The following is a 55716-nucleotide window of genomic DNA, read 5'->3' on the forward strand; positions in this document are numbered from 1 at the left end:
TAACGCGGAACATCGTGGGGTTCCGTCTGCCCGACCCCCGTTGTCCCGTTTCCGCTGGTCAGCTAGTATGCACTAAATACATGCTGATCGGGGTGGGGGTGTCCTGGTACACCTGGCTCGAACAAGGCCGCGACATCACCGTGTCGGTGGAGGTGCTGGACGCGGTGGCGCGAGCGCTGGCGCTCGGCGACGCCGAGCGCGCGCATCTGTATCTGCTGGCGGGTGTGAACCCGCCACCGGTCGTCCCGGAGTTCACGGCCGAGATCGACGTCGAGGTCCGGGAGATCCTCGACGGGGAGCGGCGTCCCGCGGTACTGCGGGACCTGTACTGGAATGTGCTGGGTTACAACGACTTCGCGCGCGAGGTGTTCGGTTTCGGGGCCGGGCCGGACAACTGCTTGATCACCTTCTTCACCAATCCCCGCTACCTGACCGTCCCCGAACAGTGGCGGGCGGCGGCGCCCGGGGTCGTGGCGGCCTATCGCGCCGACGCGGCCCACGCACCCGACGATCCCGGTTTCACCCAGGTGATCGATGAACTCCGTTCCGCGAGCGTTGATTTCGCCACACTCTGGGACCGTCACGAGGTAGGCGTCCCGGCGCGGGCGACCAACACCCTCCACCATCCGGTGGCCGGTCTCCTGAGCTTCACGGCCACCACCCTGACCCCTGCCGACGACCCCACCCGGCGGCTCGTCCTCTACACCCCGCGATCAGGCACCGAGACCGCCGCCCGTCTGGAAACCCTCGAGCTTCGGCAATCCGCGTGACCGACCCCGCCTCGCGCGCGGGCCGGGCGACCCGAGCCTGGTGGTGCCACACCCACGATCACCGCGCACTGTTCCCTCCCGCCGCCCGCGCGCACGCTGAACCCATGACAGCCAATGCTTTTCGTTTCCACGACAAGACTGCCCTGATCACCGGGGGGACCAGCGGAATGGGGCTCGCCACCGCGCGCCGCCTGCGCGACGAAGGGGCGCGGGTCGTGATCACGGGCCGGGACGAGTCGAGGCTCGCGGCGGCGGCGCGGGAACTGGGCGACGACGTTCTCGCCGTCCGGGGGGACGCGGCCGACCTCACCGACCTCGACGCCCTCGCGGCGACGATTCGCGACCGGTACGGCCGTCTCGACATCCTCTTCGCCAACGCGGGCATCGGCGCGTTCCAGCCGTTCCACGCCGTAACCGAGCGCGACTTCGACCGCGTCGTCGCGGGTAACGTCAAGTCCGTCTTCTTCACCGTCCAACGGATGCTCCCCCTCTTGCCCGACCACGCCGCGATCATCCTCAACGCCTCCTTCGCCGCCCACCGCGGCACGACCTCGGCCGCCCTCTACTCCGCCACCAAGGCCGCCGTTCACAGTCTGGCCCGCACCCTCGCGACAGAACTGGCTCCTCGCCGCATTCGCGTGAACTCGATCAGCCCGGGCTACACCGACACCCCGGCGTTCCGCGCGGAAACCTCCCCCGAGGCCCAAACCCGCGCCGCCGCAACGGTTCCCGCCGGACGCCTCGGCGCCCCGAACGACATCGCCGCCGCCGTCGCCTTCCTCGCCTCCGCCGAGGCCGCCTATGTCAACGGCCGAGACCTCACGATCGACGGCGGCCTGACCTCCGCCCTCACGGCTCCGCTGTAACCGCCTCGCGCTCGAGGAATTCCGAGAGCAACGCCACCAAGGTCTCGGGCGCATCGATCGGAATGATATGACCGCAATCCGGAATCACCTCGGTGGTCAAATCATCGGCGAGCGAACGCAATTGGTCTCCCAGCGCCCGCCCGACCGGATGGGAGCCGATCGCCAGTGTGGGCACGGTGAGGCGCGCCGAACTCGCCGCCGCGATCTGCCGGGCGCTCTCCGGCATGGCTCGGTAGTACTCGAAAGCGCTTCGGAGGGCGGCACTTCCGCGATAGGCGCGCAGGAACGCCGAACGCACCGGCTCCGGCACCCCACGCCCCAGCGTCCCGGTCCGCAGGAACCACTCGATGTACTCGTCCTCGTGCCCGACCAGCACCGTCTCGGCCAGTCCGGGAACGGCGTGAAACCCGAACCACCAGGGCGCACCACCCGAAAACCCCTCCGCCGCAGGCAATCCCCCCAACAGCGACTCCATCAGCACCACACCCCGCACCTGCCCCGTGTACGCCGTCAGGAACGCCGGAGGCGCCCCCGCATCGATGCCCACGACAACCGCGTCCCGCTCGCCCAACGCGTCCAGCAGCCCGACCACATCCGCCGCCACGGTCCCCGCGTCGTACCCACCCTCCGGCCGCGAACTCGCCCCCAGCCCCCGCAGATCCGGCGCGATCACCCGATACCGCGGAGCCAACGCCCCCATCACCCCTCGCCACAACTCCCACGTATGCGGGAACCCGTGCAACAGCACCACCGCGGGCCCCCGTCCCGCGACCGCCACAGTCAGCTCCACCCCATTGGTCGCGACGCGTCGCACAACCGGTTCGAAAGACATTGCCGCACCTCACTGCTGGTAACCATCGGTTACCATGAGAACTTAGGTAACGGCATTCGCCGTGCCAAGAAGGCACTTTCCGAACAGGTGGTGAGCTCGAGGTGACCGCACGCGGCGATGTCTTCGATCCGGCCTGCCCGACCCGTCGCCTGCTGGACCGGGTCGGCACGAAATGGGTGTCGATGGTCGTGAAGCTGCTCGCCGAGGCCGAACCCGACGAACTACGGTTCGCCGAACTGCGGCGGCGCATCCCGGGCATCTCGCAGAAGATGCTGTCGGCGACCTTGCAGAATCTGACGGCCGACGGCCTGGTCGCGCGGCGCGTCGAACCCACGGTTCCGCCGCGGGTGCACTACCGGCTCACCGATCTCGGCCGCTCCCTGGAGATTCCGCTCGCGAGCCTGCGGGCGTGGGCCGAGGAGCACATGGCCGAGATCGATGCGGCCCGGTCGGGGTCAGGCGCGTAGCCGCCCGGCCAGCTCCGAGGCGAAGAAGTCGATGAAGCCCTCGGGGTCGGGTCCGGCGTTCTGGAGGACGATGTGGTCGAAACCCGCCTTGGTGTACTCGCTGACCGCCTCCACGAACGCGGACGGGTCGTTGCCGCAGGTGAACTGTTCGCGAATGTCGTCCGGGCGCACCGTCTTCGACGCGGCAGCGAAGTTCACCGGATTGGGCAACTCGCTCATGACCTTCCAGCCGGTCAACGCCCAGCGGGAGGTCTCCAACGCGGCCTGCACGGCGGCGTTCTCGTCGGTCGCCCACGCCACCGGGACCTCGGCGTAGCGCGGGCCCTTGCCGCCGCTCTGCTGGTACTGCTCGACGATGTCGCCGCGCGGCTCGGTGGCGAACAGGCCGTCGCCCAGTTCGGCCGCGAGTTCGGCGGCCTGCTTACCGCCCGCGGCGACCGCGATCACCGGCGGCTCGGCGGGCAGATCGAACACCTGGGCGTCGGCGAGCTTCAGGTACTTGCCGTCGTAGGACTGATAACCGCCCTGCCACAACAACCGGATGATCTCCAGTGCCTCGCGCAGCAGCTCGTGGCGGCCGTGCACCGACTCCGGGAAGCCGGGGCCGACCACATGCTCGTTCAGGCGTTCGCCCGCGCCGACGCCGAGGGTGAACCGGCCGTCCGAGACCAGGGCCAGCGTGGCCGCGGCCTGCGCGATGATCGCCGGGTGGTAGCGGACGGTCGGGCAGGTGACGCCTGTGGCCAGGCCGATGCGTTCGGTGCGGGCGGCGATCGCGCCCAACACCGTCCACGCGAACGGCGAATGTCCCTGATTGTCCAGCCACGGGTGGTAATGGTCGCTGATCTCCACGAAGTCGAATCCGGCCCGTTCGGCCAGCTCGGCTTGCCGGATCAAATCGGCGGGCCCGAACGCCTCCGCGGCGAGCTTGTATCCGATCTGCACGCGTGCCTCCCTCCGAGAGATGGTCCCCGGCACCGGCTACCCGGGTGCCCGGGCGGCAAACGATCGCCTCCGCACTCGTGGGTTTCACTCGCCGAATTCGGTCAAGATCATCTCCATGACCACGATCGCCGATCAGTTGGTGCGGATGTTGGTGCGGGCCGGGGTGCGGCGGGTGTACGGGGTGGTGGGCGACAGCCTCAACCCGATCGTCGACGCCATCCGCCGGACCGAGGGAATCGACTGGGTGCACGTGCGGCACGAGGAGACCGCCGCCTTCGCCGCCGCGGCCGAGGCGCAGATCGCCGGGCGGCTCGCCGTCTGCGCGGGCAGCTGCGGGCCCGGCAATCTTCATCTGATCAACGGCCTCTACGACGCGCATCGCTCCGGCGCGCCCGTGCTGGCCATCGCCTCGCACATCCCGTCGAAGGAGATCGGGACCGGCTACTTCCAGGAGACCCATCCCGAGCGGCTGTTCGTCGAGTGCAGCCACTACTGCGAACTCGTGTCCCAGCCCGAACAGCTGCCCCGGCTGCTGAACATCGCCATGCAGACGGCCGTGGGCCGCGGCGGGGTCTCGGTGCTCGCCCTGCCCGGCGACGTGGCCGCCCGCGACGCCGCGCACCCCACTCCCCGCGCGGTGTCGATCGCCACCCCCGCGCCCGTCGTGCCGCCGCCGGACCGGATCGACGAATTGGCCCGGCTGCTGGACGAATCCGAGAAGGTGATGCTGTTCTGCGGCGCGGGGTGTCGCGACGCGCACGACGAGGTCATGCGCCTGGCCGAGACGCTGGCCGCCCCCGTCGGCCACTCGCTCGGCGGCAAGGAGTGGATCCAGTACGACAACCCCTACGACGTCGGCATGAGCGGTCTGCTCGGCTACGGCGCCTGCTACGACGCCATGCACGCCGCCGACCGAATCCTGTTGCTGGGCACCGACTTTCCCTACGACGACTTCCTGCCCCAGGCCCGCACCATCCAGGTCGACATCGATCCCGGTCGGCTCGGCAGGCACACCGCCCTGGATCTGGCCGTGCACGGCGACGTGGGGGAGACCATCCGCGCCCTGCTGCCGCGGCTGCGGCCGCGCTCGGATCGCTCGTTCCTGGATCGGATGCTGCGCGAACACGAGCGCGGGTTGCAGAAGGTGGTCGACGCCTACACCCGCGACATCGAACACCACACCCCCATCCACCCGGAGTACGCGGCCGCGATCCTCGACGACGTCGCCGCCGACGATACCGTCTTCACCGTCGACACCGGCATGGGAAACGTCTGGGCCGCACGGTATCTCACCCCCAACGGCCGCCGCCGCGTCATCGGCTCGTTCCGGCACGGCAGTATGGCCAACGCGCTGCCGCACGCCATCGGCGCGCACTTCGCCGACCCCGGGCGGCAGGTGGTGTCCATCTCCGGCGACGGCGGGCTGTCCATGCTCATGGGCGATCTGCTCACCGTGGCCACCTACGATCTGCCGGTCAAGGTGGTGGTGTTCAACAACTCGTCGCTGGGCATGGTCAAACTGGAGATGCTGGTGGATGGCTTCCCCGACTTCGGAACCGACAGTCCGCCAATAGATTTCAGCGCCATCGCCGCCGGATGCGGCATCCCCTCGGTCCGGGTCGAGGACCCCGCGAAGATCCGCCCAGCCCTCACCGACTATTTGAACCGCCCCGGTCCCGCCATGATCGAACTGATCACCGACCCCAACGCCCTGTCCATCCCCCCGAAGATCACCGCCGCCCAGGTCCGCGGCTTCGCGCTCGCGGCGGGCCGGACCGTTCTAGACGGCGGTGTCGGCAAGATGATCGAACTGGCCCGGACCAACCTGCGCAATGTTCCGCGGCCGTGACGGCGCCCCCGCGGCCACCCCGAGCGCGGGGACGCCCGTCGAATCGAATTCAGCCCACGCTGCGCGAGACCCGCGGGGTGGAGCTGTCCCCCCGCATCACGGCGTCCCACCACGAACTCAGCGGGCTGGGGTCCGGCCAGACCACCGACGTCTCCGCCGTGCCGGAATCCTGCTGGGTGTTCCTCTGGTCGATCACACTGTCCTCCTGAGCGCTTGACCTGCCCAGACTCGGGCCGCGAAGGCGCGGACGCCTTCGTCCCCGTCATACCCCCGGTGGGTGCGCCCAATCAGGGTGCGCGACAGTTGTGACCTTCGGCATGACCGAACGGCCGTGGGGTATCTCCCCGGCGTACGCGTCCAGCGTTGCCACAGGAGGTCGAGATGCCGGGTCGTCGCTTCGTCGCTCATGCCGCGTGTGTCGCCTTGCTGGCGCTCGCGCCCGTTTGGTCCCCCTACGACATCGTCCCCAATCCGTTCAACTGCCTGTTGAGCACGGGTTCCGCGCGGTTCTGTCTGAATGTGTAGAACTTCGTGATGTTTGACTGGTTCCCGGTTGGTAATAGCCGTGAGGCCACTCGAACGGACGGAGGAGACCCTTGGCATCGTGGGTGCCGCTGATCGCTGCCGTATTGGGCGTACTCGCCACGGCGGTATTGCTCGCCTACGGCGGATACATCGCGGACTACCGCCGCCGCGTCCGTGCGGCGTTCCGCACCGCCCCCCTCGCCGCCGACGAACCGGCAATGTCCGCCCCACCCCTATCCGGAGCCTCGTAGGTCCCATCCCACCCGAACGGTCCCACCGCTTCAACAGCGCCGCAAGCACTTCCGCCGGACCGGCACACCGCGGGGATATCGGCCCCCTCATCGCACCCCGCTCAGCCCCACCGCTTCGGTAGCGTGGTGGGTAAGGGTCGCAGGGGTGCGGCCGTGAAGGGGAGTGGGACATGGTCCAGGCCGAGGCGGTGGATCGGACCGAATTCGTCGGCGAGGATTTCCACCAGGATCCGCACAAGTACTACGAGCGCTGGCGGCAGCGCGGGCCGGTGCACCGGGTGCGCTTTCCCGCCGGGCTGCCCGCCTGGGTCGTCACCGGGTACGCCGAAGCCCGTGCGGCGCTGGCCGATCCGCGATTGCGCAAGGACGCGCGCGGAATGCGGGCCCTGTTCGATCGCAAAGGCGTTCCGCCGCGCTGGAATTCGGGATCGGTGAGCCTGTCGATCCACATGCTCAACAGCGATCCGCCCGACCACACCCGGCTGCGCAAACTGGTGAACAAGACCTTCACCCCGCGCCGGATGACCGAACTGCGCCCGCGCATCGAGGAGATCACCACCGGCCTGCTGGACGCGATGGACCGCCACGACACCGTCGACCTGCTCCAGTCCTACGCGATTCCCTTGCCCGTCACGGTGATCTGCGAACTGCTCGGCGTCCCCTTCATCGACCGCGAAGGCTTCCAGAGCTGGACCAAGGTCCTGCTCGGCGCGGCGCCGTCGAGCCCGGAGGAGATCTCCGCCGCGGCCACGAGCATGCAGGGCTATCTCGAATCCCTGGTGGCGGACAAGCGCGCCCACCCCGGCGAGGATCTGCTGTCCGCGCTGGTCCAGGTCAGCGACGACGGCGATCAGCTCAGCGCGGGCGAACTGGTCGCCATGGCGTTCCTGCTGCTGGTCGCGGGCCACGAGACCACCGTGAACCTGATCGGCAACGGCACCTACGCGCTGCTGCGCGACCGCCGCCAATTCGACGCGCTCCGAACCGATCCCGAGGGCATCCCCGCCGCGATCGAGGAATTCCTGCGCTACGACGGCCCGGTCGGCTGGGCCAGCCTGCGCTACACCGTCGAACCGGTGCGCATCGCCGGCCGCGAGATCCCCGCCGACGAGATCGTGTACGTGGCGCTGGCCGCGGCCAATCACGATCCGAGCCGCTACACCGGCGCCGACCGCCTCGACATCACCGCCGACGCGGGCGGGCACCTCGCCTTCGGGCACGGCATCCACTTCTGCGTGGGCGCGCCGCTGGCCCGGCTCGAGGCGAACATCGCGTTCTCGGCTCTGCTGCACCGCTTTCCGGACCTCACGCTCGCCGATCCGGAGTTCGCCCCGCACTGGCAGTCCAGCTTCCTCATCCGGGGCATGAACGAACTGCCCGTGAAGTTGCGCGGCTGACTCACCCCGTCGCGGGCAGCCCGAGCAGGGTCTCGCGCTGCTCGCGCACGGTCTCCCGGATCGCCTCGACCACGGCCGCGACCTCCGGACGGCGCAGCGTCTCCGCCCGCGCCACCAGCCAGTAGGTCAATCGCACCGCCACCCGCTCGGGCAGCACCCGGACCAGATCGGCGTGCCGGTCGGCCATGAAACACGGCAACAGACCCAGCCCGGCCGCGGCCCGCGTCGCCTCGACGTGCACGAAGACATTGGTCGAGGACACCGACTGCCGCATCATCGGCGCGAAGTTCGACGCCAGATCCAGATCGTCGACCTGCAACAGGGATTCGATGAAGTACACCAGCGGATAACGACCCAGCTCCTCGATCGTCCCCGGCATCCCGTGCTCGCCCAGATAGTCGCGCGACCCGTACAGCCCCAGACAGTAGTCCCCCAGCCGAATCGCCCGCGCGCGCAACACTTTAGGCTCCCCGACCACCACCTCGAGATCCACGCCCGAGCGCTGCACCGACGCGCGCCGGGTCGCCGCGACGATCTCCACCGCCAGGCGCGGATGCCGACGCTGCACGCGCGCGGCCGAGGGCGCCGCGATATAGGCGCTGAAACCATCGGTGGCCGAGACCCGCACCATGCCCTCGAGCGTGCGGGCGCCGTCGGCGTCGGCGGCCAGCGAACGCACCGCCGACTCCACCGACTCCGCGGCCGCCAGCGCCTCGCGGCCCAGTTCGGTCAGCTCCCAGCCGCCGGTCACCCGGGTCAGCACCCGCCCCCCGAGCGCGTGCTCGAGCGCGGCGATGCGCCGGGAGACGGTGGTGTGGTTGAGGCCGAGTTCGTCGGCGGCGGAGACGAATCGGCCGGAGCGGCCGACGGCGAGCAGAACGAGCAGATCGTCCGCGCTGGGACGGCGGCCGAGGTCGGGCATATCTGCATTCTCGCAGACGCGTCCTGCGGATCTGGGCATTGCGGGCGCTGTTATCTGCACCAATACTCGGGCACATCGAGTTTTTGTGTCGGCCATCACAATTCGTTCGCGATATGGCCGAGGTCATGAAGGAGCAGTGCCATGACGTCCAGCGCAGTACCGCCGAACCCGCCCGACGCACCGGCCCCGCGCGGTCTGCGCCGGGTCGTGGCCGCGTCCATGGCCGGGACCGTCGTGGAGTGGTACGAGTTCTTCCTCTACGGCACCGCGGCCACGCTGGTGTTCGGCAAGGTCTTCTTCCCCGCGAGCTCGAGCGATCTGGACGCGATTCTCGCCGCGTTCGTCACCTACGCGGTCGGATTCGCGGCCCGGCCGCTGGGCGGGGTGGTGTTCGGGCACTTCGGGGATCGGTACGGGCGCAAGAAGCTGTTGCAGTTCAGCCTCGTATTGGTCGGCGCGGCAACGTTTCTCATGGGCTGCCTGCCCACCTTTCACCAGGTCGGATACTGGGCGCCCGCGCTGCTGGTGATCCTGCGCTTCGTGCAGGGCTTCGCGGTCGGCGGCGAATGGGGCGGGGCGGTGCTGCTGGTCGCCGAGCACAGTCCGGCGAGCAGGCGCGGATTCTGGGCGAGCTGGCCGCAGGCCGGGGTGCCGATGGGCAATCTGCTCGCCACCGTCGTGCTGCTGGTGCTGACCTCCACGCTCTCGGACGCGGCATTCCTGAGCTGGGGCTGGCGGGTGGCGTTCTGGCTGTCCGCGGTCGTGGTGCTGGTCGGCTACTACGTGCGCACCAAGGTGACCGACGCGCCGATCTTCGTGGAGGTGCAGCGCGAAATGGAACAGCACGCGGCGACGTCGTTCAGTGTGGTGGAGGTGCTGATGCGTTATCCCCGTGGGGTTTTCACCGCCATGGGCCTGCGCTTCGCCGAGAACATCATGTACTACCTGGTGGTCACCTTCTCGATCACGTACCTGAAGGTGCACGCCGGGGTGAACACGCGAAACATCCTGTGGTGGCTGCTGATCGCGCACGCCGTGCACTTCCTGGTCATCCCGCTGGCCGGGCGGCTCAGCGACCGGATCGGGCGGCGGCCGGTGTATCTGCTCGGCACGGTCGCGGCGGCGACCTGGGGCTTCTTTGCCTTCCCCATGATGGACAGCAAGCACAACGCGGTCATCCTGCTGGCGATCATCATCGGGCTGGTGTTCCACGCCTTCATGTACGCGCCGCAACCGGCGATCATGGCGGAGATGTTCCCGACCCGCATGCGGTATTCGGGTGTGTCGCTGGGCTATCAGGTGACCTCGATCGTGGCCGGATCGCTGGCCCCGATCATCGCGGTGCGGCTGCTGGACTCGTTCGGCTCGTCGGTGCCCATCGCGTGGTACCTCGCCGCGGCCGCGGTCGTCACGGCGGTGGCCGTCGGGTTCGCCCGCGAAACCCGGGGCCTGGCACTGGAATCGGTGGATCGCGCCGACGCGGGGGCGCGGACGGGAAAGGTGGAGGTGAACGCGCGATGACGGATCTGACCGGACGGGCGGCCCTGGTGACGGGCGGGGCGAGCGGGATCGGGGCGGCCTGTGCCCGCGAACTCGCCGCCCGCGGGGCGACGGTCACCGTGGCCGACGTGGACGCGACGGGCGCGGAGAAGCTGGCCGCCGAACTCGGCGGGCGGGCGTGGGCGGTGGATCTGCTGGACGTGGCCGGGCTCGAGGAGCTGCGGCTCGAGATCGACATCCTGGTGAACAACGCGGGCGTGCAGACGGTTTCGCCCCTGGAGTCCTTCCCGCCGGAGCGGTTCCGGCACATCCTCACCCTCATGGTCGAGGCGCCGTTCCTGCTGGTGCGTGCCGCGCTGCCGCATATGTACGCGCGCGGCTACGGCCGGATCGTGAACATCTCCTCGGTGCACGGCCTGCGCGCCTCGCCGTACAAAGCCGCCTACGTCACCGCCAAACACGCGCTCGAGGGACTGTCCAAGGTGACCGCGCTCGAGGGCGGCCCGCACGGCGTCACCAGCAACTGCGTCAACCCGGGCTATGTGCGAACCCCCTTGGTGGACAAGCAGATCGCCGACCAGGCCGCCGCCCACGGCATCCCCGAACGCGAGGTCGTCGAGCAGGTGCTGCTCACCGAGAGCGTGCTGAAACGGCTCATCGAACCGGACGAGGTCGCGTCCCTGGTGGGCTGGCTCGTCTCCGCGCCCGCGGGCATGGTGACCGGCGCGTCCTATGTGATGGACGGCGGGTGGACGGCCCGATGACCGACAGCCAGTGGGAGCCGACCCCCGACGAGATCGCCGCCGCGCCAGTGACCGCCTTCGCGCGCTTCGTCACCGCGCGGACCGGCCACGAATTCGCCGACTACCACTCCCTGTGGCGCTGGTCGGTCGCGGACGTGGCCGAATTCTGGGGCGCGCTGTGGGAGTTCCTCGGCTTCGGGCCCGCACCCGAACGAGTGCTGACCTCGAGGGAAATGCCGGGCGCGCAATGGTTTCCGGACACCCGGCTGAACTACGTCGACCGGGTCATCGCCCAGGCCCGCACCGACCGTCCCGCGATCGTCGGCCTCGGCGAGGACGCCCCCACCCTCGAACTGTCCTGGGCCGAAACACTCGGTCGCGCCGCCGCTTTCGCCCGCACCCTGCGCTCGCTCGGCGTCGGTCCCGGCGACCGGGTGGCCGCATATCTGCCCGACATCCCCGAGGCCGTGATCGCCTTCCTCGCCACCGCCAGCCTCGGCGCGATCTGGAGCGCCTGCGGCCAGGACTACTCCGCGCGCGCCGCCCTCGACCGCCTCGGCCAGTTGGAACCGGTCGTGCTCGTCGCCGCCGACGGCTACCGCTACGGCGGCCGTGCGCACGACCGGACCGGCGAGATCGCGGCCCTGCGCGCCGGACTGTCCGGCCTGCGCGCCACCGTCGTCGTGCGGCGGCTCGGCGCGACCCCGGTCGAGGACGCGCTCGACTGGGCGGAGGCCAGCGCGGGCGGCGGCGAATTGCGCCCGGAGCCCGTGCCTTTCGACCATCCGCTGTGGGTGCTGTTCTCCTCCGGCACCACCGGCCTGCCCAAGGGCATCGTGCACGGCCACGGCGGCGTACTGCTCGAACACCTCAAGGCGGTCGCGCTGCACTTCGGCATCGGGCGCGACGACACCTTCTTCTGGTACACCAGCCCCAGCTGGATGATGTGGAACTTCCGCAACGCGGGCCTGCTCACCGGTGCGACCGTCGTCTGCTACGACGGCAACCCGGCCCGCCCGCGTCCCGACGCGCTGTGGGAGCTGGCCGCGCGCACGGGCACCACCGTGCTCGGCACCAGCCCGGGTTACGTGCTCGGATGCGTCAAGGCGAACGCGGTGCCGCGCACGGACTTCGACCTGTCCCGGCTGCGCGCGGTGGGCGTCACCGGCTCCGCGCTGCCGCCGTCGTCGTCGCTCTGGCTGGGCGAACACGTCGGCGCGCGCGTCCAGGTCGCCTCGATCAGCGGCGGCACCGACGTGGTGTCGGCGTTCTTCGGCGCGACCCCGACCGTGCCGGTGTGGCCCGGGGAGCTGTCCGCGCCCTACCTCGGCGCGGCCGTCGACGCCTTCGATCCCGCGGGCCGGTCGGTGCGCGGCGAGATGGGGGAGCTGGTGGTCACCGCGCCCATGCCGTCGATGCCGGTCGGCTTCTGGCGCGATCCGGACGGAAAGCGTTATCGCGCGGCCTATTTCGACATGTTCCCGGGGGTGTGGCGGCACGGGGACTGGATCACGATCACCGATCGCGGCAGCGTCGTCGTGCACGGGCGCTCGGACTCCACGCTGAACCGGCACGGGATCCGCATGGGGTCGGCCGATATCTATCAGGCCGTGGAACAGCTCCCGGAGGTCGTCGAATCGCTCGTCGTGGGCGTCGAACGGCCCGACGGCGAGTACTGGATGCCGCTGTTCGTGGTCCTCGCGGCGGGCGTCGAGCCGAATGCCGCACTGCGCCAGCGCATCACCGACGTGATCCGCACCCACGTCTCGCCGCGGCACGTCCCCGACGAGATCATCCCCGCCCCCGCCATCCCGCACACCCGCACCGGCAAGCGCCTCGAGGTGCCGATCAAGCGACTGCTGCAAGGCGCGGACCCCGACACCGTCGTCGCCCGCGGCGCGGTGGACGATCCGGACCTATTGGACTGGTTCGCGGCGCGGCGACCCGCATAATCGAGGGGAAACATGGAGGTGGAACATGGAACCGATCGTGACCGTGACCGGTGGCCGGGTGCGCGGCTTCGTCCGCGACGGCGTATCCGTCTTTCTCGGCATCCCCTACGCCGCCGCGCCGGTGGGCCCCGCGCGCTGGCAACTGCCGCAACCGGTTCCGGCCTGGGACGGCGTGCGCGCGGCCACCGAATTCGGCGGCACCTGTGCGCAGTCGCCGTACCCCGCGCCCATCCACGCGCTCATCGGCAGTGACGGCATCCCGGGCGACGAATACCTGAACGTCAATGTCTGGACCCCGGATCCGGGCGCGGCGGGGCTGCCGGTGCTGGTCTGGATCCACGGCGGCGCGTTCAGCCGCGGCTCCAACGCCCGCCCGATCTACGACGGCGGCACCTTCGCCCGCGACGGCGTGGTCACCGTGGCCATCAACTATCGGCTCGGCGCGTCCGGTTTCGCCGCGGTCCCCGGCGCACCGCACAACCGGGGTCTGCACGATCAGATCGCCGCGCTGCGCTGGGTGCGCGAGAACATCGCGGCCTTCGGCGGAAATCCGGACGACGTCACCGTCTTCGGCGAGTCCGCCGGTGGCATGAGCGTGGCGACCCTGCTGGCCGCGCCGCCCGCGCGCGGACTGTTCCGCCGGGCCGTCGTGCAGAGCGGCAACGGATCGGCGGTGTGCGAGGCGGGCGACGCGGAACGGTTCGGCGGCCTGCTCGCCGAGCGGCTCGGCCTCGAGGCCGGCGCCGCCGCGTTCGGCGAGCTGACCCCCGCGCGACTGATCGAGGGGCAGAACGCGATCGCCCTCGACCTCATGCTCAACCCCGACCCCGCCCGCTGGGGCGCCTCGATCGTCGCCAACGGGCTGGGCATCCTCGGGTTCTTCCCGGTCGTCGACGGCGAGCTGGTCCCCGACCGGCCCGTGGATGTCGTAGCGGCCCAGGGTGATTCCGCGGTACCGCTGCTGATCGGCTGGAACACCGACGAGTTCCGCTTCTTCACCTTCCCCACCGGCCTGGCCGCGGGCATCACCGACGAGACCCTCCCGCTGCTGCTGCCGCGCTACGGCCTCGATCCGGCCGTCGCCGACGACTACCGCGCCAACCGTCCCGGCGCGAGCGCCGCCGACGTGTTCGCCGCGATCATCACCGACGCCGTCTTCCGCGACGACGCCACCCGCATGGCCGAGGCCAACCCGGACGCGCACGCCTACGAATTCGCCTGGCGCTCGGGCGTTGCCGACCTGGGCGCGTGTCACGTCCTCGAGATCCCGTTCGTCTTCGATCGACTCGCCGCCGCGCACGACCTGACCGGACCCACCCCGCCGCAGGCGCTCGCCGACGAGGTCCACGCCGCCTGGGTCGCGTTCGCCACCCACGGCGATCCCGGCTGGCCGCGCTACACCCCCGACACGCGGCTCGTGCGCACGTTCGACTTCCCCGAGTCCCGCACGGTCGCCGACCCGCGCGGCGACGAACTCGCGGCGCTGCGCAAGGCCCACATGCGCGTAAACCTGTGAGAATCAGCGGAAAATCATAGGAACGGCACAGGATCGCGCCAGGCTCGACGGTCACTCTGGAACCAGTACAGGTACTCGGCGACAGGAGGTGCGGACGATGGTCGAAATCGAGGTCTCCGGCACGACGGTGACGGTGCACGTGCTGGGCGCGCACCGCTTCCTGGGCCTGCGCGAGCAGATCACCTTCGACCTGAGCGAGGTCACCGGGGTCGGCCGCGCGGAGGTGGACCGGCGTCCGCCCTGGGTGCGCACGCCGGGCACGTTCTTCCCGGGCGTGATCGCCGCGGGCACCTTCCGCGGCAAGGGCCGCAAGGAGTTCTGGGACACCCTGTTCGACGGGCGCGCGGTGCGCATCGACCTGTCCGGCTCGGATCTGACCCGGCTCGTGGTCGACGTGGACGATCCCGAGGCCGTGCTCCGCGCACTGGTGTCGGCCGCCGCGCGGGCGGCCTGACGGGTCGCGTCCGTCTCACATCGTGGGAGTGTCGGGATGGTGAGGTTTGAGTACATCCCGAAAATGGTGAATTGTCGTGGTGGTCAGCCTGTTTGAATGAGCCATTATCGGCGTGTCGTGCGCGCCACGCCGATGCGACACGCGTTTTGGCAAATCTGCAGTTTCGCTCGCGGGTCGAATCGACTATTAATGTCGTGTGTCGTTTCCACCCGTGATCACGTGTGTGCCACCGCATCTCACCGGGCGGTGGTCGAGGTGACCGTCGAACACCCCATGGGAGACGAGGTCACGCAGCTGGCGAGGCGGGTCGAGAAGGCCCGCGGGCGTATGGCCTTCCAGTTCGACCCGTCGCTGACCGAGGCGCTGTCGGAGGACGAGCTCAAGGCCGAACGCGAACTCGCCGAACGGATTCGCGAACAGGAACGCGAACAGCGTTGGAAGAACGTGCAGGCGGCGGCCTCGGCGTCCGATCGCGCACGGCAGACATCCGAAGAGATCGCGAAGGCCGACATGCGAGATCTCCTGATGGCTCGAAAGGCGATCGCCGCGCAGCGGCGCGAGTCCAGCCCACATGCCAAGCTGGCCTCGCTGTATCGGCATCGGGCCTGGTCACAGCGCGCCCTCGCGGGCGTGGTGATGGCTGGCATGCTGTGGTCTGCCGTCAACGTCCAGCACAACATCGCGCCCGGCGGCCCCACCGACCCGCTCTATTGGTTCAGCTACCTGCTCGAGGCCATGATCAGCGTGTGTCTGGTCATCATCATGATCGGCACCAACAAGGTCTCCGAGTGGGGAATCCTGGAGAGCCGCAGGCAGATCGTCGTCGCCGAACTGGCGCTGCTGGCCTTGACCGTGGGCCTGAACACCTATCCGTATCTGCGCTCCGGCTCGTGGTACGACGTCGGCGTGCACGCGGTCGCCCCGATCATGGTCGGTGTCGCGCTGCTGGTGCACGATTCGGCCAGCAACCGCTACGGACAGGCCATCGCCCGCGCCACCGATCAGGTGCAGGACCTGCCCGATCCGGCCGAGCAGATCCGGCGCACGTTGCCCACCTTCGTCAGCTTCATCCGCCAGGCCGCGCCGGACACCCGGCCGTCCACCCCGCTGCCCGCGCTGCCCACGGCCCCCGGCGAGCAGCCGCAGCAACAACAACAGCAGCAGGCCGCCGCCGAGCCCGGCAAGGCCGACGTGCGCGACGCCGAAACCGTCGATCCCATGGTCGAACCCGATATCTGGCTGCCGAAATCCTCGTCGTCGGCGGACAATTCGTCGGCCAAGAGCTGGATGTCGGACCTGAAGGACGCGCCGAAGACGGGCGGTAAGAAGGCCAAGCCGAGCGCGGAGGCCGAGGCCGACGACCCGTCGAATCTCTATGACACGGGCCAGTTCCGGATCGCGGAGACCCTGGAACAGGAGCTCGCCGAACTGCGTGCCGAACGCCGCCGCGCCCGCGCCAAGAAGCAACAGCGCGCCGGGGCGACCAACGGCGCCGGGGACGACGAGTAGGTGACCCCCTCTCCGGCCCTCGGCGAAATGCCGAGGGCCGGAGTCGTTTTCGGGCCCCGATCAGGTCAGATGATCGAAATCGCCACGGACCCAGCCGATGTAGCGGTCGGCCGAGCGGCGGATGACCGCGCGGGCGTCGGCGTCCACGACATTCGCGAAATTGTCGTAGAGCCGGTCGAAGTCGAGCTCGAGCACCGTGCGGGTCACCCGCTCGACCACACCGGCCGACAACGGGATTCGGTTCGGATAGCTCCGCATGAACGTCACCGACGTGTGATCCGGATTGGCCTGGATGGTGTCGGCGCTGAACAGCGCGCCGCGCCCCCCGGCCCCCGCCGCCCAGTGCGCGACCGCGCTGCCCGGGAAGTGCCCGCCCACCTGACGCAGCGTCAGGCCGGGCGCCACCTCCAGCCGGCCCGACCACGGCCGAATCACCGGATCGGGCCGGGCGATCCATTCGGTATCCGCCTCGGCCACCAGCACCGGGACCCCGCCCAGCGCCCGGCTCCACTCGATCTGCTGACCGAAGTGATGCGGATGGCTGGGCGCGATGGCCACCACCTCGCCCAGTTCGCGCACCCGCGCGACGGCCGCGTCGTCGACGGACCCGGGCAGATCCCACAGCAGATTCCCCGCGGGCGTGCGAATCAGGTGCGCGCGCTGGCCGATTCCGAACTTCGGCTCGACGGTCAGCCCGAACAGGTCGGGTTCGAGTTCGCCCACCCGGACCCGGTGCCCGGCCGCGACGACGTCGCCGAGCGTGCTCCAGTGCTGGCCGTCGGCGGGCATCCACTGCCGCTCGTCGGCGCAGATGCGGCACACCCGCGCGGCCTCCTCGTGCTCGACGGCGCAGGTGCTACAGATCTTCCACGTCATGGGTTCACTGTCGCACGGCGTCCCGCACGAAGCCGTCGGCATCGCGCAGGAGTCGCCGGGCCCGTTCGGCGTCGGAGCCGGTGAGCTGCATGACGATGGCCGTCTTGGAGTTGCCGTCGGCCGCGTCGAGCAGGGCCGCGGCGGTCGCCGCGTCGACGCCGGTCGCCTCGGCCACGATGCGCAGCGCGCGGTCGCGCAGCTTGGTGTTGGACGGATGCAGATCGACCATGAGATTGCCGTACACCTTGCCGGAGCGGACCATCACCGCGGTGGAGATCATATTGCACACCAGCTTCTGCGCGGTGCCCGCCTTGAGCCGGGTGGAACCGGTGAGAACCTCTGGGCCCGTGGGGATTTCGATCGCCACGTCGGCGTGCTCGCTCAGTTCCGCGGCCGGATTGCAGGAGATCGCGACCGTGCCCGACCCGACCGACCGCGCGTACCGCAACGCGCCGATCGCGTAGGGCGTGCGCCCGCTCGCGGCCAGCGCGATCACCACGTCGTCCGGGCGCAGCTCGATCGCCGCGAGATCGCGCACCGCGAGTTCGGCGTCGTCCTCGGCGCCCTCGACCGAGCGGATCAGCGCGGTGGGGCCGCCCGCGATCACGCCGACCACCTCACCGGGATCGGTGCCGAAGGTCGGCGCGCACTCCGCGGCGTCGAGCACGCCGATCCGCCCGCTGGTGCCCGCGCCCACGTACAGCATCCGCCCGCCCGCGCGCCGGGCCGCGACGATCCGCTCCACCGCGGCCGCGATCCGCGGGATCGCGCCCGCCACCGCCTCCGGCACCGAGGCGTCGGCGGCGTTCATGGTGCGCAGCAACCGTTCGACCGGCATGGTGTCCAGGTCCGCGGTCGACGGATCGGTCGCCTCGGTGTCGAGGGTGGCGAACTCGGACAAGGGGGCCTCCTGGTTCGGCTACGGTTCTCTGCTCCGGCGGTCGATCACGGCGTCGTGGGTGCGGCGCAGCGCCAGCCCCGCGGCCGGGGTGCGTTGCAGCACACCGATGTACAGCGCGTCGACCACCAGCAGCTGACTCATCCGGCTGGCCATGGCCGCCGAGCGGAAACCGTCCTCGCGCCCGGCGACCAGGATCGCGTGCGTCGCCGCGCGGGCCAGCCGCGACTGCGGGCTCGCGGTGACCGCGACCGTCCGGGCCCGGGTGCCCACGCGGCGCACGGCCTCCACGATCGCGGCGGTCTCGCCCGAATGGGAGAAGGCGATCACCACGTCGTCGGCGTCGAGCAGGCTGGTCTGCACCAGCGCGTCGTCCTCGGAAGTGCTTGCCCGGCACCACTTTCCGATGCGGGTGAGCTTCTGCTCCAGATCGGTGGCGACCAGACCGGACGCGCCGATGCCGAGCAACTGGATGCGGCGGGCGGCGACCAGCGACTCCACCACCGCCGTCAGGGTGGCCGGATCGGCCAGATCCGCCGTGGCCACCATGCCCTCGGTCTCGAAGGCGCTGAGCTTGTGCAGCACCTTGCCCAGCGGGTCGTCAGCGACGATATCGGTCGCGAAGACCGGCGTGCCGCCCTCGCCGCCGACCGCGGCCAGGGCCAGGCGGAGCTGGGGATAGCCGTCGTAGCCCAGGGTCTTGGCCAGGCGCACCACCGCGGAGGTGCTGGTGTCGGCGCGCTCGGCGAGCTGGTTCACCGTGAGCTGCGCGGCGCCGGGCGGGTCGTCCAGGATCACGCGGGCCACGCGCAATCCGGTCGGCGTCAGCCGCGGCATCGCCGTCAACAGGCGAGTGCGGACGTCGTCATCCTCAGCCATGGTTCACCAGTTTGCCTCTACGGGTCGCGCGGGAGTCGGAGCGGGATGCAGTCGGCTGGCCAGGCCGCCCACCGCGAGGGTGACCGCCACCCCGATCGGGACCAGCCACTGCGCGGCGATCGCCTTGTGCGTGGCGACCCCGTCGACGGTGACCTCGATCTTGATCACCCGGACCACGAACGTCATCACCAGCACGGTCGCCACGAACGCCGCGATGGCGTCGATCTGGTTGGCGCGCTTGACGATTCGGCCCAGGACGAACGCGCCCAGCAGCGCGCCGTAGGTGTATCCGGCGATGGCGAGCGCGGTCAGGTAGACGTTGCCGGTGGTGGTGCTGAAGGCCATGGCGAACACGGCCATCAGCGCCGCCCACACCAGCGTCATGACGCGGGCCAGCCGCAGCATGGTGGCGTCGGGAAGCTCGCGGGTCGAGAAACTGTGCACGATATCGGCGACGGTGGAATTGGCCATCGAGTTCAATGCCGCCGACAACGAGCCCATCGCCGCGCCGAGGATTCCGGCGACCAGCAGGCCCGAGATCACGACCGGTAGCCCGTGCAGGATGAAGTCCGGGTACAGGTTGTCGGCGGTGGCCAGGCCGAGTTCCTTGGGGGTGCGCCCCTCGTTGTAGGCCCACAGCAGCGCGCCGACGAGGGAGAAGGCGGCGAACTGCACGGCGACGAAGACCCCGGAGCCGATCATGGCCCGGCGGCTGTCGGCGAGCGAGCGGGTGGCCAGGATGCGTTGCACGATGAGCTGATCCGACCCGTGCGAGGCCATCGAGAACAGCGCGCCGCCGATGATCGCCGTGGGCAGGGCGAAACTGCTGGTGAGGATGTGCCCGAGCGCGAAATCGGTGTCGAAGACGCGGAACTTGCCCGCGTGGTAGGCGTCGGCCCAGCCGGCGGCGCCCACGTGCCCGGTGAGCACGCCGATCGCGATGAGCGCGCCGATGAGGTACAGGCCCATCTGCACCGCGTCGGTCCAGATGACCGCCTTGATGCCGCCGAGGTAGGTGTAGAGCACGGTCACCAGCGTCAGCGCCGCGATGATCACGTCGTAGCCCAACCGCACCCCGAATTCGGCCAGCAGCAGATGCAGCGGGATCGCGGAGGCGAACAGCCGCACGCCCTCGGCGAGCAACCGGGTGAACACGAAGGTCACCGACGCCACGCCCTGGAGATATCGCCCGAACCGCAGCCGCAGGTATTGGTAGGCGCTGACGAATCCGCCGCGCTTGTACAGCGGGATGAGCGCGAAGGCCACGATCGTGCGCCCGACGATATAGCCCAGGGCCAGTTCGACATTCCCGAAGCCCTGATCGGTGTACGCCCCGCCCGGGATCGAGATGACGGTGAGCACGCTGGTCTCGGTGGCGACCACCGAGAAGCACACCGCCCACCACGGCATCCGGCCCTCGCCGACGAAGTAGTCCCCGCTGGACCGCTGCCGCCCCGACCGCCGCAGCCCGATCCAGCCCACCACGACGAGGTAGACGACGATGACGGCGACATTCAGTGCGTTCATCGTGACTCCCCGGTGGCAGAACAGGCTGCTGGGTAATTCTCATTTGAACTATGTGTTCTGTCAATAATTGTCACGCCGGATCACCAATTTCTCCACGGCGGTCGCGGTGTCGAGCGCCAGCAGCGCGGCCCCGTCGATGGGCGCGCCGAGCGGTTCGCGGCGCTGGACCCGCCGCGCGATGGCGATGTCGAGCGGGTTCAGCAGCGGCGCACCGAGATTGGTGAGACCCCCGATGATCGCGCACGGCACGGGGTCGAGGTCGCAGTGCTCGGCGGCGGCGTGCACGGTGGCGGTCAGGTGGCCGACGGCCGTGGTCATGATGTCGGCGGCCACGGCGTCGGTGTCGGCGGCGGCCGCGACGACCGGGGCGAACCGGGCGGTGAGCAGGGGCGGATTGTCGTGGCGGCCCAGCACATACGGCAGTTCGGTGAGCGGTACGCCGTACTCCTCGACCGCCTCGGCCGCCAGCACGGTGTGCGGACCGCGCCCGTCGAAGGCCCGCAACGCGGCGCGCAGCCCCGCCGACCCGATCCACGCCCCGCCGCCCTCGTCGCCCAGGAACGGACCCCACCCGTCGATCCGGACGAGTTCCCCGCCCGTGCCGACGACCGTGGCGACCACCCCGGTGCCGAGGGTCAATACCACCCCCGGATGTCCGCCGAGCGCGCCGACATGGGCGGTGACGGCGTCGGAGGCGACGGCCACGGCCGCCACGCCCGGAAGTTCGACCAGCCGATCGGCCAGTTCCACCGCCGCCGTCGGCGCGGACCACGCCCCCGCCGCCCCCACCGCCACGGTCAAACCCGTTGGCGCCCCGTCGATTCCCGCGATGATCCGCTCGATCGCCCGAAACGCCGCGGGCCCACCCTCCGCATCCGCGAGCCCCCGAGTCCCCGCCGCCGTCGTCGCCCGGACCTCCCGCCCGCCGACCCGCAGGGAACTCCGACAGCTCGTCTTCCCGAGATCCACAGCGAGCACCGCCCGCCCGGCAGACGGATCGCCAGCCGATAGCCGAGCGCCCGATTCGCCCCACCCACCCCCGCTTTCGGCCCCCTCGCCCCCGAGTTCGTCACAAACCATCCGGTACTACCCCCCAGCAGGCGAACACCGCCCCTAACGCGATCAACACCGCCAGCACGATACTCGAGATCCGCTCCCGGCACCGGCTGGACAGGCCATTCGACCGAGATTGCTACGCGGTGTCTGACAATTCGGTTCACACACAACGCGGAGCGCGGCACGGTCGAGCGGGCCATGTGTCGACTATGACGTTCGGGTAGTTCCGGTGTAAATCATTCGAAGACCCGACTTTTGGGGGCTGGGTTGATCGGTATCGTGCCGGACAAGACGCTGGACCCTTCGGGGCGCGGTAGGATCGACCCGAAACGTTCGGAAGGGAGGGCTGTGGTGACTGAGCCGAAAATCCCGGTATGGGAATACAATTCACGGATTGCCGCCGCCGACGACGCCGAAAAGGACGCCGTTCGAGCCGAGCTCTACGCCTCACCGTTCCGGGTCCGGATGTACAACGGCGGCGAGATGACCGCCACCATCGATAACGCCCGTGCCATCCTCGGATTGGATGATCCCGATCAGGTCCTCGAGATATTCCAGGCATTCGAGGCGGCGGGCGGCCTGGCTTGGGATCCTGAAGCCCACGTGCACATCGAACTCATGCCCGCCGCCGAATACACGAAGCTGGCAAAGCGCCCCGATAGCCTGCCGAAAGAGCCGCCCACCGATTTCGATGGGCAGCCCAAGGAGATGTTCTACCGGACGCAGTCGTAGTTTGCCCGGAAGGCGTTCCCGTCGATCGATGGTCCATCCCGCCGGATTCTGCCGAATGTCCCGGCGGGATGGGTAGATCCACCACCCCACGGCCTGACCCTGATCGGTCAAGCCCTATTGTAAAGGGACGTCACCCCATTGGGGCCGACCTCGGTGCAGCGCCACTGGCCGACTTCCCACGGGTGGGTGAATTCCCGCCAGGTGATCCAGTTTTCGCAGGCCTCTTTGCTGCTGAAGAGCTCCGGAGGCGGTGCGTCGATGAACCGGGGCTCCGCGCCGACGGAAGTCTTGTGATCATCGAAAACGCTGGATGCCAGCGTGTTTGACGTAGGGGAGGCATCTAACGGTGCGGCCCAGGCATCCACCGTTGCCCCACAGAGTATCGCGCCCGTGGCCGCCAGGGAGGCGGCGTACGTGGCGAATTTGCGAATGAGCATGGCTGTATTCCTCTACTCGACGTTCATTTGAGACGAGTCCCCCCGGGGAATTCAAATTGCCGACACTCGCTTCGACGCAATGGATGGTGGATCTGGTTCCTTGCGGATTCTGTGACGTGCGTCATATTCGAGAGATGAGTGATTCGAATTGAGATGCGCGAGCTCTATGCCTCCCCGCCAGAGGTCGGGCAACAGTGGGCGCACAGAGCCTCCGTGAATTACTCCACAGATCGACCTGCGGCTGGCTCAGTTCCTGGCCATCATCCCCAGGAACTCCGCCACTTCCGGCACCGACACGTGGGGCTGCACCTCGGTCGCCATGGCGTCGAGTTTGTGGGCGATTCGGGTGGAGGCGATCTGTCGGATGAGCGCGAAATTGTCCGTGAGTACTCGGCAGCCCTCGGCGATCTCACCCGCGCGGATCAGGTTTCGGGCGAGTTGTACGTACCACTCGGCTTGTTCGCGGGGCCAGGGTGACGAGCCCTCGATGGCCGCGCGGATGCCACGGGAGGCGGCGGCGTGTTCACCCAGATACATGTGCGCGATGCCCGTCATTCCGCTGAGTAGCGCCTCGGGGAGATAGACCCACTCCGGATCGATACCGCGCGTGGACCCGTACGCGCGATGCGCGCGGCTCAGCGCATCGGTGATGAGTGACTTGCTGGCCTGCGGATCATGCATGCCCAGGGCGTCCGCTTCTCGAATCGCCATGAGCGACCGGAGTTTCGGTCCGCCGTGGCTCATGGCGGCCCGGGAAGCGGTCTGTGCGTATTGCACGGCCTGGTTGGTTCCGGCACTGACGCCCCCGTGCCATTCGCTCAGCAGACAACTGGCGTTGCCGAGGGCATGGGCGGTCGCGATGCCATCGCCCGCCGCCGTGGCGGCCTGAACCGCACTCGCGTAGTACCGGCGAGCCTTGTCGAGGCGGCCCGCGTCGTAGTGAACCCAGCCCGCCGCCGTCATCATCTCCGCGGCGGCGCTGTGGAGCGACCGCCCGACCGTGTCCGTGCAGCTGGCGGTGTCGAGCAATCGCTCAACATAACGCACGCCGCCGGCCGCCAGCTGACACAGCCGATCACCGCCGACGAGAAGGTCCAGCTCATGAATCTCGTTGGTACCGGCCGCGATTTCGGCCACGTCCCCGGCGCCGATCCGAACACCAGCGGAGGAGGCCGAGGCGGCGGCCGCGCCCCCGGCAGCCGTCGTCACCGCCCCCAAGGTGCCCGCCCGTAGGAAGTTGCGACGGTCCACATCCGCCTCCTCGTTCGACTCCACCACCAGTATGGCAAGCGGAATGCGAAGCGCCTTGGCGATCCGGCGCAGTACGCGCACGTCGTGAACGGCCGGACCGTTGTGTTCGAGTTGCGAGATGGCGGGCTGGGTATATCCGAGTACCTTCCCCAATTCGGTTTGGGTCATACCGAGGGACATGCGTACCCGGCGGATCACCTCGCCGGTTGTCAGATGCATCCTGTCTACTCCGCTTCGTCGGACGGTGCATGAGCAAGATCGACCGAGCCTTCGGACCTATTGTCCCGCAGGAGATTTCATCTGAGGTGCGGATCGTATACGGATCGCGTTATATCCCGGGCTTTCGGCGATCCGCTGAGACCCGGCGGGCGCGCACGGTCCAGGCGGGGAGCGGGCCAGGTGTCGGGACACGTGTTCGCGAAGGCCGCGCCGGTCAGGCCGGGGGAGCGGCGGCGTCGACGAGGCGGCGGCCCCCGGAGACCTTCCCACTCTGGGTATCTGACGAATCAAGCGAACCCACCCGCCCCGGGCGGGACAATGGAGCCGACCCCGTTCGACTGCATTGGAGCTCGTGATGACCGACCGGAAATCGTTCGACTACGTCGTCGTGGGGGCGGGCAGCGCGGGGTGCGTGCTCGCCAACCGGCTCACCGAGGACTCGTCGGTCAGCGTGCTGCTGCTCGAGGCCGGGCCCGCCGACGACGCCGACGAGATCCACATTCCCGCCGCGTGGGGGAAACTCATTCGGACGCAATGGGATTGGCGCTACGAGACCACGCCCCAGAAACATCTCGGCGGACAGCGGTCGTACTGGCCGCGGATGAAGGCGCTCGGCGGGTGCTCGTCGATGAACGCCATGATCTACATCCGCGGCAATCGCGCCGACTACGACGACTGGCGGCGGGACTTCGGCGCGGTCGGATGGACCTACGAGGACGTGCTGCCCTACTTCGTGCGGGCGGAGACCAACACCGGGCTGCGCTCGCCGTACCACGGCACCGACGGCCCGCTGCATGTCGAGAACCTGCGCTACGCCCACGAGTTGACCGACGCCTGGGTGTCCGCCGCGGCCGCGGCCGGGCTGCCGCGCACCGACGACTTCAACGGCGCCGAGCAGGACGGCGTGGGCCGCTACCAGGTGACCCACAAGCGAGGTCGGCGGTGGTCGACCGCGGACGGCTATCTGCGTCCGGTGCTGTCGCGGCCCAATCTCACCGTGCGCACCCGCGCGCACGCGACCCGCATCCGGTTCGAGGGCACCCGCGCGGTCGGCGTCGAGTACCGGAACGGTACGGGAGAACACACGGTTTTCGCCGAGGCGGAGGTGCTGCTCTGCGGCGGAGCCGTGAACTCACCGCAGCTACTGCTGTTGTCCGGGGTGGGTCCGGGTGCGCAACTGCGCGAGTACGGGATCGACGTTGTCGCCGACCTGCCCGGGGTGGGGGAGAACCTGCACGACCATCCGGTCACCCCGGTGCTCTGGCACACCCGCGACACCACCGACCTGGCCCAGTTCGAGACGCCCGCCCGGCTGGCGCAGTGGCAGGCGCTGCGGCGCGGGCCGCTGGTCTCCAATGTCGGCGAGGGCGGCGGTTTCACCCGCACCGATCCGGCGTTGCCCGCGCCGGACATACAGTTCCACGTCGCGCCAACGGCGTTCTACGACAACGGATTTCACGAGAACCAGGCCCCGGCGTTCACGGCCGGAGCCACCCTGGTCCAGGTGCACAGCCGGGGACGGCTGCGGTTGCGGTCGGCCGATCCGCTGTGGAAACCGGAGATCGACCCGGCCTACCTGTCCGATCCCCGGGATATGGACACCCTGGTGGCCGGGATCCGGATCCTCGTCGACATCGCGCACCGGCAGCCGCTGGCGAAGTACCTGGCTCGCCCGTTCCTGCCCGAGGCCCTCGACGCGCTGAACGAGGACCGGCTGCGCGCGCACATCGAGCGCTGGACCCAGACGCTGTTCCATCCCGTCGGCACCTGCGCCATGGGCACCGGTGAGACGGCGGTGGTCGATCCGGAACTGCGCGTGCACGGGGTCGAGGGCCTGCGGGTGGTGGACGCCTCGGTAATGCCGCGGATACCGCGCGGCAACACCAACGCACCCGTCGTCATGATCGGGGAGAAGGCCGCCGATCTGATTCGTGGCCGCGATACCGGTATCGCGGCCGTCCCCGCCGCGAAGGAGGCCGGTCGATGACCACCACCAGCGAAACACGTTCCGCCGCTACGCATTCCACCTTCGAGGTGCGCAATCCGGGGACCGGCGATCTGGTCGGCACCTATCCGGTGCACACTGCTGAGGACGCGCTCGCCGCCGTCGAGCGGGCGCGCACCGCGTTCGTCTGGTGGTCAGGGATCGGCTATCGCGAACGGGCCGAACGGCTTTCGCGGTACGCCGGGGTTTTGGCCCGGCGGCTGGGGCAGATCGGGGCGCTCATCCACGACGAGACCGGTAAGCCGTATTCGGACGCGGCGCTGGAACCGGCGCTGGCGTTGGAACATCTGAAGTGGGCCGGGCGCAATGCCGAGAAGGTGTTGGGGCGCAAGGGTTCTCGGGTGGGTCTGCTGACCTTCGATCAGGCCGCCTCGGTGGAGTACAAGCCGCTGGGCGTCATCGCGGTGATCGGGCCGTGGAACTATCCGGTGTTCACGCCGCTGGGATCGATCGTCTACGCGCTGGCCGCCGGGAACGCGGTGGTGTTCAAGCCGAGCGAGTTCAGTCCCGGCGTCGGGAAATGGCTGGTGGACATGTTCGCGGAGGTGGTGCCCGAACAGCCGGTGCTGCAACTGCTCACCGGGGACGGCGCGACCGGGGCCGCGTTGTGCCGGGCCGGAGTGGACAAGGTCGCGTTCACCGGGTCGACCGAGACGGCCAAGCGGGTCATGGCCGTGTGCGCGGAATCGCTCACGCCCATGGTCGCCGAATGCGGCGGCAAGGATGTGCTGCTCGTGGACGCCGACGCGGATCTGGACGACGCCGTGGAGGCGGCGGTGTGGGCGGGGATGTCGAATGCCGGACAATCCTGTGTCGCCACCGAACGCGTCTATGTGCATCGGGCGGTGTACGAGGAGTTCGTGGATCGGCTGGTGACCCGGTCGCGCTCGCTGCGGGCGGGGATCGATGCCGAGGCGCCCATCGGGCCCATCACGATGCCCAAGCAGGTCAATGTGATTCGGCGTCATCTCGAGGACGCCATCGTGCGCGGGGGCCGGGTGCTGACCGGCGGCATCGGCGAGATCCTCGGCCAGGTGGTGCAGCCGACGGTGTTGGTGGACGTGCCCGAGGACGCGCTCGCCGTCACCGAGGAGACCTTCGGGCCGACGCTCACGGTCGCCGCCGTCGACGATATGGACGCCGCGATCGAACGGGCCAACGCCAGCCGCTACGGCCTGTCGGCCGCGGTGTACTCCAAGGCCCGCGGCAAGGAACTGGCCGAGCGACTGCGCGTCGGCATGGTCAGCGTGAACGCCGTCTTCAACTTCCCCCAGATCGCCTCCCTGCCGTTCGGCGGCGTCGGCGACTCGGGCTTCGGCCGCATCCACGGCCCGGACGGCTTGCGCGAGTTCACCTTCGCCCACGCCGTAGCCCGCCAACGCTTCGGCCCGTTGATGAAACTGACCACCTTCGACCGCACGCCCAAAACCGACGCGTTGATCGAGAAGGCGATGACAATCCTCCACGGCAAGCGCTACTTCGGAGGGTAAGCGCGGTGTCCCCCGCCTCGGCCGCAAGGCGGCCTCGGCGGGGGAACAGGGAAGCGTCGGCGCGGAATTTAGAGCTGTCGGCAGGAGACGGGAGGGCCGTCGATGGTCCGCGGACTGGGCCGTTGATGGGTGGCGTAGAGCGCGCGTTGTCCTCAACGTGCGGCAGCCCAGCCGCACCCTTTATTCGTTGTCGCACACGTTGCAAGGTGTGCGGATGGGAATAAAGGGTGCGGCTGGGCTGGGGTAGCTGGGGAGGTGGCGGTCAGACTCGGGCGCGGACGGCCTTGTAGATCACCAGGAGGATGACCGCGCCGATGATCGCGCCGAGGATGGCGTGGTTGACCGGTGGGCGGACGTCGAATTTGTGGGGGGCGAAGACGAGGCTGCCCAGGGTGCCGCCGACGTAGCCGCCGACGATGCCGAGGACGATCGTCCAGAGGATGCCGAAGTCCTCTTTGCCGGGGACGATCAGGCGGGCCAACGCTCCCGCTATGAGTCCGATGATGATCATCACGATGATGCTGCCCATGACGTTCGCTCCTCGAGGCAGGCGGATTCGGGCATACCGAAGGTAGCAGGACTACCGGACCCCCGGTGTGTTTGTGTCGCAGTCGTTCTCGAATCACCGAGGACCCGCCGGTACACCACGCCGCCGACCCCGGCCGTCGCCTCCGCCGTCGGACCGAAGCCCTCATGGACACTGCTGATGGACGCTGAGCCAGATGACTTCGCCTGGAAGGCGATCGCGCCTCACGCCTGGCCCACGGAACCCCCCGAGCCCCGAACGACCGCGCCCCGGACCCAAGGCCCGGGGCGCGACAGAACAGATCCGACTCAAACGTTCTGCGGAGCGTTCCGAGCGGCCGACCGCACGCCGAAGGCGTACACCACGTCCATCACACCGATGAAGATCAACCACCACCCCACCACCAAGGTGAGCGCGGCGATGGAGTGGATGGGCCATACCACCAGGGCGATGCCGCCGATGATGAGCATGACGCCGAGGAAGATCGACCATCCGCGTCCGGTTTGGCCCGGCGCGCCCTCGGCCCCGGCGATCAGGGCCGTGATGCCGCGGAACATCCAGCTGATGCCGATCCACAACGCCAGCAGCACCAGCGCGTCGCCGATGCTGCGGAAACAGAAGAACGCCAGGATGAAGGACAGCACACCGCTGATGAGTGTCAACACCCGCCAGCCCGTGCTCACGTGCGGCCCGAACGCCGCGACCAATTGCAGTATGCCCGAGACCAACAGGTAGATCCCGAACAGGATGCCCGCCACGACCAGTGTCGGCCCCGGCCAGGCCAGCACCAGAATGCCGACGATCACCGACAGAATGCCGATGACCAGCAACGACTGCCACGCACTGCGAGCCAGCTGGTGCAGCGGACCCTCGTAAACGCTATCGCTGGTTGCCATCCTCGAAGAATAGGTCTCCCGGGCCGAAGATCAGGACATATCGGCGTGTTCGTTTACACGCGCGCGGTGGCCCGACCCCGGTTGGCCCGCGCGAACTGGCCCGGCGGCTGACCTTTCCAGGCCCGGAACGCGGCGGTGAACGCCGAGACGCTGGAGTATCCCAGCCGCTCGGCCACATGCTCGACGGTCAGCCCGGCGACCAGCAGTTCCTCGGCGAGCATGCCGACGGTCTCATTGCTGAGTTCGCGGAACGTGGTGCCCTCGTCGGCGAGTCGTCGGCGCAGCGTGCGGACGCTGATATCCAGATCGGCGGCGATGCGCGCCTGATCGGCCAGCCCCCCGCGGCGGATCAGCAGCTGCCGTACCCGCCCGCTCACCCCCGCCCGGCCGCGCCGATGCTGGATCAGGTCCGCGCACTGCTGTTCGTAATACCGCTGCGTGGACGGATTCGCTTGCGGCAGTGGCATATTCAGTGTGCTGGCGTCCCAGATCATGAGCGAGCGGTCCCGGTCGAACACGATCGTGTCGACGGCCAGCAGCGTGCCGAACATCTCGTAGATGGGGTGCGCGCTGATCGACAGCTCCACCCGTTTGGTGGGGATGCGCGAGGGCAGCAGGTCCTGCTGAATGGTGGCCACCGCGGCCACATCCCGTTCGAGCACGAACCGGCGCAGATCCTCGGGGATGAACCGGTCCTCGCGCAGCACCCACACCTCGTCGCCGTGGCTCTCGATCCAGTGGCGGCCGAGCGTGGAGGACAGATCGGCGTAGCGCAGGCCGACCTCCACCGCCTGGCGCAGCGTCGCGCAGCTCATCACCGCGAAGCCGAGCACACCGAAGTTCGGTGCGTGACAGAGCAGTCCGGCCATCAGGCCCAGACCGGGTTCGTCGTCGACGCCGCGAACGACGTTGCGGGTCAACGTGATCTCCTGGCCGAGCGTGAGCTCGGAGGTGGGATCGCGCAGTTGTTCGACTCCGATTCCGGTGTTGCGCAACACATCCGGCATCGACATTCCGCGGGTCTCGGCGAAGTCGGCCAGCAGGGCCGCACCGGCGATGGAGCGGAGTCGGAGCGGCTCGTCCGTTGCTCTGTCATCGTCCACACCGAAATCGTCGCAGAATCGGGTGCCCGCGCGTCCCATATTCGCCGATTTGTGGCCCAATGCGCACTGGTCGCCCGACGGAGTTAGCCATACGGTTTCTCTCATGCCGCATCGCGATCGGCGACCCCATTCCACCCGGGCTTTCGTCCACTTCGTCCGGGTGCTGCGCGGTCGCGGTGCGGTTCAACTGAATCATCGACGCGCCGGAGTGAGCCCCGAATGCTGTCCGCTCGTTCGAATTTCGCCAGTTCCCCCGCCATCACCGTCTCCGCTCCCGTGGACGGCCGCCCGCTGGGCGTCGTCTCGCCGTACCCCGCGGCCGCCGTGCACGCGCTGGTGGATCGGCTGCGCGGCGACCAACCCCCTTGGCGCTCATCGGGTGTCGTGGGCCGGGTGCACTGGCTGACCCGATTCCGGGACTGGTTGCTGGACAACCGCGATCATCTGGTGGAACTCCTCGCCGCCGAGACCGGCCGCTCGGCCGCGGCGGTCGTGCGCGAGTTCCGGCTGGCCATCGACGCGGTCGACTATCACCGCACACACGGCGCCGACTTCCTCGGCGCGCAGTGGACGCGCCCGCCCGGGGTGCCGAACGCCGCGCCGAGTCTGGCGCTGGCGCATCGGCCGTGCGCGGTGACCGGGGTGCTGGCCGGATGGTCCTATCCGCTGGCGACCGCGCTGTTCGCCGCGGTGCCCGCGCTGCTGTCCGGATCGGCTGTGGTGGTGCGGCCCTCGACGGCGACGCCGCTGACCACCCGGGCCGTGCTCGACGGCTGGGCCGCGGTCGGCGCGCCGCCGGTATTGGCGTTCGCGGTCGGTCCCGAGGCCGGTCCCGCGATCGTGGACACGGTCGACTCGGTGCATTTCACCGGTTCGCCGGAGTCGGGCAAGATCGTGGCGTTGCGCGCCGCCGCCAGGCTTATTCCGTGCCGATTGGATATCGTTGGCAAATCCTCGGCGATCGTGCTTTCCGACGCCGATCTCGAATGTGCCGCGGTGGGAATCGCTTTGGGCGGATTGGCCGAATCCGGGCAGAACTGTCACAGCGTCGAGCGGGTGTATGTCGCGGCCTCCGTGTACGACGAATTCGTCGAACGGCTGACCGCCGAGGTGCTCGCGTTCGGCGCGGACGAGCCCGACGACACCGGCGCGGAGGTGCTGATCTCGGCCGCCCATGTGGAACAACTCGGCGACCAGGTGCGCGACGCCCTCGCCCGCGGCGCGACCGTCCGCACGGGCGGCGCCGGTGCCGGGCATCGTTTCGCGCCCACCGTGCTCACCGACGTCGCGCCGGGCGCGCAGGTGCTGACCCGGCAGACCCTCGGCCCGATCCTGCCGGTCGTCCGGGTCGCCGACGTCGAGCGGGCCGTGGCCGCCGCCAACGAGACGTGCGGGCCGTCGGCCAGCGTGTGGACCGCGGACGAGGCGGTCGCGGCGTATGTCGCGGGCCGACTGCTCGCCGCTCGCGTCGGGCACAACGATGTCGCCGTCCATCTGGTTCCCCCGATTTTTGCGTAAAGACCTGTGGCAGAAGCGGTTTTGTCTCTTCGGAGGTAGAAGAATGGGTGCCTGGCAGGTTTTCGCGCTGACGATGCTCATCGTCGCCGCGTCGGCCGTCGTGGTCCTGACCGTACGTCCGCGACCCGGGCTTCACGGCCGCACCGTGGCCGAGATCAGCGACCGCATCCTCGCCGAATCCACCACCCCGCACGCCGCCCCCGACCACCCCCTCGCCCTCCCCGAGGCCCACCGCACCATGCAACAGCACCTCGACTGCACGGTGGCCGCCTGCGAACGCAAGGCCGCGGCCTACCGAGTCCTGGTCGCCGCGGGCCGACTGCACCCGCGCTGACCGCTGGTTCCCACGGGTCAGCACTGCGGCGGCACCACGCGTGCGCCTCCGGCCCGATGCGTCCGTGCGGCAACGGTCCTGCACAGAGGTGGCGTTCCCCTTCCTCGGCCAGCGTGGCGCGCGCCCAATTGTCGGTATCGGGGCCGGGCAGGTTTACGACGGGGATCGCCACCGCGGAACCGGCCCGGCGCGCTGCACGGGGGCAAATTCGGCCCCCGCCTGAGCGGCCCCACGCGGGCCGCGCCGCCCGACCCTACGCGCGGCTCGTCGGACATGGCGTCCATGCGGCTCCGCGTGAACACCTTCGCGGATGTTGGTTGCGAGCCGGGCCGCTTGGCTGTTCGCGCGGCTCGTCGGAGATCGCGTCCCGCGGCTCGGCGTGAACACCCTCGCAGCCGCTGGTTGCGAGCCGGGCCGCTTGGCTGTACGCGCGGCTCGTCGGACATCGCGTCCACGCGGCTCCGCGTGAACACCCTCGCGGATGTTGGTTGCGGGCCGGGCCGCTTGGCTGTTCGCGCGGCTCGTCGGAGATCGCGTCCACGCGGCCCCGCGTGAGTGGCCTTGCGGAGGTTGCTTACGGGCCGTGCCGCAAGGCCGTTCGCGTGCGATGCGGTTCGGGCGCGGACCTCCCAGTGGCGGCGCGGCTTTCCAGTGCCGTGGTGGGAAATTCCGGACGCGCCCCGCACGCTTGTCGGGAATTCTTCGTTCAGCTGGGCAAAATTGGGGCAACAGCGTTTGGTTGGGGAAGGGGTGTGCTTGTGACGACGTTCGAGACTCCCACGCGGCAGTTCTGGCCGAAGGCGGTGCGGGCGTGGCGGGAACGGCGTACCCCGGCGCTGGTGGTGCTGGCCCTGTTGGCGGGTGTGCCCGGGATCGACGCGGCGGTGCACTCGTACGCGTTGCCCGCGGCGCGGTCGGAACTGGGAATGTCCGGGCAGGTCGCGACCGCGGCGGGCGGGGTCGCGCTGCTCACGTCGGCGGCGAGCATCCTGTTCGTGGGGATGCTCGGGGATCGGACCGGGCGGCGGCGAGTGTTGTTGGCGGGGGCGGCGATTCTGGTGGCAGGCGATGTGCTGACCGCGTACGCGGGCGGACCGATGTCGTTTCTGATCGGGCGGGCGCTCACCGGGGTGGGGGTTGCCGCGGTCGCGGGGACGGCGTTGGCGTTGCTGCCCGCGTTGTTCTTTCGGCACGAGTTGCCGTGGGTGTTCGGGTTGTGGCTGGGAATCCAGGCGCTCGGGGTGCTGGGCGGGGGTTTGGCGGGGCAGCTGGCGAGTACCGAAAGTCCCTGGCGCAACGGCTATCTCGTGACGGGATGGATCACCGTCGCATTGTGGGCGGCGGCGTGGTGCACGGTTCCCGACGGGCGTGCGGGCGGGTCGCGGCGGCTCGATGTGGGCGGGGCCGTGTTCGCGGCGGTGGCGTTGGTGGCGGCGCTGCTCGCCGTCGGGCGGTCGGCCGATCATTCGTGGGACGAGCCGGGGGTGTTCGGGACGCTGGCCTTCGCGGTGCTGGCCTTCGCCGTGTTCGTGCGGTGGGAGCGGCGGCGCGGGCGGCCCGCTTTCCCGGTGGCGCTGCTGGATTCGCTGCCGTTCGCCGCCGCCTGCCTGGCCGGGGTGGTGTTCGCCTTCGCCGAGGTGGTCTACCTGCGGCAGACCGCGACCCTGCTGGCCGACTACGTCGACGGCCCGGTGCTCACCATCACCCTCGCGGTGGTGCCGCTGTCGCTGGGGATGCTGCTCGGCGCGGTGCTCGGCGGGCAGGCGCAGGAGAGCGGCGTGTCGGCGCGCGCGGTGCTGTCCTCGGGCCTGATGTGCTGCGGGCTCGGGCTGCTGATCCTGGTCTTCGTCGGCGAGCGCACCGAACTGTGGGTGCACGCGGCCGCGGGCGCGCTGGTCGGCGTCGGGCTGATGGGGGCGCAGAACGCGCAGTCGGTACTCATCATGTCCGCGGCGCCGCCCGCGCAGGCCGGTGCGGTGGCCGCCGCGAAATTCGGTGTGGCGCAAGTGGGTTACGCGCTGGGAGTGAGCACGCTGGCGCCGCTGGTGGCGGTCTTCCCGACGCCGGGTCCGGCGGGCAGTGTGCGCGCCGACATCCACCACTACACCGAGAGCATGTTCGTCTCGGCGGTAGTCGTGTTCACCGCCGCGCTCGGGGTGATCATTCTCGTGTCGGGCAATCTGGCCCGGGTCGTGGTCCGGACGCCGCTGCCGCATCGGCTCGGCAGCGTGCGGCCGGTGCCGACCCGGCTGTGGTACCGCGGCGCGCGCTGGCACACCGAGCAGTTCGGCACGGCCGTTCCCGATATCGAGATCCCGATTCGGGCCCGGTCGACCGACGATCTCGCCGCGGCCTTGGAAGGCTCGTCCAGCGGCACACCGTCCGTCTGGTCTCGTTCGATGCGGAATCGGGCACGCGCGCAACGGAATTCGCGTTCGATCGCGCACCAGTTCTGCACGGCGAATCGCGCTGAGCGGTTTCGCCTCCAGGCCCGCGCCGCACACCACGGCGGTCGCGTTCGACTCGCGCATCAGATTTCCGGCGGCCGTCGGGCCTCGAGAAACGGGATGCTGTCGATTCGAGGGAATTTTTGGAGGTTTCGAACGCGCCGCCCGCCTCGAATGGTTCGAATCGTCACCCCGCCGCACGCTGACGGTGACGCGGGACAGCCCCGCCGTCACTGAACCGAGGAGTGGTGATGATTCTCGTGACCGGTGCCACCGGAACCGTCGGACGAGCCGTGGTCGAGCGTTTGTGCGCGCGAGGCGTTCCCGTGCGCGCCACCACCCGACGACCCGCGGCCGCTCACCTCCCCGACGCCGCCGAGGTTGTCCGCGTGGATCTCGACGAACCCGACACGCTGATCCCGGCGCTCACCGGAGTGGACCGCGTCTTCGCCGTCGCCGACGGCCCGCTCATCCCGCGCCACGACGCGGCGCTCGCTAAGGCGGCGAGCGCGGCCGGGGTCGCGCACATCGTGAAGCTGTCCTCCGGCCGGGTCGCCGACGAGACCGCCGACGACCCCATCCCGCGGTGGCATCGCGAGGGTGAGCGCGCGATCCGCGAGAGCAGACTCGCCTGGACCATGCTGCGCCCCTTGGGTTTCATGTCCAACGCGCTGCACTGGGCGCACTCGATCCGCGAGCACGGCACCGTCCGCGCGCCCTTCGGCCAGGGCCGCATCGCCGTCGTCGACCCCGCCGACATCGCCGCCGTGGCCGTGCGCGCGCTCACCGAACCCGGTCACGACGGCCGCGCGTACCTGCTCAGCGGACCCGAGGCGCTCACCCCCCAAGACCAGACCCGAATCCTCGGCGAGGTCCTCGGCCGCACCCTGCGCTATATCGAGACCACCCCCGCCGACGCCCGCGACGCCCTACTCGCCGCCGGATTGTCCGTCGAAATGGCCGACGCGGTCATGGCCCTGCGCGCCGGAGCCCTCGAATCGTTCACCGCCCGAGTCGTTCCCACCGTCGAGGAGATCACCGGCCACCCACCCCACACCTTCGCCGACTGGGCCACCCAGCACCGAGCCGAATTCGCTTGATCGGCGCTCGGGCAGGGTGCGGCTCTATGCGGAGAGTGTCAGCGCCGGGTGGGTTGCGCGCGATGCGCAGGGGTGGCCAGCGCCAGGCGCGGCGCGATGGGGAGGGGACTCAGGGTTGGAGTGGGGTGCGGCGGGGGACGATGCGGCGGTGGGTGATGCGCCAGCCGTCGGGGGTGCGGCGGACGATGTCCTCGTAGGTGACGCTGGCGACCGTGCCGCCCGCGCCGATGCCCAGGCCCTTGGAGTGGACCAGGGCGGCGTCGGCGTCCAGGGGGGAGACGACGACATTGGTGACGTGGTGGGCGAGGGGGTTGCCGTCGCCCAGTTCGATCGCCATGTCCCGCAAGGCGTCTCGGCCGTGTACCACCTCACCGCCCAGTTCGGTCAGGTTGTACTCCACGTCCGCCACGAAGACCTCGCCCATTCGGTCGAAGTCCCCGGCGTCGCTCAGGTGACCGTGCAGTGCGAGCAGTTCGTGGATCGCCAGCCGGTCCGCAGTCGAGATCGCCATGGGCGTCAGTATCACTCGTCCGGCGTCCAGGCGGCTACCAGATTCAGCAGGCCGGGGAAGCGGGCCTCGAGATCGTCGATGCGCACCTGACTGCGTCGCTCCAGCCCGTACTGCCGCTGCCGCAGCACGCCCGCCTCGCGCAGGGCCCGGAAGTGATGTGTCAGTGAGGATTTCGGGCGCGGGATGCCGAACCAGCCGCACGGATGATCGAAATCCTCGGCGTCGAGCAGCAGGGTGCGCACGATGCCCAGCCGCAATGGATCGCTCAGCGCGGCCAGCACCGTCTCCAGTCGGAGCGCGTCCGCCGCGGGTTCGGGCAGCGGGTCGGGGGTACCGGGCGGTTCGGGGTGACGCGCCCAGGCGGCGCGGGTCGAGGTGGCGGTCATGTCACACACAGTACGAGATTTTCCGTACTGCTGCTACAGTTCGATTACACTCGTACTGGTACGAGAAAACTCGTACATACCGTGGAGGATCGGATGACCACTGTGACCTCGGCGCACCCGGATGCGCCCCCTTCCGTCCCGGCGAGCCGAATCTGGTTGGCGGCCTGGCCCGTTGTGGCCGTGTTCGTGCTCTCCAATGCGGCGACCCCGCTGTACCCGTTGTGGCGCGAGCGGCTGGGCTTCTCGTCGGGCACGCTGACGGTGATCTTCGCGGGATACATCGTCGGGCTGATCGCGGCGCTGCTGTCGGCGGGCGTGTTGTCGGATCGGATCGGGCGGCGGCCCGTGCTGCTGCCCGGAATCGCGCTGGCGCTGGTGGCGTGCGTGCTGTTCGCGACGGCGAATTCGGTTGTGGCGCTGGGGATCGCGCGTGTGCTGACCGGTATCGCGGTCGGCGCGGCGGTGTCGGCGGGAATGGCGGCGGTCGCGGATGTGGCGGGTGAGCGGCGGTCCGGGCTGGCCGCCCTGGCCGCCTCGACGGCCATGGTGTGCGGCGCGGGTACGGGACCGCTACTGGCGGGCGTGCTGGCGCAGCTGGTGCCGGGGCCCACGGTGGTGGTGTTCGTGGTGGAGGCGGGGTTGCTGGTCTCGGCGGCCGCGGTCGTGTACTGGCTGCCGCTGCCCGCCGTGACGGCGAAAGGCATTGGCTGGGTTCGTATTCCGGGTGTGCCGCGGGCGAACCGCCGGGCGCTCGCCCTCGGTGTCGCGGTCTTCGCGCCCGGGATCACCGCCACCTCCTTCGTGCTCTCACTCGGCCCGTCGCTGCTGGTCGGCCTCCTCGGCACGAGCAATCGCATCATCGCCGGAGGAATGGCCTTCGCCATGTTCGCCGCCGCCACGGGAGCGCAGTTCCTCGCGCGCCCCTGGCCGACCCGGCGAGTCCTGCTCCTGGGCGCGCTGCCGACCGTGGCCGCGATGGGCACGCTGGCCCTCACGCTGACCACCCATCAGGCGGCCGGGCTGCTGATCGCCGCGATCCTGGCCGGAACAGGCCAGGGCTTGGGCCAATTCGGCGGCCTGACACTCCTGTTCACCGGCGTCCCCGACACCCGCCGCGCCGAGGCCAACGCCGCCCTCAACATCGGCGGCTACATCCCGGCCGCCGCCCTCCCCGTGACCGCCGGATACCTGGGCGACGCCCTCGGAACAGCCTGGGGCGCAGGAATTTTCGCGATCGCCTTGGGCACGGTCGCCGCCCTGGCCGCGGCTTTCGTCGCGCGCGGATGAAGCGCCCCGCGTTCTCGACCGGTCGCCGCGCTGGCGGCGGGTTCGTCGGGCGCGGATGAAGCGCCCGCGTCCCAGAACGGTCGACGCGCTGGCCGAGGCTTTCCTCGCGCCCGGATGAAACGCCCGCGTTCTCGAACGGTCACCGCGCTGGCTGCGGCTTTCGTCGCACGCGGATGAACCGCCCATGTTCTCGAACCGTCGCCGCGCTGGCCGGGTTTCGTCACGCGCCGGTGAGGCCGCCCGGCGGACTCGCCTTCGACGGCGGGAGCCGCTGTGCTGGCGGCCGGGACCACACAGCGCGCCTCCTTGATCTATACCCTCAGGGGGTATACCTTCGCTCGGGTGCGTGGTGTGGGGCCGCGCGGTGAGAGGAGGCCGGGATGGACCCGATCGTGCATGCGCTCGCCTTGGCGGGGTCGATGACCTGGGAGATTCTGTGGGCGTTGATTCTGGGCTTCACGTTGTCGGCCGTGGTGCAGGCGGTGGTTCTCAAGTCGACGATCGTGCGGGTGTTGGGGGATGATCGGCCGCGCACGCTGGCGGTGGCGTCGGTGTTGGGGGCGGCCTCGTCGTCGTGCTCGTACGCGGCGGTGGCGCTGGCGCGGTCGCTGTTCCGCAAGGGCGCGAACTTCACCGCGGCCATGGCGTTCGAGATCGGATCCACCAATCTCGTGGTCGAGTTGGGGATCATCCTGGCGCTGCTCATGGGGTGGCAGTTCACCGCGGCGGAGTTCATCGGCGGGCCGATCATGATCGTGCTGGTGGCGGTGCTGTTCCGGATCTTCGTGCGGGCGCGGGTGGTGGACGCCGCGCGGGAGCAGGCCGATCGCGGGCTCGCCGGATCGATGGAAGGCCATGCGGCCATGGACATGTCGGTGACGGGGGAGGGGTCGTTCCTGCGGCGGCTGGCGTCCGGGCGCGGCTTCACGGCCGTGTCGCACGTGTTCGTGATGGAATGGGCGGCGATCCTGCGCGATCTGGTGATCGGCCTGTTGATCGCGGGGGCCATCGGGGCGTGGGTGCCGAATACGTTCTGGCAGGGCTTCTTCCTGACCGATCACCCCGTGCTGTCGGCGGTGTGGGGGCCGCTCGTGGGTCCGGTGGTGGCGATCGCGGCGTTCGTCTGCTCGATCGGCAATGTGCCGTTGGCGGCGGTGTTGTGGAACGGCGGCATCAGCTTCGGCGGCGTGACCGCGTTCATCTTCGCCGACCTGCTGATCCTGCCGATCCTCAACATCTACCGCAAGTACTACGGCACCCGCATGATGCTGACCATCCTCGCCACCTTCTACGCCGCCATGGTCGTCGCGGGCTACGCGGTCGAAATCCTGTTCGGCGCAACGGGTCTCATCCCGGAGCAGCGCGACGCCATGGTCATGGAGGAGGGCATCCGCTGGAACTACACGACCTGGCTGAACATCGTGTTCCTCGCGCTGGCCGCGGTGCTGGTGGTGCGATTCGTCCGCAGCGGCGGGGTGTCGATGCTGCGCATGATGGGCGGCGCGCCCGAGGCCGGACACGAGCATCACCATTGAGGAAGGATCGAACCATGACGATCGATGGAACGGTGGAAACCGGATTCGAGGATGTGCGGAAGGTCTTCGCCGCCAACTTCGACGAGTACGGCGATGTCGGCGCGGCCGTGACGGTGTATCGGGACGGCCGCCCGGTGGTGGACCTGTGGGGCGGCGTCGCCGATCGGGACACCGGAAAGCCCTGGGCGCGCGACACGATGACGCTGGTCTACTCGGCCACCAAGGGCGTCACCGCCACGATCGCGCATCTGCTCGCCCAGCGCGGCCTCCTCGATCTCGACGCGCCCGTCGCCCGCTACTGGCCCGAGTTCGCGGCCGCGGGCAAGGACGCGATCCCGGTGCGCTGGCTGCTGTCGCATCGCGCCGGACTGCCCACCCTGGACGAGCCGGTACCGCTGGCCCAGGCGCTGGCGTGGGATCCGATGGTGCGCGCGCTGGAACGGCAACGGCCCGAATGGGAGCCGGGCACCGCGCACGGCTATCACGGGCGCACGTTCGGCTGGCTCGTGGGAGAGGTGATCCGCCGGGTCGCGGGCCGCGGCGTCGGCACGATCCTGGCCGAGGACATCGCGGGCCCGCTGGACGTCGACTTCCACATCGGCCTGCCCGATTCGGAACGATCGCGGGTCGCGCGGTTGGTGTTCGCGCCCAAGCCGGACCTGTCCGCCGTCTCGCTCGACGACATCCCCGAGCCGATGCGAGACATGGTGGCCGCCATGCTCGATCCGGACTCGCTCACCAATCGCGCCTTCGCCGTGACCGATCCGGCCGATCCCGATTTCAACTCCCCCGAGGTGCGGGCCGCCGAGATCCCGTCGAGCAACGGCATCGGCACCGCCCGCGGACTGGCCCGGCTCTACGCCGCGCTCATCGGCCCAGTCGACGGCACGCGGCTGCTCACGCCGGAGACCCTCGCCGACGCGGTCCGCGAGCAGGCGTCGGGCATCGACCTCGTCCTGCGCCTGCCCGACCGCTACGCCTCCGGCTTCATGCTGCCGACCGAGACCTTCCCGCTCAGCGGCCCGAACTCGTTCGGCCACGCCGGGCGCGGCGGCTCCCTGGCCCTCGCCGACCCCACCCGGGGCCTGTCCTTCGCCTACGTCACCAACCACATCGTCGAGGGCGCCCTCGACCCACGCGCACCCGCACTGGTGGACGCGGTGAATCGGGCCGTGGCGTAACGCGACGGGTTCACACGGTGAACGTCAGCCGCGCGGGCGCGAGGTAATCGTCCCGGTCGAGCAGCATCCGCAACTCCGGTCGCCGCTCGGCCGGAATGCGGGAAAGCTCCTCCCGCAACGGTTCTCGATACGCCGCACCGCGCGTCGTCATGATCGGAAACCAGTTGTCGTGGTGGCTCGGCGCGAAGACGGCCGGGCGGAGCGCCTCGATATAGCTGCGGGGATCACGCAGCCCATTGGTGTACTGATTGAACCCCTGGACCGCCCCCAGGTGGAGATCGCTCGCGGGCAGCGAACGCAGCACCTCCAGCACCCGCGGCGCGCGATCCAACAGCGGGCCGGACGAATCGTGCCACGTCAAAGTGAAAGCGTCCGTTCGGAATTGGTACAGCAGCGTCCCGCCCTCGGCATCGGCGAGGTGCCGCGCCAGATGCCCGACCTCCGCCCGCCCCGGACGATAGGCGGCGATATCGCACGGACACGGCCGGGGCCGCAGCGCCGCCGAACCGCGCGGGGTCCGGTCCTTGGCCGTCGGCGCGGAATGCAGATGACGAACCACCGTCACCGCGATCGGGTCGGCGAACTCCGGATCGAAGCGGTCCCCGGGCTCGGAGGCCGCCGAACCCAGCTCCACACACCGCAATTCGGCATCGCCGACCCGCCGCCGCACCGCCGCGCAGTGCTCGGCCGTCCCGTACACCACCGCGCCGCTGGCCCGCGCGATCGGGCCCGCGTCGGCCGCGTGATCGAAATGCCCGTGCCCCAGGAAGATCGCCGCCGGGCGCAGCGCCGCCACCTCCGCGGGCGTGGTGGGAACGTAGCCCGCGGTCAGCCCGCGCGGCACCCAGGCGTCGAGCAGGAACACCGTGCCGCCCAGGGCGACCGCGAAACTCGCGCACCCGAACCACGAGACCACCACCCGATCCGGGCGCACCCGCCCGGTGCCGGGATCGACGACCTCGGTCCCGAAGAACCGCTGCCGCGCGGCGATCATCGGATCGGTCACAGCACCGCCTGGGTCTGGGTCACCTTCGCGACGAGTTTGTCGGCGTCGTCGCGGATCTCGGTCTCCACCACGATAAAACTGCGGCCGGCGTGCAGCGGGCGCGCGGTGGCCGTGGCGTGGCCCGAACGGACCGCGCGCAGGAAGTTGGTCTTCGACTCCACCGTCGTCGTCCCCTGTTTGCCCTCCGGCAGATTCAGGAAGGCGCACACCGCGGCGGTCGCGTCCGCCAACGCCATGAGCGTCCCGCCGTGCAGCACACCGCCGAGCGTACACAGGCTCTCGTCCCACGCGATCCGGCTGCGCACCACCTCCGGGCCGTGCTCGAGCACCTCGACGCCCAGCTTCTCGGTCAACGGCATGGTCGTGTGGAACAGCTTCGTGCCCTCGGAATCGATCATGGTGTCGAGTGTGGCCGACGGCGAGTGCCGAGTCGATTACCCCGCGGGTAATCAGCTGACCCGCGCCACCACCGCACGCGGCAGGCGCGGCAGCACCACGTCCAGCAGCCGCCACGGCCAGGCGGGCACGCAGGCGCGCACCGGCTCGCGTTCGATCGCGGCCACCATGGCCGCGACGCCCTTGTCCAGCGGGACCAGCAGTTTCGCGTCCCCGGCCGAGGCGGACAGGTCGGTCGCGATGAACCCGGGTTCCACGGTCGTCACCCGGATCGGGCCGCCGCGCAGCTCCGTCGCCAAAGCGTCACCGAGCGCGGACAATCCGGCCTTGCTCGCCGAGTAGGCGGCCTTCTTGCCGGGCAGCCCGCGCACCGCGCTCATCGAGGAGATGAGCACGAGATGCCCGCCGCGCTGCTCGCGGAAGATCTCGAGCGCCGCCTCCGCCTGCGCCAGCGCGCTGACGAAGTTGGTGGTCGCGGTGGCGATATTCGCGTCGGCGCGGCCCGTGCCCAGCCGCGCGCCCTTGCCGATTCCGGCATTGACGACGACCCGATCCAGACCGCCGAGCTCGTCGCGCAGGGCGGCGAACGCGGCCGGAATCGCGGCATGATCGTCGACGTCCAGAGCGCGCACCGCGACCGTGATTTCCGGATGCGCGGCGGTCAGCTCGCCGCGCAATTCCTCGAGCAACTCCACCCGGCGCGCGCACAACGCGAGATCGCGTCCCCGCGCGGCGAATTCACGGGCCATACCCGCGCCGAGTCCGGAGCTCGCCCCGGTGATGAGTATCCTGCGCCTGGTCATGGCACGACCCTAACGCCCGCCCCGGGGGTCAGGTCGTCAGGTCGTCGAATTCGCCCGCGCGGCAGCCGAGCAGCCAGGCCCGCCACTCGGCGGGCGTGAACACGAGGGCCGCCGCGTCGGGATGCCTGCTGTTGCGGACCGCCACGGAACCGTCGGCCAGCCGGGCGCATTCCACGCAGTTGCCGTCCGGCCCGCTGAAACTCGATTTGCGCCAACCCATATCGCTCATCGGTCTACCTCCAGCGATTGATCGACTTTCCACCATACCGGGCGGTTTTCGCCGGTTGTGGCTCGTTCAGCGGATTCACAAAATCCGTTGCCATATTTCGTTGCGGCCGTGGCGCATTCGCGACAGAAAGGGGTCGTGTCGCCGAAAATTCATCTGATCGATCGTTTGCGACCACGAATTCGCGGACGATTCAGTCCGCGTCCGGCACGCGGCGCGCACCTGCCGACGGCACCGCCACGAATGTGCGCGGGGCGTCGAAACCCCGCTCGCCGAAGCGGTCCGCGACGGCCGCCGCGATCGACTCGGTGCGGTCGGCGTCGGTCAGGGCGATTATGCTGCCGCCGAATCCGCCGCCCACCATGCGCGCGCCGTACGCCCCGGCCGCGAGCGCGGTGTCCACGGCGGTGTCCAGCTGTGGGGTGGAGATCTCGAAATCGTCGCGCAGCGAGGCGTGCCCGGCGGTGAGAACGGGTCCGATCGCGCGCGGATCGCGACCTTCCCGCAGGCGGGCCACCACATCGAGCACGCGGGCGTTCTCGGTGACGATGTGCCGGGCCCGGCGGCGTACCACCGGATCGTCGATGCGCTCGGTGTCGGCGACGTCGGCGATCTCGCGCAGCGACGCGACACCTAGTGCGGCCGCGGCCCGTTCGCACTCCTGGCGGCGGCGGGCGTAGCCGCCGTCGGCGAGCTGATGCGGGGTGTTGGTGTCGATCACGAGCAGTTCCAGCCCGGCGGCGGCGAGATCGAACGGCACCTGGGCGCGCTCGCCGGTGTGGAAGTCCAGGAACAGGGCGTGCCCGGCCCGGCACAGCACCGACGCCGACTGGTCCAGCGTTCCGGTCGCGGCGCCCACGTAGTCGTTCTCGGCGGCGCGGCCGATATCGATCAGATCGTCGTCGGAGACCGGCAGCTCGAACAGGTCGCGCAGCGCGACGGCCACCGAGCACTCCACCGCCGCCGAGGACGACAGGCCCGCACCGACCGGCACCGACCCGTCGAGATCCAGGACCACGCCGGGGATCCGATGCCCGCGCCGGACGTACTCGTGCACCACGCCCAGCGGGTAGCGGGCCCAGCCCGCCACCTCGGCGTCCGCGAGAGTCGAAATGTCCTGGGCCACTTGCTCATCGGGATGTTGACGCGAGGTGACGCGCACGAGGCCGTCCGAACCCGCGCGGGCCCGGCACGTCACCACCTGGGGCAGGGCGATGGGCAGCGCGTAACCGCCGTTGTAGTCGGTGTGCTCGCCGATGATGTTCACCCGGCCCGGCGCGGCCCACACCCCCCGGTTCACCGCAGCTCCCGCAGTTCCGCCGCGACCGTCTCGGGCGTGGTGTCGCTGATGAACACCTGCATGCCCGACTCCGAACCGGCCAGGTACTTCAGCTTGTTCGCGGCCCGGCGCAGCGAGAACAGTTGCAGGTGCAGCCACCAATCCTCGCGTGGCGCACCGGATTTCGGGGTGGGCGCCTGATTCCACGCGGCGATGTAGGGCATGGGCGTGTCGAAGCGGTGCGCGAAGCGGCGCAGCATGTCCAGGTAGAGGACGGCGAAGGCGTCGCGCTGGGCGTCGTCGAGATCGGGCAGGTCGCGGACCCGGCGATGCGGGAACAGCTGGACCTCGTAGGGCCAGCGGGCGAACGGCGGGACGAAGGCCGTCCACTCCTCGTTCGCGGCCACCACGCGCAGCCCGGCCTCGCGCTCCGTGGCGAGCAGATCGCCGAACAGGTTGCCGCCGTGGGCCTTCCGATGCGCGGCCAGATTCGCGGTGATCTTCGCGACGCGCGGGGTGACGAACGGGTAGGCGTAGATCTGGCCGTGCGGATGCGAGAGCGTCACGCCGATCTCCTCGCCGTGGTTCTCGAAGCAGAAAACCTGTGCGACGCCGTCGATCTCGGCCAGTTCCGCGCTGCGCTGGGCCCACACGTCCACGACCAGGCGGGCGCGCGCGTCGTCGAGCCGGGCGAAGGAACTGTCGTGGTCGCTGGTGAAGCACACGACCTCGCAGCGCCCGAAGCCGTCGCGCAGCGGCGTGAGCGGCGAGCCCTCGACCGTGCCGACCGCGGCGGGATCGGCCGCGGTGGACAACGACGGGAAGCGGTTCTCGAAAACGACCACCTGGTAATCGGATTCGGGCACCTCGGTGGCGCGCTCCGGGGTGGACGGGCACAGCGGGCACAGATCGGCGGGCGGCAGGAAGGTGCGCGTCTGTCGATGCGAGGCGATCACCACCCACTCGCCCAGCAGGGGATCCAGCCGCGCCTGCGAATGCGTGGTGGTTCGCGGCAGGTCGCGGGTGTCGACGGCGGTGCGGGTCGTCGGCTCGGCGTCGAAGTACAGAATCTCCCTGCCGTCGGCGAGCCTGCGGCGCGTGATGATCACCGCGTCACAGTACCGCACCGATGTGAGCGCTCACATGAGTGTTCCCCGGAGGGGCGCCCTCGGAGCCGCCCCGGCTCCCGGAGTCCCGGGATCAGTACTCGCTGCCGAACAATCCGCCCGGTCCGTAGGAGCCCGTGTTCGGGGGCGGCGGAACCAGCGTCCACGTCCCGCAATTCGTCGTCGCGAAGCCCACGTCGGTGGGTTTGATCAGCACGCGTACCGGGGTGAGGTAGGTGAAGTTGCTGTCCAGGAACAACGAGTTGGGGTCGCGATGATCGTCGGCGCCCGGGATCTCGCGCAACCGCCGCCAGAAGCAGCCGGTGTTCGGGTCGGGGCGCCCGGGGGTCTCGTAGATGCCGGGCTGGATGTCCACGCCCACGCGGTACACCCCGTCGGCGGGAATGGTGGTCGCCGGATCGGCGACCGCGGTCCCCGAACCCAGCATGGTGGCCGCGGCGGCCGCGGCCCCCGCGATGACGAACGTGCGTCCCTGCACGACGGTCCTCCTCGAACTCTGTTCCGGGCTTCGGTGGTCGGGCCCTCGGAAGGCCCCCGCGGCTTCCGGGACTCGGGTCTATCAGACCAGAGCGGACCGTTTGGTCGAAATCGGCGAATTTTGTGATCCGGGGGAAAATGCGTGGGATGGATGTCGTTCCGGGTCCGGGCCGCGATATCTCTGCATGAGAGTTCTCCGGCCTGTCACCCAGGACAACGACCCGTGCCGCGCGCGCTGTGCGCGCCTGTGCACCCACGAGGGTCTCGCGGCCGTGCTGGCCGCCGATCAGGGACTGCTGCACTGGCGCGCGGTCCGCCGGCTCGGCGATTCCGGACAGGCCGAACACGCCGTCCAGGAGACGCTGTTGCGCGCGTGGCGCAAGTGCGCGAGCTACGACCCCGACAAGGGCAGTGTGCGGACCTGGCTGCTGTCGATCGAACGCAATGTGCTCACCGACATCTGCCGGATGCGCGCGGTGCGGCCCTCGGAGACCAGCTGGGACGAACTCGTCGACGCCGAGAGCCGTTGGGCCGGACCGGATTTCGCCGACACGCTGGCGGACGGCCTGCTGGTCACCCAGTTGCTGGACGTGCTGCCCGCGGCGCAGCGGGACGCGGTCGTGCAGGTGATCATCAAGGATCGGGCGTATCAGGACGTGGCCGAGGATCTCGGAGTTCCGGTGGGGACGGTCAAGACTCGGGTGCACTACGCGTTGCGGTCGTTGCGGCGGTTGCCGATCGGCGCGTGAAATCGGCTGGGGGGCGGGCTGTTTCGGGCTTTCGCGGCGCGGGTGGCGTTCGATAGCCGATAATGTGCTGGTTGGGATGCCCGGATGCCTCGATCGGAGGCGGTGGGCGCGTGTCGTGGTCCGACGCGCTGGTTCGAGATCGAATTTCGTGGGCTCGACCGGCCGGATCGGCGGTCTGCGCGGCTCGCGATGTGGGTAACGGTTCAGTAACTGGTCTTGCTTGTGTGATACTGACGTGGTCAGAGTTAACCACTGGGTTTGGTGTTACTAGTGGGAAGGGAGGGGTGCGCCCGTCGCGGCGTGCCGTCCGCACATGAAACAGCCAAGCGTCTTCGGTTCCGGTCTCTGCCTCGCCGTCGGAGCGACGGTCCTCGCCGCCGCGGTCCCCGCGCTCGCCCATGCCGGGCCGGCGCCACAGACTCCGCCGTCCGTCCTGTCCGCGCGGCTCGCGGGCAAGACGGTCTTCCTCGATCCGGGCCATCAAGGGTCCGAGCACGCCGAGAATCTGGATCGCCCGGTGAACGACGGCCGCGGCGGCACCAAGGCGTGTCAGACCACCGGAATGACCACCCTGCACGGCGTGCCCGAGCACACCATCACCTGGAACGTCGCGCAGATGGTCCGGCAATCGCTCGAGGCGCTCGGCGCGCGGGTCGTGCTGAGCCGCCAGGACGATTCCGGGTGGGGCGGGTGCGTCGACGAACGCGCCGCCGCCGCCAATGCCTCCGGCGCCGATCTCGCCATGAGCATCCACGCCGACGGGGCCCCCGCCTCCGACCGTGGCTTCCACCTCATCGTTCCGCAGCTGCCGATCCCCGACCCGGAGGCCGATCGGGTCCAGTCCACCACGGGCCTCGCCGCCACCCGGACCATGCGCGCGGCCTACCTGCACGCCGGGTTCCCGACCGCGAATTACGCCGGGGCCGTGGACGGTCTACAGACCCGCGCCGACATCGCGGGCCCCGCGCTCACGCACGTGCCCGAGGTCTTCCTCGAGATGGGCAACGGCGCCAACCCCGACGACGCGCAACTCCTGGAATCCCCCGAGGGCCGCCTCCAGCACGCCGTCGCCATCACCACCGGGCTGGTGAGCTACTTGCTGAACATCCCGGTGGACTCCATCTCCGCGCCGTCGCCCCAGGCGGCCGCCAGCGTCCAGCCCGACGCCCCGCACGATTCGCGAGACTGGTTGCGCACCAAACCCGATGGCTCCCCGGTCACGCCCGAGACACGGCCCGCCCCGAGCGGGCAGCCGAGTCCGAGCACACAGTCGCCGGGAGCGCAGGGCTCGGTCGGGGCTCCGGCCCAACCGGCCCCGAAGACCCCCGGTGCGGAGCAGGCTGTGCCCGGCGCTCCGCAGGCATCCGGTGCGGGACAGGCCGCGCCCGGGGCGCAGTCGGGCGGCGTGCAGGGGTCGGAAGTACCTGCCGCTCCGCAGGCTCCCGGCACGGAACAGGTTGCGCCCCGAGGAGATTCGGGTACGCAGCCGTCTCATGGGACGGCCCCCTCGGGGAGTCCGGCCGCGCCGGGTACTCAGTCGCCGGGAGTGCCCGCCGGTCCGCAGTCGTCTTCGGATTCGCAGTCGCGTCCGGGTGAGCAGGGCTCGGCCGGAGGCCAGTCGCAAACGGCCCCTGGCCCGAGCGTGCCCGGCGAACAGCCGGGAACACAGCCGTCCCATGGCACGCCTCCGTCCGGGATGATGAGCGCCCCGGTACCGCAACCATCGCCCGGGTACTCCGGCACGGATGCGCGGCCGCAGCCGGGAGAGCAGGCGCAATCGAGTGTGCAAGGGCGGCCCGGTGTTTCGCCGCAGCCGGGGGCGCAGGCACAACCCGGAGTCCAACAGTCGGGGGCGCAGCCGCAGCCTGGGATTCAGCAGCCCGGGGTTCAGCCGCAGCCGGGGACCCAGCAGCTCGGGGCTCAACAGCCGGGAGTTCAGCCGCAGCCGGGGACTCAGCAGCTCGGGGCTCAACAGCCGGGAGCTCAGCCGCAACCAGGTGCTCAGCAGTCCGGGGCGCAGCCGCAACAGGGGACTCAGCAGCTTGGGGCTCAGCCGCAGCTAGGGGCCCAACAGCCGGGAGCTCAGCCACAACCGGGGACTCAGCAGTCTGGGGTTCAGTCGCAGCCGGGGACCCAGCAGGCTGGCGCGCAGCCGCAACCGGGGGTTCAGCAGCTTGGGGCTCCGCCGCAGTCGGGGGCTCCACAGCCGGGGGCGCAGCCGCAGCCCGGGATTCAGCAGCCGGGGGCGCAGCCGCAGTCAGGGGCTCAACAGCCTGGGGCGCAGCCGCAGCCTGGGACCCAGCAGCCGGGCACGCAGCCGCAGGCGGGGATTCGGCCTTCTGGGGCGCCGTCCACTCCGGGGACTCAGCAGCCCGGGGTGCAGGCTCAGCCAGGGACTCAGGCTCCCGGGGCGCAGGCACAGCCTGGGCAGGGGCAGGCGGGGGCCGGGGATCAGGTGGGGCCGTTGGTTACGGCGGCGTTGGGGTTGTTGGCGCCGTTGGCCAAGGCGTTGGGGGTGGGGGACGGGACCGTGGATTCGGAGTTGGTCAATCTCGCCTACAGTTTGGTGGCGACGCTCATCAGTCCGTGGGTGAAGTAGGGCGGTAAGGTTGCTCGGATGGGTCGGGGTATTCCTGTACTGATCGTGGCCGGGTTCCTCGGGGCCGGGAAGACGACGTTGCTGAATCACCTGCTGCGCGGGCGGGATGCGCGGATCGGGGTGGTGGTCAACGACTTCGGGGCCGTGAACATCGACGCGATGTTGGTGGCCGGACAGGTCGATGCCATGGTGTCGCTGGGCAACGGGTGCGTGTGCTGCGCGGTCGATGTGGACCAGCTCGACGAGATGTTCGAGCGACTCGCGCAGCCACGCAACCGGATCGACCTGATCGTGGTGGAGGCCAGCGGACTCGCCGAGCCGCGCAATCTGATTCGCATGGTGGTGGGCAGCGACAATCCGCGCATTCACTACGGCGGCCTGCTCGAGGTGGTCGACGCCGAGCATTTCGACGACAGCCGCGCCCAGCATCCGGAGCTGGCGACGCATCTGCGCCTGGCCGATCTCGTGGTGCTCAACAAGGCCGACCGCGTCCCGGCCGAGCGGCTCGACCGACTGCGCGGCGAGATCGCGGAACTCGTCGCCCCCGCGCCGGTGTACGCCACCACACGCGGCCGGATCGATCCGCACCTGTTGTTCGACGTTCCCGAACGCCCGGAGCCCACCGTCGCCGAACAACTCAGCCTCGACGCACTGCTCACCGAACCCGACCATCCCGACCACGACCACCACCACCTGCACGACGGCTACGAAACCGTAACCTTCAGCAGCGCAACACCTCTCGACCCCCGCCGCCTCGTCGCCCTGTTGGAGAACCCGCCCTCGGGCCTGTTCCGGGCGAAGGGCCACGCGGACTTCGCCGTCGAGGGCGAACAGCGCCGCTTCCTCTTCCACGTCGTCGGCCGCCACATCGTCTTCGAACCCGACCCCGCCGCCCGGGGCGGAACCGACATCGTCCTCATCGGTTCCGGCCTCGACGCGCACACCGCGACCGCCCGCCTGCGCGACACCGTCCACCCCGATCCTGAGCCCTTGGACGCCCGGACCCTGCTCGGCGTGTGGCATCACGTCCCGCGCGAGCTGAGCGACGCCCTCGCCTACGCCGACGTGCCCGAGTGATCCCGCCCGCCGTGACATCGGCGAAACAGCCCGGCAACACCGCGCTTCTACCGTGACCACAGATTGGTCTCTTGTTCACCGGAGGTGCGCCGTGCAGTTGCGCGAGATGTTGGCCGAGCCGCTGGGCCTGCGGCTGCTGCACGGTGAGCACGCGCTCGATCGGCGCGTCGACCGTGCCTGCGTCACCGATATGCCCGACCCGGCCCCGTTCGTCACCCCCGGCGCGCTGGTCTGCACCGGCCTGGTGTGGCGCCGCGGCCCCCGCGACAGCGACCCCTACATCGGTTTGCTCGCCGAGGCGGGGGCGGCGGCGATCGCGGCCGGGCGGACGCTGCACGGCCACGTTCCCGACGATGTGATCACCGCCTGCCGCGCGCACGGCCTGCCCCTGCTGGAGGCCCCGCGGTCGCTGCCGTTCAGCCGCATCATCGAACACCTCGCCGCCCGCCGGGCCGAAACCCGTTTGCGCCGTGTCGAATCCGGCTTCGCCCGCCAGCGCCGCCTGCTCGCCGCGGTCGCCGACGGCGGCGACGCCCACCACCTGCTCACCGAATTCGCTACGGACCGAACGGCTTCCGCGTGGCTGCTGACCGCCACGGGAGCGCTCGTCGCGGGCACCGCCCCGCTCGCCGACACCGAGATCGACACCCTGATCGCCGCGGCCGCCGCCGCACCCCGGCTGCCCCTCACCACGTCCGGCGGCTACACGATCCATTCCGTCGGCAGTCGCCTGGGCGATCGAATCACATTGTGGTACTTGGTGGTTCGCGCCGAGACCGACACCGAGGACATCGGCTCCGATCTCGCCCCCATCGCCGAACTGTACCGAATGCGCCATCGTGAACGCCTCCGGCTCCGCTGGGAACTGAGCGACCATCCGATCCCGGACGCGGACGCCGCGGTCGCCGTCGTAGCCGATACGGCCGCCCCGCGACGAGCCGAGGGCCGGGAAATCCTGCCCGAATCCGACCGGCCGAGGCTCGCCCCGGAGGAACTCCGCGTACTCGTGCACGACATCCTGCCCGGCGCGCCCACCGAGGTGGACCGGTACGGGCGCGTGGTGGCCTGGACCACGGGATCCGAACGGGACGTCGCGGCCCGGCTGACTCGGCACCTGAACCGATTGCGCCCGGCCGTGCGCGGATTCACCCTGCGCGTCGGCGTCAGCGCCGCCCGCCCCGGCGAATCGCCCTCCGGTGCCGTGGCTTCCGCGGCCGCCGCGGCCTCGGCCCTCGGGGACGCCGCGGTGATCGTGCGGATCGCCGAGGTGGATTCGGTCGTCGGCCTGCTCACCGCCGTACCGGACGACCTGCAACGCCGCTTCGCCGCCCGGGTGCTCGGCCCGCTCCTCGAGTACGACCGTCGTACGGGAACGGGACTGCTGCGCACCCTCGAGGTCTTCCTCGACTGCGCCGGCTCCTGGCGTACCGCCGCGGACCGAATGCACCTGCACCTCAACACGATTCGCTACCGGATCGGCCGCGTGGAGGAGCTCACCGGACGCGATCTGGGGCGGCTCGACGACCGGCTCGACCTGTATCTGGCCGTGCGGGCGTACGGCTCTCAGACCGCACCCGTGTAGGGGTCCCAGGCGATTCCGGCGTCGGGCGCGTCCTCGCGCAGCACGCTCGCCTGGATGAGGCCGTACGGGCGGTCGTCGGCGTGGAACACCTCGTTGGCGTTGTCGATGCCGAATCGGCCCAGATCGTAGGAGAAGTGATGTTTGTTCGGGGCCGACAGCCGGATCTCGGCCAGACACGGATACGCCTCGAGAGCGGCGCGGCCCATCTCGAACAGGGTCTGCTGCAACGCCTTCGAGTGCAGGACCGCGAACCGTTCCACCAGCACCGCCCGGATGCCCGCGTACGCGGAATCCCAATCGTCCGGGGCCGCGGCGAAGCGCCAGCGCACGTCCAGACTGGTGGCCAGCACCCGATCCGTGGTCGGCTCCAGCACGGTGAACGGATCGGTCAGGAAGCCGCCGAACTCCGAACCCGTCGATTTGAGGATCACCAGATCCTTGACCCCGCCGATCACCCACTCCCGGCGGTCGGACCCGCGGCCCGCCGCGGTGATCGCGGCGACCCGCACCTCGGGTCCGGTACGGGTCCAGGTGTGTTCGTGCGGGCGGCCCTCGACGAGCACTCGCTCCCAGGCGTACTCCTCGATCTCGACCCGGGCCGATCGCACGGGCGCGATGTCGTCGACGAAGTGCCGGGCCAGTGCCAGCCCGTAGTCCTCGACGCTGCCCGCGCCGTGGGTCTTGGCGTAGGCGTAGACGGTCTGCTTCTGCGAATCGGTGGGCAGCACGGCGCCCTGATCGCCGGACACGTGCGCGGCGTCGAAATCGCCGTGCAGGCAGGTGGATACGTTCAGATCGCGGATCTCGTGCCGGTCGGTGTCCCGATACACGCGCACCACGCGGTTCTCGGCCTTGCCGTACCGGTTCGGGCCGAGGACGATCTTGCCGGACATAGCGGTCATGCCCTCACTCTGGCGCACCGCGCCCGCGCCCGGTCCTGTACTTCGCACAAATCCGTACCCCGCCCGCACCCGGCTTTCTGGCCGCGCGCACGAGCCGGACCGCGCGGCGGCGGCTCTACCGTTGGATTCTCGTCATCCGGCGTCCGCCGGAGCTACCCGTCACGGAGTCACCCATGACCACACCGCAATCCGTCGACACCCGGTTGCCGCTCGGGCAGCTCGCGCTGTTCGGCGTTCAGCACGTGCTCATCATGTACACCGGCTGCGTCACGGTACCGCTGGTCTTCGGCGCGGCGGCCGGACTGGACCGGGCCACCATCGGGCTGCTCATCAGCGCCGATCTGCTGGTCGCCGGGGTGATCACGGTCGTGCAGAGCCTCGGGGTCGGGCGCGTGCTCGGCGCGCGGCTGCCCATCGTGTGCGGCGCGACATTCGTGGCGCTCACCCCGATGATCCTCATCGCCCGGCAATACGGCCTGCCCGCGGTGTACGGCTCGATGCTGATCGGGGGCCTGGTCGGGCTGGCGCTGGCGTGGCCGTTCGCGATGATCGTGCGCTACTTCCCGCCGCTGGTCTCGGGCACGGTGCTGACCGTCGTCGGCGTATCGCTGATCGGCGTGGCGGGCGGGCTGATCGTGGGCAGCGATCCGAAGGCCGACTCGTTCGGCGCGCCCGCCCGGCTCGCGCTGGCCGCGGTGGTGCTGGTGATCGCGACCGTGCTGACCTGCCTGGGCCGGGGCGTGTGGTCGCGGCTCGGGGTGTTGATCGCGCTGATAGCCGGTGTGGCGCTGGCGATTCCGATGGGGCTGCTGCATCTGGACGGCGTCTCGGCCGCGGCGTGGTTCGGGCTGCCGCGGCCGTTCCGCTTCGGCGCGCCGCAGTTCCCGCTCGCGGGCGTGGTGGCGATGAGCGTCGTCGTGGCCGTGGTGTTCGCCGAATCGACCGCGAGCCTGCTCGCGGTGAGCGAGATCACCGGAAAACGCCTGAGCCGCAACGACATCGCGCGCGGGCTGGCAGGGGACGGGTTGTCGGCAGTGCTGGCCGGGGTGTTCGGCTCGTTCGTGGACACCGTGTTCAACCAGAATGTCGGCGCGGTCGCCACCACCCGCGTGCACAGCCGCTACGTGACCGCGGTGGGCGGCGCGATTCTCGTTGCGCTGGGCCTGGTTCCGCGCCTCGGCGCGGTGGTGGCCGCGGTGCCGGGGCCGGTGGTGGGCGGGGTGGGGCTGGTGCTGTTCGCGACCATCACCGTTGTCGGCGTCGACACCCTGCGCCGGGCCGATCTGACCGATCGGGTGAACTTCACCATCGCCGCGGTGTCGATCGGCGTGGGGCTGATCCCGGTGCTGACCAAGGACATGTTCACGAAATTCCCCTCCTCGGCGCAGATCCTGCTGAACAGTGGAATCACCCTGGCCGCGGTCACGTCGTTCGCGCTCAACCTCGTGTTCAACCACACCCGCGTCGGCGCGATCGCGCGCCGGGACGCCATCGTCCGCCCGACCGCCGCGGGAGATACCCCTGACGCCGTCACCGCGTAAGCCGTTCGACGTGCCCCGTCGTCGACCTCGCGGTGGTTCGTCGCCGGAGTGACTGAGCGGAAACCATTGCACGCCAATGGGTTAGGCGTGCTCTCGGGTCGGTTTCATGCGGGTCGTCCGGGTGACGCCGCCGCGGGGATCAGAGCGCGTGGATCTCGGGCAGCAGCTCGGCCAGATTTGCCAGACTCTCGGCTGTCCACGGGACCGTCGGGGCGAGCATGGCGTGGTCGAAGCCGAGTTCGGCCAGTTCGTGGACGCGGTCGCGGAAGCGGTCCACCCGCTCGGGGTCGTAGCGCATGCCCACCGTCTTCTCGATCTCGGCGTAGTCGCGGCCCAGATCGGCGCAATGCTTGCGCAATACGTCGAGCTTGTGGGCGACGTCGTTGCCGAGGCCGATCTCGGGCATGTCGGAGATATTGCAGGCGTCGGCGTAGCGGGCGACCATTCGCAGCGTCTTGCGTTCGCCGCCGCCCGCCACCAGGATCGGTGGGTGCGGGCGCTGAATCGAGTTGGGGGAGTTGAGGGTTCGCATCAGCGTGTAATGCTTGCCCTCGTAGACGCTCTGGTCCTCGCTCCACATCAGCTCGGCGATCCGCAATGTCTCCTCCAGGCGTTCGAACCGCTCGCCGAGGCGCGGGAACGGGATGCCCAGACCCTCTGCCTCCCACCGGGTTCCCGGTCCCATGGGTTCCGGATCGATGTGCGCGCCCGCGCCGATGCCGAAATACATGCGGCCGCCGCTGAATACGTCCAGCGAGGTGACCTGTTTGAGCAGGACGCCCGGATGCCGGTAGGCCACCGAGGTGACCAGGGTGCCGAGCCGGACGCGGCGCGTGTGCGCGGCCAGAAAGCCCAGTGTCGCATAGGCTTCCGGCAACGGTGACTCCGGCGGCCGCCCGGACAGGTAGATCTGGAAGAAGTGGTCCATCACCCACAGGCTGTCGAAGCCCGCGTCGTCGGCCCGACCGGCGAGGTCGGCCAGGAGCGGACCGAGCCGCTCGGTGGGGACGTCCCAGGAGAAATCGGAGAAGGCAAGACCCAGCTTCATCGCGCACACCCTTAAGTTGTTAGCCGGACAATGACACTATCGTGAGCCGACTAACGAATTCAATACCCTACGCTGAGTCCACCATGACCGACCAGCCCGAGGCCGAATTCCAGAACGCGTTCTGGGCGGCCAAACACGCGATGATGAACGCCGCCGCCACCGCCTACGCCCAGCACGGCGTCTACGAGGGACAGCAGTTCATCCTGCGCTGC

The 55716-nt window shown here is 69.8% G+C and carries 54 protein-coding genes (1 of these 54 only partly in view); 29 read left to right on the top strand and 25 right to left on the bottom strand.

Going from position 1 to position 55716, the window contains the following annotated elements; translation table 11 throughout:
• Positions 1-80 precede the first annotated feature (80 nt).
• Both ACFYTQ_RS33945 and ACFYTQ_RS33950 read left to right on the top strand, forming a co-directional pair.
• Complete coding sequence (locus tag ACFYTQ_RS33945) at positions 81-770, top strand: helix-turn-helix transcriptional regulator (protein ID WP_387369751.1); 690 nt, start codon at positions 81-83, stop codon at positions 768-770.
• A gap of 104 nt (positions 771-874) precedes the next feature.
• Entirely contained in the window at positions 875-1636 is a 762-nt protein-coding gene (locus tag ACFYTQ_RS33950) for a glucose 1-dehydrogenase (RefSeq protein ID WP_387369753.1), read from the top strand.
• On the opposite strand, the gene ACFYTQ_RS33955 is transcribed toward ACFYTQ_RS33950, so the two are convergent.
• Positions 1620-2468, bottom strand: a complete 849-nt coding sequence (locus tag ACFYTQ_RS33955) for an alpha/beta fold hydrolase (RefSeq protein WP_387369755.1) — start codon at positions 2466-2468, stop codon at positions 1620-1622. The genes ACFYTQ_RS33950 and ACFYTQ_RS33955 overlap by 17 nt on opposite strands.
• 101 nt (positions 2469-2569) lie before the next feature.
• Between ACFYTQ_RS33955 and ACFYTQ_RS33960 the strand changes: the two genes are divergently transcribed.
• Entirely contained in the window at positions 2570-2935 is a 366-nt protein-coding gene (locus ACFYTQ_RS33960) for a winged helix-turn-helix transcriptional regulator (protein ID WP_387369757.1), read from the top strand.
• Here the strand turns inward: ACFYTQ_RS33960 and ACFYTQ_RS33965 are convergent.
• Entirely contained in the window at positions 2924-3880 is a 957-nt protein-coding gene (locus tag ACFYTQ_RS33965) for a TIGR03557 family F420-dependent LLM class oxidoreductase (RefSeq protein WP_387369759.1), read from the bottom strand. The two genes, ACFYTQ_RS33960 and ACFYTQ_RS33965, sit on opposite strands and share 12 nt — an antisense overlap.
• Before the next feature lie 109 nt (positions 3881-3989).
• Here ACFYTQ_RS33965 and ACFYTQ_RS33970 point away from each other — a divergent pair, with 109 nt between their 5' ends.
• Positions 3990-5729: a pyruvate dehydrogenase gene (locus ACFYTQ_RS33970; RefSeq protein WP_387370008.1), complete on the top strand. Its 1740-nt coding sequence runs from the start codon at positions 3990-3992 to the stop codon at positions 5727-5729.
• Positions 5730-5778: 49 nt separating this feature from the next.
• Here ACFYTQ_RS33970 and ACFYTQ_RS33975 read toward each other — a convergent pair whose 3' ends face one another.
• On the bottom strand, positions 5779-5925 hold the full coding sequence (locus tag ACFYTQ_RS33975) for a hypothetical protein (RefSeq protein ID WP_387369761.1): 147 nt from the start codon (positions 5923-5925) through the stop codon (positions 5779-5781).
• Between the two features lie 185 nt (positions 5926-6110).
• Between ACFYTQ_RS33975 and ACFYTQ_RS33980 the strand changes: the two genes are divergently transcribed.
• The 3 genes from ACFYTQ_RS33980 (at position 6111) to ACFYTQ_RS33990 (ending at position 7902) form a co-directional block, all read left to right on the top strand.
• Complete coding sequence (locus ACFYTQ_RS33980) at positions 6111-6254, top strand: hypothetical protein (protein ID WP_387369763.1); 144 nt, start codon at positions 6111-6113, stop codon at positions 6252-6254.
• A gap of 71 nt (positions 6255-6325) precedes the next feature.
• The gene (locus ACFYTQ_RS33985; RefSeq protein ID WP_387369765.1) at positions 6326-6505 is read left to right on the top strand and encodes a hypothetical protein; all 180 of its coding nucleotides are present in this window, start codon (positions 6326-6328) and stop codon (positions 6503-6505) included.
• Positions 6506-6675: 170 nt separating this feature from the next.
• Complete coding sequence (locus ACFYTQ_RS33990; RefSeq protein ID WP_387369767.1) at positions 6676-7902, top strand: cytochrome P450; 1227 nt, start codon at positions 6676-6678, stop codon at positions 7900-7902.
• A gap of 1 nt (position 7903) precedes the next feature.
• On the opposite strand, the gene ACFYTQ_RS33995 is transcribed toward ACFYTQ_RS33990, so the two are convergent.
• Entirely contained in the window at positions 7904-8824 is a 921-nt protein-coding gene (locus tag ACFYTQ_RS33995) for a LysR family transcriptional regulator (RefSeq protein ID WP_387369769.1), read from the bottom strand.
• A 141-nt stretch (positions 8825-8965) separates the two neighbouring features.
• Here ACFYTQ_RS33995 and ACFYTQ_RS34000 point away from each other — a divergent pair, with 141 nt between their 5' ends.
• The 6 genes from ACFYTQ_RS34000 to ACFYTQ_RS34025 all read left to right on the top strand — a co-directional run bounded on the left by ACFYTQ_RS34000 (position 8966) and on the right by ACFYTQ_RS34025 (position 16498).
• Positions 8966-10345, top strand: a complete 1380-nt coding sequence (locus tag ACFYTQ_RS34000) for an MFS transporter (protein WP_387369771.1) — start codon at positions 8966-8968, stop codon at positions 10343-10345.
• On the top strand, positions 10342-11088 hold the full coding sequence (locus ACFYTQ_RS34005) for a 3-hydroxybutyrate dehydrogenase (protein WP_387369774.1): 747 nt from the start codon (positions 10342-10344) through the stop codon (positions 11086-11088). Before ACFYTQ_RS34000 ends, ACFYTQ_RS34005 begins: the two co-directional genes overlap by 4 nt.
• Positions 11085-13019, top strand: coding sequence for an acetoacetate--CoA ligase (locus tag ACFYTQ_RS34010; RefSeq protein ID WP_387369776.1), 1935 nt, complete (start codon positions 11085-11087; stop codon positions 13017-13019). The genes ACFYTQ_RS34005 and ACFYTQ_RS34010 overlap by 4 nt, the downstream gene beginning before the upstream one ends.
• A gap of 25 nt (positions 13020-13044) precedes the next feature.
• Positions 13045-14535 (top strand): carboxylesterase/lipase family protein, encoded by a 1491-nt coding sequence (locus tag ACFYTQ_RS34015; RefSeq protein ID WP_387369778.1) that lies wholly within the window; start codon positions 13045-13047, stop codon positions 14533-14535.
• 97 nt (positions 14536-14632) lie between these two features.
• Positions 14633-14989: a hypothetical protein gene (locus ACFYTQ_RS34020; RefSeq protein WP_387369780.1), complete on the top strand. Its 357-nt coding sequence runs from the start codon at positions 14633-14635 to the stop codon at positions 14987-14989.
• A gap of 255 nt (positions 14990-15244) precedes the next feature.
• Positions 15245-16498 (top strand): hypothetical protein, encoded by a 1254-nt coding sequence (locus ACFYTQ_RS34025; protein WP_387369782.1) that lies wholly within the window; start codon positions 15245-15247, stop codon positions 16496-16498.
• Positions 16499-16558: 60 nt separating this feature from the next.
• Here ACFYTQ_RS34025 and ACFYTQ_RS34030 read toward each other — a convergent pair whose 3' ends face one another.
• From ACFYTQ_RS34030 to ACFYTQ_RS34050, 5 genes are read right to left on the bottom strand one after another with little or no spacing between them, the layout of a single operon-like run.
• On the bottom strand, positions 16559-17374 hold the full coding sequence (locus tag ACFYTQ_RS34030) for a hydrolase (protein ID WP_387369784.1): 816 nt from the start codon (positions 17372-17374) through the stop codon (positions 16559-16561).
• Between the two features lie 4 nt (positions 17375-17378).
• Entirely contained in the window at positions 17379-18275 is an 897-nt protein-coding gene (murQ, locus tag ACFYTQ_RS34035) for an N-acetylmuramic acid 6-phosphate etherase (protein ID WP_387369786.1), read from the bottom strand.
• Positions 18276-18293: 18 nt separating this feature from the next.
• On the bottom strand, positions 18294-19151 hold the full coding sequence (locus tag ACFYTQ_RS34040; protein ID WP_387369788.1) for a MurR/RpiR family transcriptional regulator: 858 nt from the start codon (positions 19149-19151) through the stop codon (positions 18294-18296).
• A 3-nt stretch (positions 19152-19154) separates the two neighbouring features.
• Positions 19155-20678, bottom strand: coding sequence for a sodium:solute symporter (locus tag ACFYTQ_RS34045; protein WP_387369789.1), 1524 nt, complete (start codon positions 20676-20678; stop codon positions 19155-19157).
• Positions 20679-20738: 60 nt separating this feature from the next.
• The gene (locus tag ACFYTQ_RS34050) at positions 20739-21647 is read right to left on the bottom strand and encodes a BadF/BadG/BcrA/BcrD ATPase family protein (RefSeq protein ID WP_387369791.1); all 909 of its coding nucleotides are present in this window, start codon (positions 21645-21647) and stop codon (positions 20739-20741) included.
• 438 nt (positions 21648-22085) lie between these two features.
• Between ACFYTQ_RS34050 and ACFYTQ_RS34055 the strand changes: the two genes are divergently transcribed.
• Positions 22086-22466 (top strand): hypothetical protein, encoded by a 381-nt coding sequence (locus ACFYTQ_RS34055; RefSeq protein ID WP_387369793.1) that lies wholly within the window; start codon positions 22086-22088, stop codon positions 22464-22466.
• A 107-nt stretch (positions 22467-22573) separates the two neighbouring features.
• On the opposite strand, the gene ACFYTQ_RS34060 is transcribed toward ACFYTQ_RS34055, so the two are convergent.
• Both ACFYTQ_RS34060 and ACFYTQ_RS34065 read right to left on the bottom strand, forming a co-directional pair.
• Entirely contained in the window at positions 22574-22903 is a 330-nt protein-coding gene (locus ACFYTQ_RS34060; RefSeq protein ID WP_387369795.1) for a hypothetical protein, read from the bottom strand.
• A 246-nt stretch (positions 22904-23149) separates the two neighbouring features.
• Entirely contained in the window at positions 23150-24373 is a 1224-nt protein-coding gene (locus ACFYTQ_RS34065) for a helix-turn-helix domain-containing protein (RefSeq protein WP_387369797.1), read from the bottom strand.
• Between the two features lie 355 nt (positions 24374-24728).
• On the opposite strand from ACFYTQ_RS34065, the gene ACFYTQ_RS34070 reads away from it, so the two are divergent.
• Together ACFYTQ_RS34070 and ACFYTQ_RS34075 are read left to right on the top strand one after the other, a co-directional pair.
• Positions 24729-26360, top strand: a complete 1632-nt coding sequence (locus ACFYTQ_RS34070; RefSeq protein WP_387369799.1) for a GMC family oxidoreductase — start codon at positions 24729-24731, stop codon at positions 26358-26360.
• Complete coding sequence (locus tag ACFYTQ_RS34075; RefSeq protein WP_387369801.1) at positions 26357-27868, top strand: aldehyde dehydrogenase family protein; 1512 nt, start codon at positions 26357-26359, stop codon at positions 27866-27868. Before ACFYTQ_RS34070 ends, ACFYTQ_RS34075 begins: the two co-directional genes overlap by 4 nt.
• A gap of 262 nt (positions 27869-28130) precedes the next feature.
• Here the strand turns inward: ACFYTQ_RS34075 and ACFYTQ_RS34080 are convergent, their stop codons facing one another.
• The 3 genes from ACFYTQ_RS34080 to ACFYTQ_RS34090 all read right to left on the bottom strand — a co-directional run bounded on the left by ACFYTQ_RS34080 (position 28131) and on the right by ACFYTQ_RS34090 (position 30393).
• On the bottom strand, positions 28131-28397 hold the full coding sequence (locus ACFYTQ_RS34080) for a GlsB/YeaQ/YmgE family stress response membrane protein (protein WP_387369803.1): 267 nt from the start codon (positions 28395-28397) through the stop codon (positions 28131-28133).
• A 305-nt stretch (positions 28398-28702) separates the two neighbouring features.
• Positions 28703-29290, bottom strand: coding sequence for an HdeD family acid-resistance protein (locus tag ACFYTQ_RS34085; RefSeq protein WP_387369805.1), 588 nt, complete (start codon positions 29288-29290; stop codon positions 28703-28705).
• 53 nt (positions 29291-29343) lie between these two features.
• Complete coding sequence (locus ACFYTQ_RS34090) at positions 29344-30393, bottom strand: AraC family transcriptional regulator (RefSeq protein WP_387369807.1); 1050 nt, start codon at positions 30391-30393, stop codon at positions 29344-29346.
• 219 nt (positions 30394-30612) lie between these two features.
• Here ACFYTQ_RS34090 and ACFYTQ_RS34095 point away from each other — a divergent pair, with 219 nt between their 5' ends.
• The 4 genes from ACFYTQ_RS34095 (at position 30613) to ACFYTQ_RS34110 (ending at position 35792) form a co-directional block, all read left to right on the top strand.
• Positions 30613-31911: an aldehyde dehydrogenase family protein gene (locus tag ACFYTQ_RS34095; protein ID WP_387369809.1), complete on the top strand. Its 1299-nt coding sequence runs from the start codon at positions 30613-30615 to the stop codon at positions 31909-31911.
• 43 nt (positions 31912-31954) lie between these two features.
• Positions 31955-32245, top strand: a complete 291-nt coding sequence (locus ACFYTQ_RS34100; RefSeq protein WP_387369811.1) for a hypothetical protein — start codon at positions 31955-31957, stop codon at positions 32243-32245.
• 758 nt (positions 32246-33003) lie between these two features.
• Positions 33004-34929, top strand: coding sequence for an MFS transporter (locus ACFYTQ_RS34105; RefSeq protein WP_387369813.1), 1926 nt, complete (start codon positions 33004-33006; stop codon positions 34927-34929).
• Between the two features lie 14 nt (positions 34930-34943).
• Positions 34944-35792: an NAD(P)H-binding protein gene (locus ACFYTQ_RS34110; protein WP_387369816.1), complete on the top strand. Its 849-nt coding sequence runs from the start codon at positions 34944-34946 to the stop codon at positions 35790-35792.
• A 109-nt stretch (positions 35793-35901) separates the two neighbouring features.
• Here ACFYTQ_RS34110 and ACFYTQ_RS34115 read toward each other — a convergent pair whose 3' ends face one another.
• Both ACFYTQ_RS34115 and ACFYTQ_RS34120 read right to left on the bottom strand, forming a co-directional pair.
• Entirely contained in the window at positions 35902-36303 is a 402-nt protein-coding gene (locus tag ACFYTQ_RS34115) for a nuclear transport factor 2 family protein (protein WP_387369818.1), read from the bottom strand.
• Between the two features lie 11 nt (positions 36304-36314).
• A complete protein-coding gene (locus ACFYTQ_RS34120) occupies positions 36315-36689 on the bottom strand; it encodes an ArsR/SmtB family transcription factor (protein ID WP_387369820.1) in 375 nt (124 codons plus the stop codon).
• A 93-nt stretch (positions 36690-36782) separates the two neighbouring features.
• On the opposite strand from ACFYTQ_RS34120, the gene ACFYTQ_RS34125 reads away from it, so the two are divergent.
• The 3 genes from ACFYTQ_RS34125 to ACFYTQ_RS34135 all read left to right on the top strand — a co-directional run bounded on the left by ACFYTQ_RS34125 (position 36783) and on the right by ACFYTQ_RS34135 (position 40692).
• The gene (locus ACFYTQ_RS34125; RefSeq protein ID WP_387369822.1) at positions 36783-37976 is read left to right on the top strand and encodes an MFS transporter; all 1194 of its coding nucleotides are present in this window, start codon (positions 36783-36785) and stop codon (positions 37974-37976) included.
• 380 nt (positions 37977-38356) lie between these two features.
• Positions 38357-39511 (top strand): permease, encoded by a 1155-nt coding sequence (locus tag ACFYTQ_RS34130; protein WP_387369824.1) that lies wholly within the window; start codon positions 38357-38359, stop codon positions 39509-39511.
• Positions 39512-39525: 14 nt separating this feature from the next.
• Positions 39526-40692, top strand: coding sequence for a serine hydrolase domain-containing protein (locus ACFYTQ_RS34135; RefSeq protein ID WP_387369826.1), 1167 nt, complete (start codon positions 39526-39528; stop codon positions 40690-40692).
• Between the two features lie 10 nt (positions 40693-40702).
• Here ACFYTQ_RS34135 and ACFYTQ_RS34140 read toward each other — a convergent pair whose 3' ends face one another.
• The 7 genes from ACFYTQ_RS34140 to ACFYTQ_RS34170 form a co-directional block, all read right to left on the bottom strand.
• Entirely contained in the window at positions 40703-41698 is a 996-nt protein-coding gene (locus ACFYTQ_RS34140) for an MBL fold metallo-hydrolase (protein ID WP_387369828.1), read from the bottom strand.
• Positions 41695-42096, bottom strand: a complete 402-nt coding sequence (locus ACFYTQ_RS34145) for a PaaI family thioesterase (RefSeq protein ID WP_387369830.1) — start codon at positions 42094-42096, stop codon at positions 41695-41697. Before ACFYTQ_RS34145 ends, ACFYTQ_RS34140 begins: the two co-directional genes overlap by 4 nt.
• Before the next feature lie 51 nt (positions 42097-42147).
• Positions 42148-42897 (bottom strand): SDR family oxidoreductase, encoded by a 750-nt coding sequence (locus ACFYTQ_RS34150; RefSeq protein ID WP_387369832.1) that lies wholly within the window; start codon positions 42895-42897, stop codon positions 42148-42150.
• A 28-nt stretch (positions 42898-42925) separates the two neighbouring features.
• Positions 42926-43126 (bottom strand): DUF397 domain-containing protein, encoded by a 201-nt coding sequence (locus ACFYTQ_RS34155; RefSeq protein ID WP_387369834.1) that lies wholly within the window; start codon positions 43124-43126, stop codon positions 42926-42928.
• A gap of 190 nt (positions 43127-43316) precedes the next feature.
• Positions 43317-44423, bottom strand: coding sequence for a galactokinase (galK, locus tag ACFYTQ_RS34160; protein ID WP_387369836.1), 1107 nt, complete (start codon positions 44421-44423; stop codon positions 43317-43319).
• Positions 44420-45511, bottom strand: coding sequence for a galactose-1-phosphate uridylyltransferase (gene galT / locus ACFYTQ_RS34165; protein ID WP_387369838.1), 1092 nt, complete (start codon positions 45509-45511; stop codon positions 44420-44422). Before galT ends, galK begins: the two co-directional genes overlap by 4 nt.
• Before the next feature lie 91 nt (positions 45512-45602).
• Positions 45603-46007: a hypothetical protein gene (locus tag ACFYTQ_RS34170; RefSeq protein ID WP_387369840.1), complete on the bottom strand. Its 405-nt coding sequence runs from the start codon at positions 46005-46007 to the stop codon at positions 45603-45605.
• A gap of 184 nt (positions 46008-46191) precedes the next feature.
• Here ACFYTQ_RS34170 and ACFYTQ_RS34175 point away from each other — a divergent pair, with 184 nt between their 5' ends.
• From ACFYTQ_RS34175 to ACFYTQ_RS34190, 4 genes are all read left to right on the top strand, one after another.
• Positions 46192-46755, top strand: a complete 564-nt coding sequence (locus ACFYTQ_RS34175) for a sigma-70 family RNA polymerase sigma factor (RefSeq protein WP_387369842.1) — start codon at positions 46192-46194, stop codon at positions 46753-46755.
• A 313-nt stretch (positions 46756-47068) separates the two neighbouring features.
• Positions 47069-49354, top strand: a complete 2286-nt coding sequence (locus ACFYTQ_RS34180; RefSeq protein WP_387369844.1) for an N-acetylmuramoyl-L-alanine amidase — start codon at positions 47069-47071, stop codon at positions 49352-49354.
• 18 nt (positions 49355-49372) lie between these two features.
• Positions 49373-50431, top strand: coding sequence for a CobW family GTP-binding protein (locus ACFYTQ_RS34185; RefSeq protein WP_387369846.1), 1059 nt, complete (start codon positions 49373-49375; stop codon positions 50429-50431).
• A 91-nt stretch (positions 50432-50522) separates the two neighbouring features.
• Positions 50523-52013, top strand: coding sequence for a PucR family transcriptional regulator ligand-binding domain-containing protein (locus ACFYTQ_RS34190; RefSeq protein WP_387369848.1), 1491 nt, complete (start codon positions 50523-50525; stop codon positions 52011-52013).
• Here ACFYTQ_RS34190 and pucL read toward each other — a convergent pair.
• On the bottom strand, positions 51995-52915 hold the full coding sequence (pucL, locus tag ACFYTQ_RS34195; RefSeq protein WP_387369850.1) for a factor-independent urate hydroxylase: 921 nt from the start codon (positions 52913-52915) through the stop codon (positions 51995-51997). The genes ACFYTQ_RS34190 and pucL overlap by 19 nt on opposite strands.
• Positions 52916-53088: 173 nt before the next feature.
• On the opposite strand from pucL, the gene ACFYTQ_RS34200 reads away from it, so the two are divergent.
• On the top strand, positions 53089-54456 hold the full coding sequence (locus ACFYTQ_RS34200; protein ID WP_387369852.1) for a nucleobase:cation symporter-2 family protein: 1368 nt from the start codon (positions 53089-53091) through the stop codon (positions 54454-54456).
• Between the two features lie 139 nt (positions 54457-54595).
• On the opposite strand, the gene ACFYTQ_RS34205 is transcribed toward ACFYTQ_RS34200, so the two are convergent.
• Positions 54596-55504, bottom strand: coding sequence for an LLM class F420-dependent oxidoreductase (locus tag ACFYTQ_RS34205; RefSeq protein ID WP_387369854.1), 909 nt, complete (start codon positions 55502-55504; stop codon positions 54596-54598).
• A gap of 83 nt (positions 55505-55587) precedes the next feature.
• Between ACFYTQ_RS34205 and ACFYTQ_RS34210 the strand changes: the two genes are divergently transcribed.
• A protein-coding gene (locus ACFYTQ_RS34210) for a MarR family winged helix-turn-helix transcriptional regulator (RefSeq protein WP_387369856.1) crosses the window boundary here: on the top strand, positions 55588-55716 show its start. Its footprint extends 306 nt past the window's final position; only the first 129 of its 435 coding nucleotides appear in the window; it begins with the start codon at positions 55588-55590; the stop codon falls past the right edge of the window.

It is taken from the genome of Nocardia sp. NPDC004068 (assembly GCF_042874315.1).
GTDB lineage: Bacteria > Actinomycetota > Actinomycetes > Mycobacteriales > Mycobacteriaceae > Nocardia.

Excerpts from the sequence above, each read along its gene's own strand:
- ACFYTQ_RS33945 (WP_387369751.1), top strand. The coding sequence starts at position 81 with ATGCTGATCGGGGTGGGGGTGTCCTGGTACACCTGGCTCGAACAAGGC.
- ACFYTQ_RS33950 (WP_387369753.1), top strand. The coding sequence starts at position 875 with ATGACAGCCAATGCTTTTCGTTTCCACGACAAGACTGCCCTGATCACC.
- ACFYTQ_RS33955 (WP_387369755.1), bottom strand. The coding sequence starts at position 2,468 with ATGTCTTTCGAACCGGTTGTGCGACGCGTCGCGACCAATGGGGTGGAG.
- ACFYTQ_RS33980 (WP_387369763.1), top strand. The coding sequence starts at position 6,111 with ATGCCGGGTCGTCGCTTCGTCGCTCATGCCGCGTGTGTCGCCTTGCTG.
- ACFYTQ_RS33990 (WP_387369767.1), top strand. The coding sequence starts at position 6,676 with ATGGTCCAGGCCGAGGCGGTGGATCGGACCGAATTCGTCGGCGAGGAT.
- ACFYTQ_RS33995 (WP_387369769.1), bottom strand. The coding sequence starts at position 8,824 with ATGCCCGACCTCGGCCGCCGTCCCAGCGCGGACGATCTGCTCGTTCTG.
- ACFYTQ_RS34000 (WP_387369771.1), top strand. The coding sequence starts at position 8,966 with ATGACGTCCAGCGCAGTACCGCCGAACCCGCCCGACGCACCGGCCCCG.
- ACFYTQ_RS34005 (WP_387369774.1), top strand. The coding sequence starts at position 10,342 with ATGACGGATCTGACCGGACGGGCGGCCCTGGTGACGGGCGGGGCGAGC.
- ACFYTQ_RS34010 (WP_387369776.1), top strand. The coding sequence starts at position 11,085 with ATGACCGACAGCCAGTGGGAGCCGACCCCCGACGAGATCGCCGCCGCG.
- ACFYTQ_RS34015 (WP_387369778.1), top strand. The coding sequence starts at position 13,045 with ATGGAACCGATCGTGACCGTGACCGGTGGCCGGGTGCGCGGCTTCGTC.
- ACFYTQ_RS34020 (WP_387369780.1), top strand. The coding sequence starts at position 14,633 with ATGGTCGAAATCGAGGTCTCCGGCACGACGGTGACGGTGCACGTGCTG.
- ACFYTQ_RS34030 (WP_387369784.1), bottom strand. The coding sequence starts at position 17,374 with ATGACGTGGAAGATCTGTAGCACCTGCGCCGTCGAGCACGAGGAGGCC.
- ACFYTQ_RS34040 (WP_387369788.1), bottom strand. The coding sequence starts at position 19,151 with ATGGCTGAGGATGACGACGTCCGCACTCGCCTGTTGACGGCGATGCCG.
- ACFYTQ_RS34045 (WP_387369789.1), bottom strand. The coding sequence starts at position 20,678 with ATGAACGCACTGAATGTCGCCGTCATCGTCGTCTACCTCGTCGTGGTG.
- ACFYTQ_RS34060 (WP_387369795.1), bottom strand. The coding sequence starts at position 22,903 with ATGCTCATTCGCAAATTCGCCACGTACGCCGCCTCCCTGGCGGCCACG.
- ACFYTQ_RS34065 (WP_387369797.1), bottom strand. The coding sequence starts at position 24,373 with ATGCATCTGACAACCGGCGAGGTGATCCGCCGGGTACGCATGTCCCTC.
- ACFYTQ_RS34070 (WP_387369799.1), top strand. The coding sequence starts at position 24,729 with ATGACCGACCGGAAATCGTTCGACTACGTCGTCGTGGGGGCGGGCAGC.
- ACFYTQ_RS34075 (WP_387369801.1), top strand. The coding sequence starts at position 26,357 with ATGACCACCACCAGCGAAACACGTTCCGCCGCTACGCATTCCACCTTC.
- ACFYTQ_RS34080 (WP_387369803.1), bottom strand. The coding sequence starts at position 28,397 with ATGGGCAGCATCATCGTGATGATCATCATCGGACTCATAGCGGGAGCG.
- ACFYTQ_RS34085 (WP_387369805.1), bottom strand. The coding sequence starts at position 29,290 with ATGGCAACCAGCGATAGCGTTTACGAGGGTCCGCTGCACCAGCTGGCT.
- ACFYTQ_RS34095 (WP_387369809.1), top strand. The coding sequence starts at position 30,613 with ATGCTGTCCGCTCGTTCGAATTTCGCCAGTTCCCCCGCCATCACCGTC.
- ACFYTQ_RS34100 (WP_387369811.1), top strand. The coding sequence starts at position 31,955 with ATGGGTGCCTGGCAGGTTTTCGCGCTGACGATGCTCATCGTCGCCGCG.
- ACFYTQ_RS34110 (WP_387369816.1), top strand. The coding sequence starts at position 34,944 with ATGATTCTCGTGACCGGTGCCACCGGAACCGTCGGACGAGCCGTGGTC.
- ACFYTQ_RS34115 (WP_387369818.1), bottom strand. The coding sequence starts at position 36,303 with ATGGCGATCTCGACTGCGGACCGGCTGGCGATCCACGAACTGCTCGCA.
- ACFYTQ_RS34120 (WP_387369820.1), bottom strand. The coding sequence starts at position 36,689 with ATGACCGCCACCTCGACCCGCGCCGCCTGGGCGCGTCACCCCGAACCG.
- ACFYTQ_RS34125 (WP_387369822.1), top strand. The coding sequence starts at position 36,783 with ATGACCACTGTGACCTCGGCGCACCCGGATGCGCCCCCTTCCGTCCCG.
- ACFYTQ_RS34130 (WP_387369824.1), top strand. The coding sequence starts at position 38,357 with ATGGACCCGATCGTGCATGCGCTCGCCTTGGCGGGGTCGATGACCTGG.
- ACFYTQ_RS34135 (WP_387369826.1), top strand. The coding sequence starts at position 39,526 with ATGACGATCGATGGAACGGTGGAAACCGGATTCGAGGATGTGCGGAAG.
- ACFYTQ_RS34145 (WP_387369830.1), bottom strand. The coding sequence starts at position 42,096 with ATGATCGATTCCGAGGGCACGAAGCTGTTCCACACGACCATGCCGTTG.
- ACFYTQ_RS34150 (WP_387369832.1), bottom strand. The coding sequence starts at position 42,897 with ATGACCAGGCGCAGGATACTCATCACCGGGGCGAGCTCCGGACTCGGC.
- ACFYTQ_RS34155 (WP_387369834.1), bottom strand. The coding sequence starts at position 43,126 with ATGAGCGATATGGGTTGGCGCAAATCGAGTTTCAGCGGGCCGGACGGC.
- ACFYTQ_RS34175 (WP_387369842.1), top strand. The coding sequence starts at position 46,192 with ATGAGAGTTCTCCGGCCTGTCACCCAGGACAACGACCCGTGCCGCGCG.
- ACFYTQ_RS34180 (WP_387369844.1), top strand. The coding sequence starts at position 47,069 with ATGAAACAGCCAAGCGTCTTCGGTTCCGGTCTCTGCCTCGCCGTCGGA.
- ACFYTQ_RS34185 (WP_387369846.1), top strand. The coding sequence starts at position 49,373 with ATGGGTCGGGGTATTCCTGTACTGATCGTGGCCGGGTTCCTCGGGGCC.
- pucL (WP_387369850.1), bottom strand. The coding sequence starts at position 52,915 with ATGACCGCTATGTCCGGCAAGATCGTCCTCGGCCCGAACCGGTACGGC.
- ACFYTQ_RS34200 (WP_387369852.1), top strand. The coding sequence starts at position 53,089 with ATGACCACACCGCAATCCGTCGACACCCGGTTGCCGCTCGGGCAGCTC.
- ACFYTQ_RS34205 (WP_387369854.1), bottom strand. The coding sequence starts at position 55,504 with ATGAAGCTGGGTCTTGCCTTCTCCGATTTCTCCTGGGACGTCCCCACC.